Genomic DNA, 57,671 nt, shown 5'->3' with positions numbered 1-57,671 from the left:
AATGTTCTTTGTGGGTTCCCGGTCTGTGGTTATCTTAAGGGGACTCTCATTTCAGTAACAGAGGATTAACACCATCTAATTGAATTTAAATATCTTTCTATTTGATGGTGCATTCCTTCACATAAGCTCAGAACACTTCACACACCGTTCCCCTGCCGTGCGCCTTATGATCCTCGCCGCCAATGCGCATCTTTATTCATCAAAAATCATAAGAGGGAATCAATGAAAGCCAGCTCTTTTTCACGCTGCATGACGCTTGTTGTATGGAGTGCGAGTTTAATGTCTTGCCATGTTTTTGCAGCCTCAGAAAATACAATTCGCTTTCAGGGTGAGGTCAATGCACAAACCTGTAACGTCAATGTTAATGATGCAACCGGCAGCCCGATTATTTTGCTGCCGACCGTTTCAACGGCCGAGTTGAGTACAGCAAAATCAACCGCCGGTAAAACACCTTTTACGATTAACTTAACCGGTTGCGTCGCACCGGACGCCGGATCAACACAGGCAATGGCAATTAATCTGGCTGGCAATAATATTTCGCCCACCGGCGATTTACTCAATACCGGCACCGCCGAAAACGTGGCGCTGCGTTTACTGGACAGTAACGACAACGCGATAGATTTGTCGGGTGGGACGGCCAGGGTCACCGGTATGACGCTCGAAAGCGGAAGCACCAGCGCATCGCAAAACTTTTCAGTCGTCTATTACAGCGACTCTGGAAAGGCGGGCGCCGGTACGGTTTTAAGTAGCGTTCAATATTCTGTCAGCTATCCCTAATCATCAGGCCCCCTTATTTTAAGGGGGCAGGAGAACCCTGTGTTGAAGTCTCTAGTTCTTCTTTTTCTGGCCTTTTCAGCCATGTTTTGTCAGGCAAACGTCGTATTAAATGGCACGCGCGTCATTGTAGACGGTGCGAAAAAAGAAAAAACGCTTCAGTTTACGAATACTGGCGATCAGCCAGCGCTGATTCAGATTCAGGCGATCAATCTCAATAATCATTCTGTCCCCCCTTTTGTGGCGTTGCCGCAAATATTCAGGATTGCTCCTGAAGCCGGCCAAACGGTAAAGCTCAACGTGACGGAGAATAATCTTCCTCAGGACAGAGAGTCACTGTTTTATATGGATTACACCGAGATCCCCTCGTTAAAAAAAGGGCTGGAGGATAAGAATAAACTCTATTTGATTATTAAGAACAGAGTAAAGGTTATCGTTCGCCCAAATGGACTGAATTTTTCCATGGATAACCTGAAGAATGCGCTCTCATACCATATTCAGGGACATGACATCGTTTTCCGCAATGCCTCGCCCTTTTACGCCAATATTCGATCTTTTGCGTTGGTTAAAGGAAATAACCGTGTTCCCTGGCATGAAGCCGTGACGCTGGCACCGTTTAGTGAGCAGCGTATTACGTTAAAAGGCCAGTCATCCCTTCAGGGATATACGCTTAACGCCGTTCTTATTAATGATTTTGGTGCCGACGAAAGAATAAACGTGAACGAAAAGTAGCAGAAATGAATATAGTCTCATTAGTCTTATTGTTCGCTTTGAGTCTGCTTTTCCTCCGGGGCGGTCAGGCGGCTGAAGGTCAGGATGACTATCTGTTTGATCCTGCTTTAGTGCGCGAAATGCTGCCTGGACAAATTGCGATGCCTGACAATGTGCAGGACGCCTGGTTCCAGCCCGGCCGCTATGATGTCGATCTTTATCTCAACGGTAAATTTCAACAGTCCACGTCGGTTGATATCGTTCGTGCGGGCAGAGCGCTTTCGGTATGCCTGCCGTTGTCCTTTTATCAGGCCTTCGGCGTCAAAGCCCACTATCTCACTGCGCTCAAGGCGAAAGACTGTGCCAGGCCCGATGCGCTTTTGACGGGCGCGTCAGTTAACGTGAATACGGGCAGCCTGCGTGTAGACGTTACCGTCCCACAGGCGATGCGGGTTCAGCGGCCCGTCGGCTATATCGCGCCCGAAAACCTGACGGCGGGCACGACCATGGGGTTCGTGAATTACAATCTGAACCAGTTCTATTCCGATTATAAAAATGCGCAGCGTTTCGAATCCACGTATCTGGGTATTAACAGTGGCATCAATGTCGGCATGTGGCGTTTTCGTCAACAGGGAAACTTTACGCATGACGAGGTCGGCAATCGCTGGCAAAGCGCCAGGGCCTGGGTACAACGTGCGCTGCCGTCATTACGAAGTGAGGCGGGCATAGGCGAGCTTTTCAGTAACGGCGATCTGTTTACGGCGGTCAGTTTCAACGGGGTCAGTCTGGACTCTGATGACCGTATGCTGCCGGATTCTGTTCGGGGTTATGCACCGCTGGTGCGCGGCGTGGCAAACAGCAATGCCCGCGTGACGGTCTGGCAGGGCAAGCAACGGATATATCAGACAACCGTGCCGCCAGGGCCGTTTACGATCAATGACCTGAGCCCGGTGAGCTATGGCGGCGATCTCAGCGTGGAGGTTCAGGAGTCTGACGGCAGCCTGCATCGTTTTAGTGTGCCGTATGCGGTCTTACCGCAGTCGCTGCGTCCAGGCCGGACAGACTACAACTTTGCCGCCGGTAAAGTCAGGGATTACAGCAAAGCCAACACCTTTACTGAGTTAACCGCCAGGCACGGCCTGAGCAATGCCATTACGCTGAACGGCGGCGTCAGGCTGGGTGAACGCTATCATGCCGTGCTGGCTGGCGGCGTCTGGGCTTCAGACACAGGGGCCGTGGGATTTAACAGCGCGTATTCCAGCGCGGTTCTGAACGGCGGTGAGTCGACCCAGGGATGGCGTTACGCACTGAGTTACAGCCGGACCTTTCAGCCCACGAATACCACTCTGACGTTTGCGGGCTACCAGTATTCCACCCAGGGTTACCGCGATCTCAACGACGTGATTGCACTGAATAATGCGGAAACGCCGGGCCGCAACAGTATTACCAGCGAATATATGCAGCGTACCCGCCTGCAGATGACCCTGAATCAGACGCTGGGGCAGTGGGGCAACATCTATCTCTCCGGCTCGAAGCAAAATTACTATGACGGTCGCTCACGGACGACACAGTTTCAGGTCGGTTATGGCACGGTGCTGCCCAAAAACATCGCACTGAATATTTCCCTGTCCCGCCAGTATTCGCGCAGAGCCTATGCCACCGATCCGCGCAGAGCTGTCATGGCTCAGTACGCAGACGAGACGTTTTATAAAGATACCCAGTTACAGGTCAGTGTCTCTGTGCCGCTGGGCACGGACGCCACTTCACCTTACCTGGCTCTGGGGGGATCCCGTGGAAGCCAGAACGGCAGTAATTACACAGCGTCGCTCAGCGGGCTGAGTGGTGAGAGCGGCACCAGCTACAGCCTGAATGTGAATCGCGATCAGCAGCAGCGTGACACGACAGTAAGCGGCAGCCTGGGCAAAACCTTTTCTGAGGCCAGCGTGACCGGTACTGCCTCGACCTCTTCACGGTTTAATCAGATGTCCGTTAACGCCATGGGGGCGGCGGTGATCCACAGCGGTGGTGTGACGTTAGGCCATTATCTGGGCGATACCTTCGCCCTCGTCGAGGCGAAAGGGGCCAGGGGCGCACGGATCCTGAACAGCCAGGGCAGTGAAATCGATCGCTTTGGCTATGCGCTGGTCCCTTCGCTCAACCCGTATCACTACAACACCATTACGCTGGGTGCCAGCGGCAGCGACGGTCATGTGGAAATTCAGGACAGCGAAAAAAGTGTCGCGCCTTATGCCGGTGCGATGGTGAAGGTGTCGTTCAGAACCTTACGCGGTTATCCCCTGATGCTGAAAACCCGCACGAATCGCGATGCTATGGTGCCTGTGGGCGCGGATCTGCTGGATGAGACGGGCAAGCGCGTGGGCACGTTTGGCCAGGGCGGCAATGCCTGGTTACGTGTGGCGAAAACCCAAGGCCGACTGAAAGCCGTCTGGGGTGACGATGCGCAATCGTCCTGTGTGATGGATTACCACATTCCTCAACCTGAACCTGACGCGGTGATGACCTACGCGGATGCCGTCTGTCGTTTTTAGATTCTAAGGTGTTAATGATGAAACGCGTTTTAGCGGTAATGACATTCTTTTTTTTGACCGCATGGCTCCCGGCTTATGCGACCTGCACCCGGGTCAACCCGGTCGATCAGGGCTGTGATGCCTGCGGTGCGCCACTTAACTTCGGCAATATCGCATTAATGAATCTGCGTTATCAGCCGGCCGGCACGGTGCTGGCCCGCTCGGTGTTTCGGGTCGTACCGGCTGTCAATAACAGCAATCCCGACCGTGTGTTGTACCAGTGTGATCTTGCCGATAAAGATCAGCTGTATGAGGTCTTCGCCACCAATGGCGACAGTAACGTTGGCGGCGCCTGGGACATGGGGGACAGTTATTTCCAGACCTACTTTCCCTATACCGCGTTAAAACTGGTTCACGTGCGCAGTGGCAGGCCCTTTACCCGTATCTGGCAAAAAGTACCGCTCACCCAGTATGAAATACAGGGAAATAAAATCCTGATCCGGGGACGCGACTTCAGCCCCATCAGCGCGGAGCTCATTCGTACCGACAGAAACAACCGCACGCCGGGTTACGCGTCGTGGGGCTGCCTCTGGGCGGCGGCCGATAATTACACTGGCTCCTACAGTTGCAACCAGCCCAATGGCTATGTGGTGTTTATGGGGCCGGGGATGAATGTGCCCGAAGCGGGTCAGGACAGCTGGAACCATTTTGAAACCTGGGGAACCGGACGTTACATGGCCTTTGGGATGAATACCGCGCCGGTCGCCACTCTGACGCAAAATATGACCCAAGGCTGCCGGGTGGAGAATTATACCGCAAACGTCCTTTTCCCCGGCATCAGCATCAATGCGCTCAATGAAGGCCAGGCGGTGACGGCGCCGCTCAGCATTACGCTGGCCTGTGCGAACGGAACCGAAAACCTCTCTGGCGTTCAGTCGGGTCAGCTGTCTCTGGGGTTTCAACCGAGCTACGCCGCGTGGCTGCAGGCGCAGCAGTTGGGACTGACGACGGGAGACGGTCTTTCGCGCTACCTGGTGTCCGATCATTACGACAGTTTACCGTCGCTGGCGAAAGGCGTGGGCATTCAGCTGGAAACGTCAGGTGGCCAGCCCGTCTCCTTTTTAAGCTGGAGCAGCTTCAGCGGGAGTGCGGGCTGGCGACCGGTGCTGGAGGACGCGCAGGTGATCAGCGGCAGCCAGCAGAATGACGAGAAACTGTATCAGCGTACTTTCAACGCCCGTCTAGCAAAGCTCCCGGGTAAAACGGTGACGGCGGGCCATGTTGATGCAACCGCATCTATCCTCATTCGGCTGCAATAAGATGAAAACGTTTCTTTGGTTATGGATGTGTATCGTGATTAACGCTCAGGCCGCGGTAATTCCGCAGCAAAGCCGACTGATCTTCCATCCCGGCGAGGTGCAAACCCCGTTACTGCTGGTTAACAGCGGCGACGCACCCGTGCTGATCCAGACCTGGGTCGACAGCGGCGCACCGGAAAAATCGCCGGGCAGTAAAGCCTTTCCTTTTGTCGCGCTTCCCGGCGTTTTTACGCTGAACAAAGATGAAAAAAAACAGATTACCGTTTTACGCACTGAGCTGGCCGCAACGCTGCCACAGGATCGGGAATCCCTTTACTGGCTCAATCTGTACGAAATCAGCGCCGTAAAAAAAGGAACGATACAGCCGGGCAGCGATAAGATCAGCATGGCGCTGAATACCCAACTTAAAGTGATCAACAGACCGTTTAAGAAGGCGATACCGTTTACGGCACGGGTGAACGCCGTCACCTTTCAGGTCAGGAAAATACAGGGGCAGGTTTTCATTCGTGCCACCAACCGTAGCGGCTACTTTTTCACGCCGGGCAAAATGACCGTGCGGGCAGGCGGAAAAGGCTACACCGTTTATCTGGACGGGGATAAAACGCTCGCGCCTTTTTCCAGCAAAGAGTATCCCCTGATGGGAAACGCGTCGCCTTCCGCGGCGAGCCAGATCCTTGTTGATTACACGGCGCTGGACGATGAGGGGAACCCGCAGGCTTTTACCGCGCCTGTGGCTCCCTCCGAGGAAGCCCCGTGAAACGGGGCGAGCGGATGCTGCACGGACCGGCATCCGCAGGTGATCAGTAAACCATGACCACTTTGCCGCGCATATGGCCTTCCAGTACACGCTGGTGGGCCGCTTCCAGGGTTTCCACACTTAACCCGTGCAGGGTTTCACTCAGGGTGGTTTGCAGCTTTCCGTCATCTAACAGGCGGGCAACGCTATTCAGAATCTCACCCTGTTGCGCCATATCCGGCGTGGTGAACATGCTGCGAGTGTACATAAACTCAAAGTGCAGCGAGGCGCTCTTAAGCTTCAGTTGATCCATTGACAGCGGATGTTCGTTCTCGACGATGGTGCAGATATGACCTTGGGGCGCGATGAGCTGGCTCATGGTTTCCCAGTGGCCGTCAGTGTCGTTAAGGCAGAAAATGTAGTCGACCTGCTTAATGCCGTGCTTTTCCAGCTCAGCGGGCATGTCTTTGTAGTTGATCACCAGGTCGGCCCCGCGATCGCGGCACCACTGGGCAGAGTCTTCCCGTGACGCGGTGGCAATCACTTTCGCCTTGCTGCGCATTTTCGCCAGCGGAATCGCCAGAGAGCCTACACCGCCTGCGCCGCCAACGATCAGCAGTGTTTGATCGTCACGCGCGGCTGCCATATCCAGTCGCTCGAACAAACCTTCCCAGGCGGTAAGCGCCGTTAAAGGAATCGCCGCAGAGGCCGCCCAGTCGAGCGTTTTCGGCTTATGGCCAGTGATACGGGAATCGACTAACTGTTCGGTGCTGTTACTGCCCGGGCGGGTAATATCGCCTGCATAGTACACTTCATCCCCGGGCTTGAAGCCCGTGACTTTGCTGCCGGTTTCCAGCACCACGCCGCTGGCATCCCAGCCGAGGATACGCGGCACCTGCAAACCATTTTTGATCGCGCCTTTATGCACCTTGGTATCCACCGGGTTGACCGAGGCGGCTTTTACCTGGACACGCAGGTCATACTCGCCGGGCACAGGCGTTTCCGGGAAAATTTCGGTAAAGTTTTTTGGGTTTTCGGGATCAACAGCAATCGCGCGGACAGACATAATTTATTCTCCTGTAGTGTTTCTTCAAGTGTAGAACCCCACCGCCAGGCTGATAAGATGGACAATAGTTATTAGAGTGTTCGTCTGAGGTGAACAATGGCGTTTCGTGAGTGGCAGGATATGGCGCTGTTTGCGCTGGTGGCGGAGTGCGGCAGCTTTACCGCTGCGGCAGAGCGGGCAGGTTTGCCCAAATCCAGCGTCAGTCAACGTATCAGCCAGCTTGAGCAGCGGCTGGGCATCCGGCTGTTAAACCGGACGACGCGCCAGCTTAACCTGACCTTTGCCGGGGAGCGTTATCTGCTGCACTGTCAGGAGATGATGCAGGCCAGCGAACGCGCCGAACAGGCGATTGCCAACCTGCGGGAAAATCCTAGCGGTCGCCTGCGCATCACCAGTCCGGCGGGCATTGGGGCAACCCTACTGGCGCGCTGTAACGCCGCGTTTTTACGGCGTTATCCTGATGTCACGCTGGACATTTCCGTTTCAGACGAGATTCGCGACCTGGTACAGGATGGCTTTGATCTTGCCTTACGCACCGGCCAGCCACAGGAATCGTCTCTGATTGGGCGGCGTGTCGGCTACTGCGAGCGATTGCTGGTGGCCTCGCAGACTTATCTCGATCAGCATCCGCCGGTTACTCATCCGCAGCAGCTGGCTGAACATCGCTGTATCGCGCACCGCGCCTGGAACGAGTGGGTGCTTAAACGCGACAGTCAGTATCATCGCTGGCTGCTGCCGCCCGCGCACCTGACCGACAATTTGCTCTATGCCCGCGAATCGGCGCTGGGGCATGCCGGCATTACGCTACTGCCGCGTTTCTTAACGGACGGGGAGATGCGCGATGCGCGCCTGGTGCAGGTGTTACCGGAATGGACGGTTGAGGGAAACGAGCTGTGGCTGGTCTATCCCAGTCGTAAACTGAATTCGCCCGCGCTGATGAGGTTTATTGAATTTGCGTTGCAGTCGTCGGTGTTTCGCGACTTTTACCGCTGAGGAAAAGAAAAGGGCGGCATTGCTGCCGCCCCTGAATCATTTGGCAATACGCTTGTACTTGATGCGCTTCGGCTCCAGCGCATCCGCGCCCAGCGTGCGTTTCTTGTACTCTTCGTATTCGGTAAAGTTACCTTCGAAGAACTCGATCTTCCCTTCATCCTGGTAGTCCAGAATGTGCGTCGCGATGCGGTCAAGGAACCAACGGTCATGCGAGATCACCATGGCACAGCCAGGGAATTCAAGCAGGGCGTTTTCCAGCGCGCGCAGGGTTTCAATGTCCAGGTCGTTGGTCGGTTCATCGAGCAGCAGCATGTTGCCGCCAACCTGCAGCAGTTTTGCCAGATGCAGACGGCCCCGCTCACCACCGGATAACTCACCGACGCGTTTGCCCTGATCAACGCCTTTAAAGTTAAAGCGTCCGACATAGGCGCGGCTTGGCATTTCCGTGTTGCCGATACGCATGATGTCCTGACCACCGGAGACTTCTTCCCACACGGTTTTGGCGTTATCCATGCTGTCACGGAACTGATCGACAGAGGCCAGCTTCACGGTTTCACCCAGCACGATCTCACCGGAATCCGGTTGTTCCTGACCAGACATCATGCGGAACAGCGTGGATTTACCGGCCCCGTTCGGACCGATGATGCCAACGATGGCACCTTTCGGTACCGAGAAGGACAGATCGTCAATCAGCACGCGGTCACCGTAGGATTTACGCAGGTGGCTGACTTCCAGCACCTTATCACCCAGGCGAGCACCCGGCGGAATAAACAGTTCGTTGGTTTCGTTACGTTTCTGGTAGTCGGTATTGTTCAGCTCTTCAAAGCGTGCCAGACGAGCTTTGCCTTTAGACTGCTGGCCTTTTGGCCCTTTACGTACCCACTCCAGCTCTTTCTCGATAGATTTACGACGGGCCGCTTCAGTCGAGGCTTCCTGTGCCAGACGGGCATCTTTCTGCTCCAGCCATGAAGAGTAGTTACCTTCCCACGGAATCCCCTCACCACGGTCAAGTTCCAGGATCCAGCCGGCGACGTTATCCAGGAAGTAACGGTCGTGGGTAATCGCGACCACGGTGCCTTCGAAGTCATGCAGGAAGCGCTCCAGCCAGGCGACCGATTCGGCGTCCAGGTGGTTCGTCGGTTCGTCCAGCAGCAGCATGTCTGGCTTTTCCAGCAGCAGGCGGCACAGCGCAACACGGCGGCGTTCACCACCGGACAGGTTCGCGATTTTGGCGTCCCAGTCTGGCAGGCGCAGCGCATCGGCTGCACGTTCCAGCTGTGTGTTCAGGTTATGGCCGTCGTGTGCCTGAATGATCTCTTCCAGACGTCCCTGCTCAGCTGCCAGCTTGTCAAAATCCGCATCTTCTTCGGCGTAAAGCGCATAAACCTCATCAAGGCGTTTCAGCGCGCCAACCACTTCCGACAGCGCTTCTTCAACGGATTCACGCACGGTGTGCTCAAGGTTGAGCTGCGGTTCCTGCGGCAGGTAACCAATTTTGATACCGGGCTGTGGACGGGCTTCCCCTTCGATGTCTTTATCGATGCCTGCCATGATGCGCAGCAGCGTCGATTTACCGGCACCGTTCAGGCCGAGTACGCCAATTTTCGCACCGGGGAAGAAGCTGAGGGAGATGTTTTTCAGAATATGACGCTTTGGCGGTACCACTTTGCCAACGCGATGCATGCTATAGACGAATTGAGCCACGTTGTATTGAGCCTCTGGGTCTGTTTGTCGTTTGGATGATGTCGAAGTTTAGCCTTTTTCGCCGCCTAATCACAGCCGAGGGGACGGGATTATTCGATGGCGGCCGCGGGTTCAGAATAACTGTTTGATTTATGTCCGTTGTCAGACCGACCCGGCACAGGGCTACGCGCATCAGAACGCCGGTGGACAGGCTGAAGTCAGGGCAGCCGCACGGGAATAGACTGTTGCGCTAACCACTGACTCAGCGTGGCATCTGGCGCGCTGTCGCTGACCAGCAGGTCGAAGCGTGAAAGCGCGCCAATGCGGGCCGGTAACACTTTCCCGTATTTACTGCTGTCCGCCACCAGAATCCGCTGGCGGGCGCGCCGCATGGCGTGGTGTTTCATGGGCAGTTCATTGAGGTTATAGCAGGTCGCGCCCTGATCGTGGCTGACGCCTGCCGCAGAAATAAAGGCCAGGTCAGGGCACAGGTCATCCAGAATGCACTGTCCGCCCACCGGCGTGAATAAGGCGTTATCCGCATGGAATTCACCGCCGCTCAGGATGACATGGCAGGCGGGCTTTTCTTTTAACGCCAGAAAAGTATTCATGGCACAGCAGATGGCGGTGAAGGGCAGGGCATCCGGAATGGCATCCACCACATAGGGCAAGGTCGTCCCGCAGTCGAAAAAGACGGTATCGTTCTCCCCGATCAGACCTGCCGCCGCCTGCGCCAGCTGCTGTTTGCGGGTGGCGTTTTGGCCGTGCTGATCGGAGACAAAATAGTGACCGGGTTGGCTTCTGGGATCGCTGACGATATAGCCGCCGAGCAGGACGACGCTGGATGTCGGTTCGCTCAGATCCCGGCGAATCGTCATCTCTGAGACGTCCAGCAACCGGGCGGCATCCTTCAGGTGAAGTTTATCGGTGCGCTTCAGTGCCAGAGCGAGTTTGCGCAGACGTTCGTCGCGGCGGGTTTCCATTGTCATCTCTGAACCTGTATTCCTTGAGGAGGACGTCATATGTCTGTTACACCGCGAAGGTGGCCGGTAACGGGGGCGTTCAACTCGCCCGTTTTCACTTCGTGACCTTTGATAAAGGCAAAAAAGAAGGCGTTGCATGCTCGACGCATCCGTTTTTTATCTTACCTGCAAAGCGATTATCCCGTAAATCGCTGGCATGCCACCCGGGGAACCGTACTGTAACCTGCAATAAGCCGATGTGTGATGTTGAAATTTTAACAATGTCTTTGCGCGATATCGGACGGTTTGTACCGCAGCGCAATATGCCAGTGCGCAGGTCGCACCGGTAATGCCCGCTGAGCAACCTCCGTTACAGGTCAAAGCGCACAGGCTGTGAAAGCGCAAGGCAAGATATTATGGGTAAAAATGTCGCTATTTGGGGGCTTTCTGTCACAAAAGTGTCACGTTATTTCCTCAACCGGCTCCATAAAGGTTGCTACCCGCCAGGACGATAATCAATGTGACGAAAGTCACGTTTGTTCTCCTATTTATTCATCAGGTAACAGTTTTTATGAAGCTCAATCGATTTAAAATTGGTCAAAGACTCGGTTTTCTTGCCACGTTGCTGCTGCTTGCAACCCTGTTGATGGGGGTGAACGGATTACGTGTTAACGGACAGGCTTTAGAGAACAGTCAGGCCGTTATGGCAAAGGAGATGCTCATTGCAGAAAGTATTGATACTGCGCGCAGCGCGCAGGTGCAGTTCAAAATACAAGTGCAGGAGTGGAAGAATATTCTGCTGCGTGGGACACAAGGACAAAATACATTTGATAAATATAAAACGGCCTTTTTGAATGAAAGCCAGAAAACGCAGCAATTATTGACCCGGCTCAGTCAGATTCAGGCCAAGCTGAACCTGCCAGTTGCCCCGGTTGAGCAGGCGCGCGCGGCGCATGCCGGGCTGGAACGCCAGTACCTGACGGCGCTGAACAGCTATGTTATCAACGACATCAGCAGCCCCGCGCGGGTCGATCATCAGGTAACGGGCATTGATCGTGCGCCCACCCAGCAAATCGATGCGCTGGTCACGTCGACCTTAGCGCGTGCGCAGGAAATGCATCGGGACATTGATGCGAGTAACCTTGCGCATTACCAACAAACGCGCCTGCTGTTGCTGATCGCAATGGGATGCATCCTGTTAGTAGGCGCGGGAATTACATGGTGGCTTATCCAGAGCATTACGCAACCGTTGAAACAGGCAATCACGATAGCCAAAACGGTAGCAGCGGGTGACCTGCGCGCCCGTATTAGCGTCAGCGGACATGATGAAACGGCACAATTGATGGCCGCACTGCGCGATATGAATACGAGCCTGACACGCATTGTGATCGGTGTTCGCGGTGGAACAGAAGCCATTGCGGCCACGACAGATCAGGTGGCACATGGCAGCCGTGAGCTTTCTTCACGTAATGAAGCGCAAGCCAGTGCGCTGGAAGAAACGGCGGCGTCAATGGAACAACTGACCTCTGTTGTAAAAATCAATGCAGAAAATGCCCATCATGCCAGCATCATTGCACGTGATACGCGCCAGCGCGCCGATGATGGCGGTGAGGTGGTCGAAAAAGTGGTCATTGCCATGGAAGATATCCATCAGTTTTCACGCGAAATTAATGACATCGTTACGGTAATTGACGGCATTGCTTTCCAGACGAATATTTTGGCCCTTAACGCGGCGGTAGAAGCCGCCCGTGCTGGTAACGACGGACGCGGTTTTGCCGTTGTCGCTTCAGAGGTCCGTGCACTGGCGCAGCGTTCCGCTACGGCGGCCCGCGAGATTCGGGGACTCACGGATCGATCGGTGACGCTGGTTGCGCAAGGCAATTCACTTGTAAAAGGCGCGGGGGCATCCATGCAGGCGATCGTTGAGAGCGTAAAACAGCTGTGTACGCTCATGGAGAATATCTCTGCTGCCAGCGCTGAACAGAGTGCCGGTATTGAACAAGTCAATTTGGCGGTGACGCATATGGATGCCGCGACGCAGCAAAACGCAACCTTATCACAGCAGTCAGCCCAGTCCGCACGGGCATTAGACCAGCAGGTCAGCGCGCTGGTTGAGAACGTCAGTGTATTCAGGCTTGATGCCCAGACCGCAATGTAGAACCGTGCCGGGGCTGAGCCTCTGCATCCCGTCATCTGTATTCACATCTTGAAAACAGCACTTCCCTACGGAATCAGGGCTGTGGGGAAGCCTGTTTTGTCAGCCTGGCGGCTCCTTTCGCCTACTTTTTGTGATCAAGATCACGTAAATAGATATTAGTCATACTTATGAGAATGGTTACACTTCCATAAATTGAATGATAATGATTATTATTTATGTTGTCATTTTCGTTAACAATCACTCAGTAAATACAAATAAACCACACAAAATGTAGTTTTTTGGATTTTTGCGAACATAAATTCTCAATTTTTCAGGGCTGATGGGTTAGCTGTACCGGCTAAAGATTACCGAATCTGAACTGACACGTGCGGTCTGGCACGATCTGCTGCCCTTTTACCGGGGCGGCCAGGCGACTTACGTCTTAAACAAAGGAACAGGATATGGTGTTACGTAAGCAAACTCTGTCGGTCCCGCGCCGACATCTGTCTGAAGATATTCCTGCGGCTCAGGACGTCATCTTTAACGAGGCGCAGATTACGGCGTGGCAGCAGCAAACGCACGCGGCGCTGACGCTGATCAGCAGCACGGTGCAGCGCGTGGAGAAGCCGTTCAGCGGAATCCTGCCCCATGAGCTGGCCCCGGCGTTCAGCGCCGTCGACCTTGATCAGCCTCTGGGCAGCAACGAAGCCGCGCTGGAAGAGCTGCGATCACTTTACCTGCGCGACGCCGTCTGGTTCCACCACCCCAAATATGTCGCCCATCTTAACTGCCCGGTTGTGCTGCCTTCGCTGCTGGCAGAGCAGATCATGGCGGCGGTAAACAGCTCCGTCGATACCTGGGACCAAAGCGCGGGCGGCACGCTGATTGAGCAGAAGGTCATTGACTGGACGCTGGGCCGCATCGGCCTGCCTGCGAGCGCAGACGGCATCTTTACCAGTGGCGGTACGCAGTCCAACCTGATGGCGATGCTGCTGGCGCGGGACAGCTGGTGCGCCACGCACCATCCGGGTCACCTGATCAAGCATAAGGGGTTGCCGACGGAGGCCGCGAAATGGCGCGTGCTGACCTCCCGACTGAGTCATTTCAGTATTCAGAAGTCGATGGCGATTCTTGGCCTGGGCTACGATGCGGTGATTTCCGTGGATTACGACGAACACTACCGCATGGACAGCGTACAGCTTGAGCGCGAAATTGAGCACTGCCATGCGCAGGGCCTGATTCCCATCGCCGTCGTGGCCACCAGTGGCACCACCGATTTTGGCAGTATCGATCCGCTGAACGCTATCGCGGATCTGTGTCAGCAGTACGGCATCTGGATGCACGTCGATGCGGCTTACGGCTGTGGCCTGCTGGTATCTGAAACGCAGCGGCAGCGCCTCAGTGGTATCGAAAAAGCGGACTCGGTGACGGTGGATTACCACAAGTCATTCTTCCAGACCGTAAGCTGCGGGGCATTTTTCGTGCGCGATAAACAGCACCTCAGCCATGTGACGCACCATGCCGATTACCTCAATCCGCTCAGCGCCCAGCAGGAAGGGACGCCAAACCTGGTCAACAAAAGTATTCAGACGACGCGCCGGTTTGACGCGCTGAAAATGTGGCTGACGTTGCGCATCATGGGCCCGGCGGCGCTGGGGGAAGCATTCGATACCATCCTGACGTTGACCGAGGCAACCCATCAGTTGCTGAAAGCCCATCCGTCTATTGAGGTGCTGCATGCGCCTGAACTGACCACACAAATCTTCCGTTTCGTACCCCGGCCTGACATGCGGGCGGCACAGCTGGATGCCATCAATGCCGGTATCCGCAAGGCGCTGTTCCGCTCGGGTAACGCGGTGATCGCCGGTACGAAAGTCGAGGGTCACCAGTACCTCAAATTTACCCTGCTGAATCCCACCACTACGGTGGCCGACATGGAAGACGTCATTGCCCTGATTGTCCATTACGGCCGGGAGCAGGCACGTGAGCTGACTTTGCAAGCCGCTAACCAGTGAGAACGGTACGATGAACGACAACATTTATGACTTTATCGGAATTGGCATCGGTCCTTTCAATCTCAGCCTGGCCTGTCTGAGTGAACCTGTTGAAGGGCTGAATGGCCTCTTTCTGGATCAGAATCCGGGCTTTGACTGGCATACCGGCATGATGCTGGAAAGTGCGCATCTGCAAACGCCGTTTATGGCCGATTTGGTGACGCTGGCCGATCCCACCAGTCCTTACAGTCTGCTGAACTATATGAAGCAGAAAGGAAAACTGTATTCGTTCTATATCCGCGAAGACTTTTTCCTGATGCGTAAAGAGTACAACCAGTACTGTCAGTGGGCCTGTTCAAAGCTGAGTAACCTGCGCTGGAACACGCGCGTGGACTATGTGAGCTACGACGAAGCGTTGCAGTGCTACCGCGTACGGGCAGTCGATACGGTCAATGGGCAGCAGCAGGACTGGCTGACCCGCAGGCTGGTGTTGGGCACCGGTCCTGAAGCCTGGCTGCCTGGCTGCAGCCATCCATACCGGTCGCGTTTTACGCACTCCAGTCAGTATCTGGCGGATAAGGTGGATTTGCAGAAAAAACCGTCCATTACCGTACTGGGTAGCGGGCAGAGCGCGGCAGAGATCTATTACGATCTGCTTACGGAGATCGATCGGTTTGGCTATCAGCTGAACTGGATAACCCGTGCGCCACGCTTTTATCCGCTGGAATATACCAAACTGACGCTGGAGATGACCTCGCCAGAATGGGTGGACTATTTCCACGCGCTGCCGGGTGAGAAACGCGATGCGCTGAATGCGCGCCACAAAAATCTCTATAAAGGCATCAACAGCACGCTGATCAACGCTATCTACGACCTGATGTACGTTAAGCAACTGGATGGCGCGCTGAACGTTAACCTGTTCACCCATTCAGAACTGACCGGAATGCGCGCGTTACCCAACGGAGAGTTCGAGCTCGCGCTGCATCAGCAGGAGCAGGATTGTGCCTTTACCCGCCGTACGCACGGTCTGGTGATGGCAACGGGCTATCAGTATCGTCCGCCGATGTTTATTGAAGGCATCAGCCAGCGTCTGCGCTGGGACGAGAAGGGCCGTTACGACGTTCAGCGTAACTACAGCATTGATCGCCACAACCAGATCTTCGTGCAGAACGCGGAGCTGCACACGCACGGCTTCGTTACACCGGATCTGGGCATGGCCTGCTATCGCAATTCGGTGCTGCTGCGTGAAATCACCGGCAAAGAGATCTATCCCGTCGAACGGCAGATTGCCTTCCAGACTTTCCCGGCTCAATCGGAATCGTAATATGTCACAGTTAACGCTTTTCACTGCCGCCCGCCCGGCAGGCCAGTTTACCCTCCGCCCTATGCAGGCCGCTGACGCCACGCTGATTCATCGCTGGGTGACGCGCGACTATGCCCGCTTCTGGGGAATGCAGAATGACACACCAGAGCAGGTCGCCGACTTTTACCACCAGCTGACGGCCAGGGATCCGCATGCGGCGTTGATCGGCTGCTGCAATGGTGAACCGGCCTTCCTTGTCGAATGCTATCGCGCCCGCGAGGATGAAGTAGGTAAATACTATCCCGCTCAGCCGGACGACTACGGCATGCATATTCTGATCGCGCCCGCGGAAACCCCGGTCAGGGAATTTAGCTGGCAGGTCTTCAGCACCGTTATGGACTACCTGTTCAGCCGCCCCGAGGTCAGTCGCGTGGTGGTCGAACCGGATGTGCGCAACGACAAAATCCATCGCCTGAACAAACGTGCGGGTTTTCGCTACCAGCACACCATTGATATGGGCCACAAAACCGCCTGGCTCGCCTTCTGTCAGCGCGACGATTATCAACAGGCATTACTGCAGGACTCACGAATGAATCACGCCACCTCACTGTTAACCGGTGCCCATCTCACCGGACCTCACTGGCTGCAGGCTAACCGTTTACTGATTCGTAAAGCGATTGCCGAATTCGCGCATGAAAAGCTGATCGTCCCCGACGAAATGCACCCAGGACGTTATCGCCTGGCCGTGCCGGGTGCCGAGGCAGAGTACCATTTTTCCGCTCAGCGTCTGGCGCTGGACCACTGGGATATCGACGTTGCCTCACTGGAAAAGCAGGAGAATGGTCGGGCGTTACCGCTGGATGCGCTGCAGTTTATTGAGGAGTTTAATGCGCAGATCGGCATTCCTCAGGCGCTGTTAGCCACCTACATGGAAGAGATCAGCAGCACCTTATGCAGCAGCGTATTTAAGTTGCAGAAGCAGAATCCAGACAGCCAGGCGCTGGTAAAAGCGGACTTCCAGACCGTGGAATCCTCCATGACGGAAGGGCATCCCTGCTTCGTCGCCAATAACGGCCGCATCGGCTTCGATGCGCGGGATTACCTGGCTTATGCTCCAGAGGCCGCCGCGCCGGTAAATCTCATCTGGGTAGCCGTGCACCGTCGTCATGCCCATTTCTCCAGCCTCAGCGCGCTGAGCTATACGCAGTTGCTGCAGGAGGAGCTAGGGCAGTCCATTCTGGATCGGTTCGCGGCTCAGCTGACAAGCCACGGGGTGGAACCCGAGGACTATATCTTTATGCCCGTGCATCCGTGGCAGTGGCAGAACAAGCTGCTGACGGTGTTTGCGGCGGATATTGCCAGTCGGGACATTATTTATCTGGGCATCGGTGATGACCAGTATCAGGCGCAGCAGTCGATTCGTACCTTCTTTAACCGCAGCCAGCCTCACAAGCGTTATGTGAAAACCGCCCTGTCGGTGCTCAACATGGGCTTTATGCGCGGCTTGTCCCCGTACTATATGGCGACCACGCCTGCGATTAATGAATGGCTGGAAACGCTGGTGGCAAACGACAGCTGGCTTCAGCGCTGCAACTTCCGCATCCTGCGCGAGGTGGCCGCCGTGGGCTATCACAACCGCCATTACGAACGTGCCATTAAGGGCGATTCCGCCTATAAGAAAATGTTTGCGGCCCTGTGGCGCGATAATCCGGTTCCTGATCTGCAGCCCGGCCAGCGCTTGATGACCATGGCGGCGTTCCTGCATGTTGATCACCATCAGCAGCCGTTACTGCCCGCACTGATCGCCGACTCAGGCCTCCCCGCGGCACAGTGGGTTGAACGTTACCTTAACTGTTACCTCAGTCCGCTGCTGCACTGCTTCTATCAACACGATCTGGTGTTTATGCCCCACGGCGAAAATCTGATCCTGCTGCTGGAAAACAATGTGCCGGTCAGCGCCTACATGAAAGACATTGGCGAAGAAATCGCCGTCATGAACCCGGAGGCGGTGCTGCCGGAGAACGTCCAGCGTCTGGCAGTAGACGTGCCTGAAGAACTGAAACTGTTGTCGATTTTTACCGACGTCTTCGACTGTATCTTCCGCTTTATCAGCGCGATTTTGCACCAGTCAGGTACGCTGCCCGAGAGTCAGTTCTGGCAGTTGGTGGCACAGTGCGTGAAGGATTATCAGCAGGCGCATCTGCAGCTGGCCAGTAAATTTGCCCGCTACGATATGTTTGCGCCCACCTTTACCCGCTCCTGTCTGAACCGCCTGCAGCTGGCCAATAATCAGCAGATGATCAACCTGTCCGATCCTGCCGAAAACCTCAAGTTTGCCGGCACGCTGGAGAATCCTGTCGCCCGGTGGCGTTAACGGGATTATCACCGCCTTTCCCATCAGCGCGGTCGCCCTGGCGGCCGCGTTTTTCTCGTTTTACTGGATAATACTGACGATGGCTCGTTTTCAACCTGTCTCGCGCCTGACGCGACGACATCTGTTATTTCCTTTATCGCTGGTGCTGTTTGAGTTTGCCACCTATCTCGCGCATGACATGATTCAGCCCGGCATGCTGCGGGTCACACAGGCGTTTCACGTGGGCCCGGAGTGGGTGGCCACCTCGTTGACCGCCTATCTGATGGGCGGGATGCTGTTACAGTGGCTCCTGGGGCCGCTGTCCGACAAGCTGGGCCGCCGTCCGGTCCTGCTGACCGGTGTTGCGTTTTTTATGCTGACCTGTCTGGCGACGCACTGGGTGCAGGGCATCGGGCCCTTTATCCTGCTGCGCTTTCTGCAGGGCATCAGCCTGTGCTTTATCGGTGCGGTGGGCTATGCCGCCATTCAGGAGGCTTTTGACGAGGAACTCAGCGTAAAGATGATGGCGCTGATGGCGAACGTTGCGCTGCTGGCTCCGCTGGCCGGGCCGCTGGCGGGTACGGCGTTTCTGGCCGTCGCAGACTGGCGCACACTGTTTCTGTTTTTCGCTGCTCTGGCCGCGCTGTCGCTCATTGGCCTGGGCCTGTCGATGCCGGAAACCGCAGGTGACAGACGCACCTCCGTATCGCTGCCGTCGCTGGCGGCGGGCTATTATGCGTTGCTAAAAGACCGCCAGGTGATGTGCGGTTCGCTGGCTATTGGCCTGGTGACGATTCCCTGCCTGACATGGGTCGCGCTTTCGCCTGTTATCCTGATTCACGGTCTGGGCCTGAGCCGACTGGATTACGCACTGCTTCAACTGCCGGTCTTTATGGCAATGATTGCCGGGAATCTCACGCTGGGACGACTGGCCAGCCGTCTCTCCGTCGAGCAGCCGTTACGGTTGGGGGCCTGGCCTGTGGTTACAGGGCTTTTGATCGCTGTGCTGAGCACGTTATGGCAGGCGGACAGCTACATTGGGCTCACGGCTGGCCTCAGCCTTTACGGCTTCGGCAGCGGAATGGTCAATGCCGGACTGTACCGACTGACGTTATTTTCCAGTCAGGCAGGGAAGGGAAGCGTGGCAGCGATGCTGGGCATGGTCAGTATGGTGGTCTTTGCTTTTGGGATTGAGGCAGGCAAAGCGGCCTATTTTCATGGCGGTACCGCAGGCTTCAGCCTGTTGAACCTGATCTGTGGTGTGCTGTGGCTGTGGCTGGTTCGTGTTTTTCTGCGAGAAAAACAGCGGCGACATTGCGCCGCTGTGGCATAAGCGTTGACAGGCGGCACGGATTGCCGCCCGGGCATGGATCAGAAATCGTAGCCGACGGTCGCCACCACGGTGCGCTCTGCGCCCCAGTAGCAGAAGCCCGTGCCGTAGCAGGCAGAAACGTAGTCGCGATCGGTCAGGTTATTGGCATTAAGCTGCACAAACGCGCCTTTGAGGCTGCTGTTCCAGGCACCTAAATCAGCGCGGACCGAGGCGTCAAACAGCGTAGCGGAAGGCAGACGTGTGGTGTTCTCATTGTCTGCCCACTGCCGACCAATGTAACGCACGCCAGCACCGACGCTGATTCCCGCATCAAACTGGTATTTCGCCCAGGCAGACGCCATCGAGTCAGGCGTCACGTAAGGCGTGTGGCCGTTATTGCCGTCAATGGAATCTTTGAAGCGCACATGGTTCACCGTCACGCTCGCCAGCGTGCTCAGTCGCGGGGTGAGCTGATTATGCGCTTCCAGTTCGAGGCCCTGAGAGTGCACTTTACCAGCCGGTTCATAATACGAGCCCACTACCACGCGGTTACCGACATCATTCTGTGTCAGGTCGTAGATCGCGGCGGAGTAGAGATCAGACGTGCCCACGGGCTGGTACTTAATGCCGGTCTCATACTGCTCCGAGGTCGTTGGCTTCAGCAGGTTACCATCCCGTCCGGAAAGGGACTGTGGCGTAATCGCCTGGCTGTAGCTGACGTAGGGCGAAATCCCGTTATCGAAGGCATACAGCAGCGCCGCCCGGCCACTAACGTGATCATCCTGACGACGATATTGGGTATCGGTGCTGTACTGGCGGTTTTCAGACACGATGCGATCGTAGCGGCCTGAGAGATCCAGATGCCATTTGTCCCATTTCAGCTCATCCTGCAGGTACACGCCGGTTTGATAGTAACGACGCTGTGAATTTGTAAACACGTAAGCCGGATTCACGCCCACGGCCTGACCTGTCAGCGCATTGAGTGAACTGGCCGGGCCGCGGGCATCCCGTAAATCGTTCGTGTACTGATGGTATTCCGCACCCAGCACCACCTTGTGATCCACCGGACCGGTATCAAAGTCGGCTTCCAGCTGGTTATCAATCGCGTACGCCTGCAGCGACGAACGCGAGCCGGAATAGTAGCGATTGAGCAGTTCTGACTGCGGTGATGCCCAGCCAATCTGATAAACCTGATCCAGATCGACATTGGAATGGGAGTAGCTGGCATTCGAGCGAAACGCCCAGGTTTCATTAAAGCGGTGAGCGAATTCCGCGCTGTAAATTTGCTCCCGCCGCTTAAACTGATCCAGCGCGCTGTCGCCATCATAGAAACCGGTGCTGAGCTTACGCCCGTTATGTTCGGTGATGCTGCCGTCCCCAGGCACGGCACTGTGATAGCCGCCGGACGGATCTTTTTGCAGATAAGCGCGCAGCAGGAGTGACGTATCCTCATCAGGTTGCCACAGCAGTGAAGGCGAAATCGCATATTTTTCTTCGCGTGTATGATCGTACTGCGTATCACTGTTACGCGTTATGCCGGTCAGGCGAAACGCCCATTGATCGTTGATGGCATTGGTGTAATCAAACGCAGCGCTGTTGGTGTTATGGTTGCCGGTAGACAAACGGAAATGTCCCTCAGGCGCATACTGCGGACGTCTGGAGCTTTCCATCACTAAGCCACCCGGCACCGTCTGTCCATACAAGGCAGAAGAAGGACCTTTGATCACATCAATACGGTCGAGGAACCAGGGATCGACCTGCAGCACGTTATAGCTGCCGGGATCGCTCATCAGGCGCAGACCGTCCAGGAAAATGTTATCGACATCGCCGCCGTGGAAGCCGCGCAGAGAGACCGTGTCGTAGCGGGTGGCTGCGCCAGCGAAGTTCGTGAAGGCACCGGCGGTGTAGTTAAGCGCCTGATTCACATCCATTGCGCCCTGATCGGCCATTTGCTGGCGCGTCACGACCGAAACGGACTGACCGGTGGTGATCAAAGGACGATCGGTTTTGGTTGCCCCTTTACTGACGGTCGCCGTGTAGCCTTCAGTGGGCGTGGTCGATGTTTCTTCCGGCTTTGCTGTCACCACCAGCGTATCGGCGGCAAAGGAGACCGCAGGGGCGGCAATGGCGATGGAACACAGTAGCGCTAACCGTTTCGGGCCAAAAGGCATTCTCATTGTTTATCCCTTACAAAGGCAAATACAACGCGCCCGGCAGAAGAAAGGCGCAGAAAGTCATGTGACAAAGGTGTTATGCACATTGAATGCAAATGAGAATTATTATACTTACTGTTATTTATTACAAGATGTCTTGTGCGTTATTACACAAGAATTTAACGACGGAAAAGAAACGGGCCGGTCACGGATGCGTACCGTGGGCGTGCATGGCTCAGGTGGGAAGAAAGCGCAGGGTGCCGCGATCCAGGCAGGTCAGCCTGCGCGCCGACCTGCCTGACAGGAGGAGAATCAGATGGCGACCAGGCTCCGCACGTTATCCGTTTCCATCTCTTCACCGCGCCCGCGCTGGATAATTTCACCGCGCGACATGACCAGATAGCGGTCGGCCAGGTCCGCGGCAAAATCATAAAACTGCTCGACCAGCAGAATCGCCATGTCGCCGCGCTGTGCCAGTTGGCGGATCACCAGGCCAATCTCTTTGATCACTGAAGGCTGAATCCCTTCGGTAGGCTCGTCGAGGATCAGCAACTGTGGACGGCTGGTCAGCGCCCGGCCAATGGCCAACTGCTGTTGCTGGCCGCCGGACAGATCGCCGCCCCGGCGGGATTTCATATCGAACAATACCGGAAACAGCTGGTAAATCTCTTCAGGCACCTGCTTTGCCTGCGAGGATGAAAAGCGTGACAGGCCCATCAACAGATTCTCTTCAACCGTCAGACGCGGAAAAATCTCCCGCCCCTGCGGCACGTAAGCCATGCCGGCCTGCACGCGCTGGTGGGGCTTTCGCCCGTTGATGATATTGTCCTGCCAGCGCACCTCGCCCGATTTAGCCGGTATTAAGCCCATCAGGCATTTCAGCAGCGTGGTTTTCCCCACACCGTTGCGGCCGAGCAGGCAGGTGACTTCACCCTGTTTAACCTCAAAAGACAGGCCACGCAGAATGTGGCTGCCGCCATAATACTGATGCAGTTCAGAAACCTGTAACATTTAGCGCCCCAAATAAACGTCAATGACCTGCTCGTTGGCCTGTACCTCGCGCAGGGAACCTTCTGCCAGTACGGCTCCCTGATGCAAAACGGTGACGTGATCGGCAATGGTTTCCACGAAGCCCATATCGTGCTCAACCACCATAAGTGAATGCTTGCCCGCCAGACTGCGAAACAGTTCGGCGGTGTAGTCAGTTTCCGCATCGGTCATGCCCGCAGCGGGCTCATCAAGCAGCAGCAGGTGCGGTTCCTGCACCAGCAGCATGCCGATTTCAAGAAATTGCTTTTGGCCGTGCGACAGCAGACCTGCCGGTCGCTGGCGGGCGGCGCTAAGCCGCAGCAGCGTCAGGATCTCATCGATCCGATCCCGTTGCGCGCTGTCAAGGCGCGCACGCAGGCTGGCCCAGACGGTTTTGGTGGTTTTCAGGGCAATCTCCAGATTCTCAAATACCGTCAGCGCTTCAAACACTGTCGGCTTCTGAAATTTGCGCCCAATTCCGCTACGGGCAATCTCGACCGGCGACAGGGCGATGAGGTTTTTATCCTGATCGTAAATGACCTGCCCTGTGTCGGGACGCGTTTTGCCGGTAATAACGTCCATCAGCGTGGTTTTACCTGCGCCATTAGGACCAATGATGCAGCGCAGTTCACCGACGCCAATCTGTAAAGAGAGATTGTTAAGCGCACGAAACCCCTCAAAGGTTACGGTGATGTTAGCCAACTGCAGGACCGGATCGCGCCGGGCACGGTAACGATCGGCTGGCAGAGTTTGGGTGAACAGGGTCTCAGTCATCTTTTCTCCGGCGCAGTAAACCCATCACGCCATGCGGCAGAAACAGCGTGACCAAAATAAACATCATCCCCAGGAAAAACAGCCAGTACTCCGGAAAAGCCACGGTGAAAACGCTCTTCGCGCCGTTGATGATGGCGGCCCCGAGCAGCGGACCGATAAGCGTACCGCGCCCGCCAAGTGCGACCCAGATAGCGGCTTCAATGGAGTTGGTCGGGGACATTTCACTGGGGTTAATAATGCCAACCAGGGGCACATAGAGCGCGCCTGCCAGGCCACATAACATGGCCGAGAGGGTCCAGACGAACAGCTTAAAACCCCGGGGATCGTAACCGCAGAACATCAGGCGGTTTTCGGCATCCCGAACAGCGGTCAGCACCCGGCCAAATTTACTGCGGGCCAGCGCGAAGCCCAGCACCAGGCTTGCTAACAGCAGCATGACGGTAGCAATAAACAAGCCGATGCGCGTGTTGGTTGAGGTCACACTAAAGCCCAGCAGGGTCGTAAAACCGGTAAAGCCGTTGTTACCGCCAAAACCGGTTTCGTTGCGAAAGAACAGCAGCATGCCTGCATAGGTCAGCGCCTGGGTCATGATTGAGAAATACACGCCTTTGATTTTCGAGCGGAAGGCAAAGAAACCAAACACCAGCGCCAGCAGGCCCGGCACGAGGACAATCAGACACAGCGCCCAGGCGAAATGCTGCGTGCCTGCCCAAAACCACGGCAGCCGATCCCAGGACAGGAAGGTCATAAACGCGGGCAGGCTGTCCCCGGAGGCCTGGCGCATCAGGTACATGCCCATCGCATAGCCGCCCAGCGCAAAAAACAGGCCATGCCCCAGAGAAAGTAAGCCCGCATAACCCCACACCAGATCCAGCGCCACCGCGACCACGGCGTAGCACAGAATTTTACCGACCAGCGTTAAGGTATAGGTGGAGATCGCCAGCGGATGCGAGGCGGGCAGCAGTGCCAGGAACGGCATGATCAGCAGCAGCAGCGTAACGACTGCGCCAATGCCCAGCGTCAGGCGCGGTGCCTGACGCGTCAGACGTAAGGTGAGAGGTTGCGTCATCAGTCAGTCACCCTTCCTTTCACGGCAAACAGTCCCTGCGGACGTTTTTGAATAAACAGCACGATCAACACCAGAATAAGGATTTTCCCCAATACGGCCCCCATCTGCGGCTCCAGCACTTTGTTGAGAATGCCCAGCCCCAGCGCGGCGACCACGGTTCCGGCAAGCTGGCCGACGCCGCCCAGCACCACCACCAGGAAAGAGTCGATGATGTAGCCCTGGCCCAGTTCTGGCCCGACATTGCCTAACTGCGACAGGGCGACGCCGCCCAGCCCCGCGATACCGGAACCCAGACCAAATGCCAGCATGTCCACGCGGCCCGTCGGCACGCCACAGCAGTCGGCCATGGCCCGGTTTTGGGTGACGGCGCGCACGTTCATCCCCAGCCGTGTGCGGTTGAGAAGCAGCCAGGTCAGTATCAACACAAACACCACGAACAGGATGACTGCAATGCGGTTCCAGGGCAGAACCAGATTGGGCAGCACCTGCAATCCGCCCGACAGCCAGGCGGGATTGGCGACCTCCAGGTTCTGCGCACCAAACAGCATACGCACCAGCTGAATCAGCATCAGGCTGATGCCCCAGGTCGCGAGCAGAGTTTCCAGTGGGCGGCCATACAAATGGCGAATGATAGTGCGCTCCAGCGCCATTCCAATGGCTGCCGTCATCAGAAACGCGACCGGCAGCGCCAGCAGCGGATACCAGGCGATATACTGCGGTGCAAACTGCTGGAACAGGTTTTGTACCAGCCAGGTGGCGTACGCGCCCAGCATCAGCATTTCACCGTGCGCCATATTGATCACCCCCAGCAGACCGTAGGTGATGGCCAGGCCCAGCGCGGCCAGCAGCAGGATCGATCCCAGCGAGAGCCCGCTGAATGCCTGTCCCAGCAGATCGCCCCACATCAGGCGACTTTTCATCTGCTTCAGGCTGTCTGCCGCTGCCTCGCGTACCGTTTCATCGGGCTCGGCTGCGGGCTGCGTCAGGCGCTGCAGGCTGGCCTGAGTATTAGGATCGCTGGATTCGCCCAGCAGTTTGACCGCTCTAAGCCGCACCATCGGCTGCGGGCTGGTCAGCTGCAGACTGGCCGCCGTCATGGCCAGCGCAGCATGAACCTGAGGATCCGTTTCAACACTGAGGCGTTTCTCTATGAGCGGAAGCAGGTCAGCGGCCGCGTCGTTTTGTAACTGTTGCGCCGCGCGCAGGCGCACGCCGGCATCAGGGCTTACCAACTGATGGGCGGCGAGAGCACTGGCGACCAGTACACGCAGGCGGTTGTTCATAAACAGCTTTTTAACGTCGCCGTTGGGCTGTGCGGCGTCATCCAGTGGCTGAAGCGTATTCCCGGTTTTACTAAAGGGATGGTGGTCCTGATCCGTTACGACGGTTTCCGCTTTTAACGCTTCCAGCAAGGGTAAACGGCGGGCATCTGGCGCAGCGGCCCACTGTTGCAGCAGATCGGCCTGCTGAGTTCGGCTGGCGGCAGCAAAGTCCGTAGCGGGTCCGGCGCTGGCAAACAGCGGCAGAAGCAGCAATAACGCTAAAAAATTCAGGCGAAGCATCATGGTGAGTCTCATCAAAAGGGCGAGCATAGGATGTCCTGACGGCCGCCCTCACAGCCAGCGCGAGGGCGGTCTGAGTTTTACTGCGTCGTTTTCACGGGATGATCCGGTTTTTTATCATTGCCGGGAATATACGGGCTCCAGGGCTGGGCACGTACCGGTTTGTCCGTCTGCCAGACCACGTTAAACTGACCGTTTTCTTCAACTTCGCCAATCATCACGGGTTTGTGCAGATGGTGGTTGGTCTGATCCATCGTCAGGGTAAACCCGTCCGGGGCCTTAAAGGTCTGACCGGCCATGGCCGCACGCACTTTATCCACATTGGTCGTACCGGCTTTCTCGACGGCCTGCGCCCACATATGAATGCCTACGTAGGTGGCTTCCATCGGGTCATTGGTTACCACGGTGCTGGCATTCGGCAGATTGTGCGCTTTTGCATAAGCCCGATAGTCGGCAACAAATTTCGCGTTGGTCGGATTATCTAAGGATTCAAAATAGTTCCAGGCTGCCAACTGACCGACCAGCGGTTTAGTATCAATCCCACGAAGTTCCTCTTCACCCACCGAGAAGGCTACGACCGGGATATCGGTGGCTTTGATGCCCTGGTTAGCCAGTTCCTTGTAGAACGGTACGTTGGAATCGCCATTGATGGTGGAGACCACCGCGGTTTTGCCGCCAGCGGCGAACGTCTTGATATTAGAGACGATGGTCTGGTAATCGCTGTAGCCAAACGGGGTGTACACTTCCTCGATATCTTTATCCTGCACGCCTTTTGAATGCAGGAAGGCGCGTAAAATCTTGTTGGTGGTGCGGGGATAAACATAATCTGTTCCCAGCAGGAAGAAACGTTTGGCCCCGCCGCCATCCTGGCTCATCAGGTATTCCACCGCCGGAATCGCCTGCTGGTTTGGTGCTGCACCGGTATAAAAGACGTTCGGCGACATCTCTTCACCTTCGTACTGCACCGGATAGAAGAGCAGACCATTCAGTTCTTCAAAAACTGGCAGCACGGATTTGCGCGATACCGAGGTCCAGCAACCAAACACCACAGCCACTTTGTCCTGGGTCAGCAGTTGCCGGGCTTTCTCGGCGAACAGCGGCCAGTTTGAGGCCGGATCCACCACTACGGGCTCCAGTTTTTTCCCCAGCACGCCGCCTTTGGCGTTAATTTCATCGATGGTCATCAGGGCGACATCTTTAAGTGGCGTTTCAGAAATGGCCATGGTGCCGGAAAGGGAGTGCATGATGCCTACTTTGATGGTGTCAGCCGCCTGAGCGCTCCAGGCGAACCCCATGCCCGCGACGGTAGCTGAGAGAGCAAAAGCTTTAAGCAATGAACGTCTTTTCATCGATGGTAAACCCCTAATGGTATGGATACGTTATTCAATGGGTTGAAGCCGGGCCTGCTGGAGCATGTGTAGCGTGATTTTTCTGACCTCCGCTTTACTGACGGCAATGTGCCCGGTCAGGATCTGGCGGGCGTCGCGGGTCTCTTGCAATAAAATGGCCCGCAAAATCTGTGCGTGTTCGCGATAGGTCGCCGCAATACGATCTTCCCGGGTAAAATCAAGCCGCCGGATAATGCGGATTTTCTCTGTCAGCTCGGCATGGATCCGCGCCATTTCCGCATTGCCCGCGGCGGCGACCAGCGTCATATGAAACGCCTCATCATGCTGTGAAACCCGCTTGCCATCTTCCACCTGCGCAGCTTCGCACCAGAACTGATACAGCTCGCGTAGTCGGTCGGCGCACTGGGTCGGCGGCAACGCACACAGGCGCGTGACCGCCTCGCACTCCAGGACGGTACGCAAATCGTACAGCTCTTCGAAGTAGGCAAAATCAAAGGCTTTCACCTGCCAGCCGCTGCGAAACCACACGTCGACATAGCCTTCACGCTCCAGCCAGAACAGGGCCTGGCGAACCGGGGTGCGGCTGACTGCCATGCGCTCTGCAATCTCACTTTCGCTGAAGCGGTCGCCGGGCATCAGGCGGAACTCAAAAATGTCGTTTTTCAGTGCCTGGTAAACCCGTTCTGCCAGTGCTTCCGGGCGGGCTTTGCTTCGTGGTGATCGGGTCGTCATCGGCGCTCCTTATTCCAGCCACAGCAGCGTGTCGCCAGGGCTGACAGGGCGGCCGGCCTGGCAGGCCACGCGTTTCACCCGACCCGCGCAGGGAGCCGTAATGGCCAGTTCCATTTTCATTGCCTCAACAATCACCAGCGTTTGTCCGGCACTCACCGTCTCGCCCGCCTGCACCAGCACTTTCCAGATGTTGCCGTTCATATCTGCCTGTACAGCCTGCGCGCTGTTATCCTCAGCGGGCGCGTCTGACTCGGCCTCAGTGGAAGCGGGGGCTTCCGGCTCCTCCTGCGACCAGAGCCGGACCTCCTGCTCAAATGCCGCGGCCTGGCGCTGGCGAAACGCCGCAATGTCGTCGGCGTTCGCCGCCAGAAACGCCTGGTGAGCGGCAAAATCGAATTCAGTTTCTTCGATACGCAGTGCAGCACGGCCCTCGCGGAAATCATCACGAAGTTTCGCCAGTTCCTCTTCGCTCACCGGATAGAAGCGCACCTGATCGAAGAAGCGCAGGAGCCAGGGCTCACCGGCACCGAACTGCGGGTTTTTCAGGAAGGTGTTCCAGATGGGTAACGTACGGCCGACCAGCTGGTAACCGCCGGGAGAGTCCATGCCGTAAATGCACATGTACATGCCGCCGATGCCGACGGTGCCCTCTGCGGTAAAGGTACGGGCCGGACTGTACTTGGAGCTGAGCAGGCGATGGCGAGGATCAATCGGCACCGCGCAGGGTGCACCCAGATAAACATCGCCCAGGCCCAAAATCAGGTAGCTGGCATTGAACAGCGTATCGCGAACCTGTTCACGATCGGATAATCCATTGATACGTTGAATAAAATCGACGTTATTGGGTAGCCAGGGCGCGCTGGCGCGCACGGTTTCTTTATAACGTTCGACGGCACCGAGCGTGGCGCTGTCTTCAAACGCCATCGGCATCCAGACAATGCGAGAGGGCACTTTCAGCGTGCTGACATCACCGAGCATGGCTTCCCGGGCCAGCAGCTCGGACATTAACTGGGACTGCGACAGGGTAAGGCTGTCATAGCGAATTTGCAGTGAACGCACGCCGGGGGAGAGCTCTTCGATGCCGTCAACCGGTCGCTCACGCAGCGACGCCATCAGCAGATGAACACGGAGGCGGAGCGCCAGATCCAGCACGTTGTCGCCATATTCGATCAGAATGTATTTATCGCCGGCCTGACGATACACCGCCTGCGGTGTGGTGTCGGTGGCGGCAACGGCGGCGAGCACGGTAGCGGAGCCAAAGCGGTTGTCGGCCAGCGACGGTAGGTCAAACATCTGCGCCGTGTGCGGACGCAACGTGGCGATGACCTGCAACCGGGCATTTTCCAGCGCGACGGCTTCTTCGACGCTGATGGGATGGAAGCGAATTTTATCGCCCGGTTTGACCTGGCCGACCTTCCACAGTTCGGCTTTGGCTATCGTCACCGGGCAGACAAAGCCGCCGAGGCTGGGACCGTCGTGGGTCAGGATGACCGGAAAGTCACCGGTGAAGTTGATCGCGCCAATCGCGTATTCACAGTCGTGCACGTTGGACGGATGCAGGCCCGCTTCACCGCCGTTAGCGCGCGTCCAGGTCGGTTTAGGCCCGACCAGACGTACACCAAGGCGGTTGGAGTTGTAGTGAACCTGCCAGTCGCTGGCAAAGAATTCATCGATGGCGGCTTGGGTGAAAAAGTCAGGTGCGCCGTGCGGGCCGTACAGGACACCAATGTGCCATTCGCTGGTGTACGTCGGGATCAGCGCCGGGCTGAGTGCCTGCGGAGCGCTGACCGGCGCGGGCGTGGTGCAGGCTGCCAGTGACGGTTGCGAGACAGGCAGCATATCGGCAACCCGAAGCGTGCGGCCGGCGTGCCCGCCAAACTGGCCCAGAGAAAAGGTGGAACGACTGCCAAGGTATTCCGGGACATCAAAGCCGTTACGGATAGCCAGATAACAGCGGCAACCGCGCTGGGCACGACCCAGTGTCAGCGTTTGGCCAGCATTGACCGTTATCGGCTGCCAGTTGCTGACAGGGATGCCATCCAGCGTGGCGCCGCAGTCTGCCCCTGTGAGAGCAAGGGTCGCCGCGCAATGAAAGCGCAGCGTTGGGCCCTGTAGGGTAAATTCCAGCCCGGCCGCCGACTCGTGATTCCCGACGATGCGGTTGGCAAGGCGGAAGGCATAATCATCCATTGGACCTGACGGCGGGACGCCGATATTCCAGTAACCCAGACGGCCCGGCACGTCCTGGATGGAGCTGAACGTGCCCGCCTGCAGCACTTCGACTACGGCTGCCGCGGGCGTAAAGCTGTCCAGAAAACGTGTCCAGACCTTGCCGCTAAGGAACGCCTCGGTGGCCACGACCTGCCGCAGATAATCAAGATTGGTGGCGATACCGTGCAGTTGTGTGGCGTTCAGTGCGCATTGCAGTTTTTCCAGCGCCGCCTCTCGCGTGTCCGCATGGACGATGAGCTTGGCGATCATCGGATCGTAATAGCTGGAAACCTCGCTGCCGGTCGTCACCCAACTGTCCACACGGACATCGTCAGGAAAACTGACATGCGTGAGCACGCCGGGGCTGGGCTGGAAGTTTTTTAACGGATCTTCGGCGTACAAACGGACTTCAATCGACGCGCCCTGCGGTGCCTGCTGCAGGCGCGGCCAGTCGATCGCTTCGTCAGCGGCGACGCGCAACATGCATTCCACCAGGTCGAGGCCGGTGACGCATTCGGTGACCGGATGCTCAACCTGCAGGCGGGTATTCACTTCCAGGAAATAGAAGGCGTCCTGCTGTGCATCATAAATGTATTCCACGGTCCCCGCGCTGCGGTAATTGACTACCTCACCCAGCCGAACGGCTGAGGCAAGCAACGCCGCGCGCGTGGCCGCGGGCAGGCAGGGCGCGGGGGTTTCCTCCACCACTTTCTGGTTGCGGCGTTGCAGCGAACAGTCGCGCTCACCCAGCGCCACCACGGTGCCCTTGCCATCACCGAAGATCTGCACTTCCACGTGGCGGGCATGATCGATACAGCGTTCGAGGAAAACGCCTGCGTCACTAAAGAATTGTTCGCCCAGTCGACGGACGCTCTCCCAGGCATTGCGCAGTGCCCCGGCGTCGGCACAGCGCGTCAGCCCAATGCCTCCGCCGCCTGCCGTGCTTTTTAACATCACCGGATAACCGATGGATTCGGCTGCGCTGAGGGCGTCATCAAGTGTGTTGAGCAGCGGCGTGCCTGGCGTCATCGGTACTCCGGCCTGCGCGGCTAACTCACGGGCGCGATGTTTCAGCCCAAACTCACCAATTTGCGCAGCCGTGGGACCGACAAACACGATACCGGCCTCTTCACAGGCGGCAGCAAAGGGCAGACTTTCTGACAGAAAACCATAGCCGGGCCAGACCGCCTGGGCGCCCGTTTCCTGCGCCGCCGCCAGAATTTTGTCGATGCGCAGATAGCTGTCACTGGCTTTGTCGCCGCCCAGACCCACGGCGATATCCGCCTCTTTCACATGCTGTGCGTTGCGGTCGGCATCGGAAAACACGGCCACGCTTTTAATGCCCAGACGTTTCAGCGTGCGGATGGCGCGACAGGCAATTTCACCCCGGTTAGCAATCAGGACTGTGCTGAACATAATTAGTTACTCCCAGGCGAGGCAAGCCAGTTACGCCAGCCGCCAAATTCAGTGATTTCCAGCGCGCCGGTTAGCGCGGCACCTTCACAAATAAAGCCTTTCACCACACGTCCATCGGCAAGCGTCAGATTGCCAATGCCCAGTGGGGCAGGGATTTCCGCCACAAACTCACCGAAGCGCGCCAGCGGGATATCCCAGAGTTCAACGGTAATGGCCGCCCCCTGTTCTGTGCGCATCAGGCCGGGTTTCTTAATCGGACCCTCTAATAAGGCAAACAGGCGATACTGGCTGGCGGTCTGCGTCTCTTCCACCAGAACGGCCTGGCGCGTGGTGAGCTGGAAATTAAGGGGCATCCCGGTGAGGTGTGCGCCGACGACGGCCACCCGAACATGATCGTGGGATAGAGGAAGCGCCGTCGGGGAGGACGGCAGTGGCAGGCCGGTTGCGCCGAGAGGCAGGGCCAGAGCCTGCTGCCAGCGCATGCCAAACTGCGCCAGCGCGCGGTCATGCCAGGCGGGAGCGATGAGCGTAATGCCCGCCGGCAGGTCGTCGTTTCTGAACGGGGCGGGCAGGGCCAGTGCAGCAAGATCGGCCAGATTAGTGAAGTTGGTATAAGTGCCAAAATGCGCGTTATACAGTACCGGCTCCTGCTGCATTTCGTCCAGCGTGTAAATGGTGGGCGAGGTGGGCACCACCAGCGCATCAAACGAGGCCAGAACCTGCTGAATGTGCCGGGCCAGTTCGGCACGCTGGTATTCGGCCTGCCAGGCATCCACGGCGCTGTACTTCAGGCCATTCGCCACAATGCCGTGGACCACCGGATCCATGTTCTCTGGCTGGTTAAGCATCTCGCCTACGGCGACGGTGCGCTCGGCGACCCACGGACCCTGATAAAGCTGCTCGGCGAGCTGGCGGAAAGGGGTAAAGTCAATGGGATGCAACGTCGCGCCGGTCGCCTTCAGTGCGCTGAGCGCGGCATCCCAGGCGGCTTCGGCGGCGGCATCATCGTAAAATTCCGGTGTAGCCGGAATGGCGAAATCAGGACGGGCTTTCATGCCTGCTGGGGCCGTACGGGGATTCACGCGCGAATAGGCGTCTTTCTCGTCGTAGCCACCGGCCAGGCTGGCCACGGTAAAGGCGTCTTCAACCGTCAGCGCAAACACCGAAATCGTATCGTTCAGGCGACAGGCCGGGACCACACCACGGGCAGAGAACCAGCCCTTTGTCGGTTTCAGGCCGACAATATTGTTAAACCCTGCCGGCACCCGACCTGACCCGGCGGTGTCAGTACCGAGTGAGAAACCCACCAGGCCACGCGCCAGTACCGAGGCCGATCCGGAACTGGATCCGCCACTGACAAAATCCGGATCAAAGGTATTACACACCGCGCCATAAGGTGACCGTGCGCCCACCAGGCCGGTTGCAAACTGATCAAGGTTGGTTTTGCCGATGACCACCGCACCTGCTGCTTTCAGGCGAGCCACCACAAAGGCATCCTCTTCAGCGGTGTAGCTAAACGCCGGGCAGGCGGCGGTGGTCGGCCAGCCTGCGACATCAATATTGTCTTTGACCGCGAACGGCACACCGAACAAAGGAAGCGCGTCGGGATCCTGCTGATAGCGTGCCAGAAGCGGCGTGATTTGTGCTTCGAGTTGCGCCGGACTGGCAAGACAGATCCAGGCATTATCACTGGGTTCCTGTTCCGCCAGGTGGGTTGCCAGCAACGTGTGAAGCTGCTGTGGGTGCTGCCGGGCGCGTTGCTGCCATTCGCTAAGGGTCAAGCCAGATGTTGAAGCCATGCAATAAATTCCAACTGGTATACAAGATGGCATTCAACAGAGCAAAGGCTGTGCCAGATTTTTAACTTGATGAATCAAAGAGATAAAGCGGCATGCCATAAGTTTATGTGATGATAAAATGCACAGCCGTAGCGCAGAACGTGTGACATTGCGGTGCGCCACGCCTGCGCAAAGGTAAATTTTGTGAAGAACATGGCAAGAGTGGCTTCCCCTGGTTAGCATGAATAACGTCTGGCACCCTGCCAGGGCCCAGCAACAGAGGAGATTTACGTGGAGAAGTGGCGTAACGGGATGATAGGGTTCTGCCTGGTGAGCATGGCCGGCAGCGCATGGGCTGATTCGCTTGATCAACAACGGCAACGATATCAACAGATTAAACAGGCGTGGGACAGTAACCAGATGGCGACAGTCGATCAACTGTTACCGACGCTGCAGGATTATCCGCTTTATCCCTACTTAGAATACCGTTTGCTGGCGCAGGATCTGGATCAGGAAACCAGCCTGGCGGTGCAGAACTTCATTCAAAAGTACCCCACCTTGCCCCCGGCACGGTCGCTGAAAACACGGTTTGTGAACGTGCTGGCCCATCGTCAGGACTGGCAAGGCGTACTGAATTTCAGCCCGGATGAACCGACGCCGGTGCAGGCGCGCTGCAACTGGTATTATGCAAAATGGTCTACCGGTCAGCAGCAGGCGGCCTTTGCGGGCGCAAAAGCGATTTGGCTGCGCGGCACCGCCTTGCCGAATGACTGTGACAAGCTGTTTTCAGTCTGGCAGGCCTCAGGGCAGCTCTCGCCTATTACGGTGCTGGAGCGCATTCGTCTGGCGATGAAAGCGGGCAATGACAGCCTGGTCAGCTATCTGGCGAAGATGCTGCCCGCTGATTACAAGACGATGTCGGATGCCTTACTGACGCTGCAGAAAGATCCCCAGTCCGTAACGACTTTTGCCAACAGCGTTGGTGCCACCGACTTTACGCGCCAGGCCACTATCTTTGCCTTCGCCCGTGTGGCGCGTGCCGATATGGAAAATGCCCGCAGCATGATTCCCGAACTGGTCCGGGCGCAAAAAATGGGGCCGGAGGATGAACAGGCGCTGAAGGAGATTGTGGTCTGGCGCATGATGGGCAGCGATCTGACTTCTGAGCAAGCGCGCTGGCGCGATGCGGTGGTGATGAACAGCGAATCAACTGCCTTGCTGGAGCGGCGCGTCCGCCTGGCGCTGAGTGAAAATGACCGTCGTGGCCTGAATACCTGGATTGCCCGTCTGCCGGTAGAAGCGAAAGAGAAAGACGAATGGCAATACTGGCAGGCCGATCTGCTCTATTCCAAAGATCGCAAAGAAGAAGCCGATGAGATTCTGCGCAAACTGATGACGTCACGCGGCTTTTACCCGATGGTGGCTGCACAGCGTCTGGGCGTGAATTATCCTCTGCAGGTAGATGCCGCACCGAAACCCGACAGCGCCACGATACAGGGGCCCGAGCTGGCCCGGGTACGCGAGCTGATGTACTGGGGGCTGGATAATCTGGCGCGAAGCGAATGGGCCAACCTGATTAACAGCAAAACCCATGTCCAGCAGCAGATGCTGGCGCGTTACGCAAGCGAGCAGGACTGGTGGGATCTCAGCGTACAGGCCACCATCACCGCAAAAATGTGGGACAGCCTGAAAGAACGCTTCCCGCTGGCATGGCAGAATCTTTATAAGCAGAACACACAGGGGAAAACCATTCCGCAGAGCTATGCGATGGCGATTTCCCGTCAGGAAAGTGCGTGGAACCCGAAAGCGCGTTCCCCGGTCGGTGCGAGTGGCCTGATGCAAATTATGCCCGCCACCGCCACGCATACCGTGAAGATGTTTAGCATTCCTGGCTATGTGAATCCGTCTCAGCTGTTCGATCCGCAAACCAATATCCAGATTGGCACGCAGTATCTGGATTATGTCTATCAGCAGTTTGATAAGAACCGGATCTTCGCCTCGGCGGCCTACAACGCCGGGCCCGGTCGCGTACGGACCTGGCAAAACAGCACCGCGGGCAATCTGAGTGCCGTCGCCTTCATCGAAACCATTCCGTTTTCCGAAACGCGGGGTTACGTGAAGAATGTGCTGGCTTATGATGCCTACTATCGCTACTTCCTGGGCCAGCCTGACAAGATCCTGTCAGATGCTGAGTGGAATCGCCGTTACTAGCTGTGTTAAGCTTCCGTACTCTTTAGTGAGTACGGAAGCCCTCTCATGAACCAACCTGCTGTGCCACCCGAAACTGAACAGGCTGCGGAGTCGAACTGGCTACGTTTTGTTGATCTGATTCAGCAGGCGTTTGCCGACCAGCATGCGTTACCGCTCCTGCAACTCATGATGACGCCCGATGAGCGGGAAGCCTTTGGCACACGTCTGCGTATCATCGAATCGCTGCTGAACGGCGACATGAGCCAGCGTGAGTTGAAAAATGAGCTTGGCGTCGGCATCGCGACCATCACCCGGGGATCGAACAGCCTGAAAGAGGCGCCTCCCGCACTCAAGCGCTGGCTGGAGGCCCAATTGCGCCACCCGGAGTCGATTACGCGTAATAAGGATGCGTAAACGGGCAGAGCGCCAGAATTAACGCCTGATGATACACACTGGAGCGGCTGAGCAGACCATGGGTTAACGTGCCTATCGCACCGCCTTTGTGTTTAATGTTTTCTATGCCGGTCAGGCGCGCCATCTCGTCGCCCAGTTCACGGCCTTCACGTAAACCCGCCATCACGGGCGGCGGCAGCGTAAAGCTGGCTGAACGTGATTCACCCCGCTGCTTGTGGTTTTCCACCACTATCCAGGCAAACGCACTCTCTTCTTCAATGCCTGCTTCAATCGCGACCCAAAAATCTGCTTCCGGGCGAACCTGACGGGCATTCATGACGCGCTGACGTGCGCCGGTGCGGGTTTCAAGATTAGAGAGGGGCTGTGCTGCCACGCCGCTCTCGACCTCCACCCCTTCTGTATGGCAGGATCCCTCGCCGAAAACGTCGTTGAATGCCTGAGCAATCGCACGAATCTTCGCTGGATTGGTGGTAGCTGCGACGACATGGTACATAATTAATTGAACCCTCAGGTAATAAAGGCGATTTTGGTCGCAGTATAACGGAAACTACGCATGCTACAGGTCTATCTTGTTCGTCACGGTGAAACGGTATGGAATGCAGAACGCCGCATTCAAGGGCACTCCGACAGTCCGCTGACGGCAAAAGGCGAGCACCAGGCCCGTCAGGTCGGTGAACGGATTAAACACGCAGGTATCACCCATATCATTTCCAGCGACTTAGGACGTACCCGACGTACGGCAGAAATCATTGCCGATGCCTGCGGCTGCGATGTCACCTTTGACGCCCGCCTGCGCGAACTGAATATGGGCGTGCTGGAAAAACGCCTGCTGGACGAGTTGAGTGCGGAAGAAGAGGGCTGGCGCGCGTCGCTGGTTAACGGCACTGAGGGTGGCCGTATTCCGCAGGGCGAATCCATGACAGAACTGGCGCAGCGTATGCAGGATGCCCTGAATGCCTGCCTGGCGTTACCGGCTGGCAGCCACCCCTTGATTGTCAGTCATGGTATGGCGCTGGGCGTGCTGGTGAGCACCATTCTGGGATTGCCTGCGTATGCGGAACGTCGTCTTCGTCTGCGTAACTGTTCGATTTCCCGCGTTGATCATCAACAAAGCGCCTGGCTGGCAGCGGGCTGGGTGGTCGAAACGGCGGGAGATATTTCGCATCTTGACGAGCCCGCGCTGGACGAACTCCAGCGGTAAGTTGACAGATTATGCCGTCATCGCGACGGCATAATCACAAACGCGATTAACGGCGAATCGGGATCAGATACTCGCACTTAATATCTGCTGGGGGTTCGGTCCGTTTCTTTCCGCCATGGGTAATAAAACGTTCAATATCCTGGCCCTGACGGCGAGTCAGTCCCAGTGTCGGCATGCAGGTGCCATACAGTAACAGGATAAATTCCTGCAAATCTACGCGGGGACCTGCATAGTTGAACTGCACATAGTCGCCTGCTTCCAGGCTGACGTTCTGCCCGGAGTGCATATTCGTTGCGCTGTCCACAGGCACCGCCGTGGTATACAGAATCTCCTGCTCATCATCCTTTTCATGACTGGCACGGACCTGGTGCAGACCGTAAAGCACTGGCGGCACCGTATCCGTTTCCAGCAGAAACTGCCGCCAGAAGTGGAGGCGCATTTCATCACGATATTTGGAAATTTGTTCCAGCGTGCAGGTGTAGCTCTGTGTCTGACCAAACAGTACGGTTTCCGGCAGCGTAACGAACTGGTGTTCCGGCAGTGTGTCATTGCCCAGGCGAATCGGTGGGCGAATGCCGAAGGAGTTCCAGTCAGATGAACGGCGATACCATGCAGGGGTTTGATTAAACTGCTTTTTAAAGGCACGCGTAAAGGTCTGCTGGGAATCGAACCGATACTGTAAGGCGATATCAAGAATCGGGCGACTGGTCAGGCGAAGCGCGACGGCGGCTTTAGAAAGACGCCGTGCCCGGATGTAAGCGCCGATGGCGTGCCCGGTGACATCTTTGAACATCCGTTGTAGATGCCATTTAGAATAACCTGCCTTAATGGAAACGTTATCCAGTGAAAGGGGTTGATCCAAATGGCTCTCCAGCCAGGCAAGCAAATCGCGAATGATACCGGCTTGGTCCATAAAACATCCTCATACTCTGGTGGCGCAGCTAAATGAAGTCGACGAATAATAGTACTTATAGCGTAAAGACGTGATCGGCTTTGATTGGGGTAGTTGTACTATTCACTAACGCGGGAGTTTATACCCTTTTTGCATTGGTTATTGTATCAATTGACAGTACATTACATGCTCATCTATTACATTTGCAATGGTAACTCATGACAATAACTCGTCTTGCGATCGCCACCTTCGCTGGTCTGCTATTTTCCAGTTCGCTGCTGGCCGAAGAGATCGGCTCGGTCGATACCGTATTTAAGATGTTTGGGCCGGACCACAAAATTGTGGTGGAAGCGTTCGATGATCCTGATGTTAAAAATGTAACCTGCTATATCAGTCGGGCCAAAACGGGCGGGATTAAGGGCGGACTGGGACTCGCAGAGGACACGTCTGACGCCGCTATTTCCTGTCAGCAAACCGGACCGGTTGAGTTAAGTGATAAGATCGCCAAAGGAAAAGCGCAGGGTGACGTTGTGTTTCGCCAGCGTACTTCACTGATTTTTAAAAAGTTGCAGGTTGTCCGCTTCTTTGACAGCAAGCGCAATGCGCTGGTCTACCTGGCGTATTCGGATAAGGTGGTGGATGGTTCGCCGAAAAATGCGCTGAGTGCCGTGCCGATTATGCCCTGGCATTAACGCATAAAAAAACGCCCGAAAGGGCGTTTTTCTGAGGCCGTTACTCTTGCAGGTCACCGCAGAAACGGTAGCCTTCACCGTGAATGGTAGCGATGATTTCTGGCGTATCCGGTGTGGATTCGAAATGTTTACGAATACGGCGGATGGTGACGTCAACGGTACGATCGTGAGGTTTCAGATCGCGTCCGGTCATTTTTTTCAGCAAATCAGCACGGGTCTGAATTTTGCCGGGATTTTCGCAGAAGTGCAGCATGGCGCGGAACTCACTGCGCGGCAGTTTGTACTGCTCACCGTTGGGATTGATCAATGAACGGCTGTTGATATCCAGTTCCCAGCCGTTGAACTTATAGCTCTCGACCTGACGACGCTCTTCATTAGGCAGCGGTAAGTTCATGGTGCGTAACAGCAGATTACGTGCACGAATAGTTAACTCACGCGGATTAAATGGCTTCGTGATGTAGTCGTCTGCGCCAATTTCCAGTCCAAGGATCTTATCAACTTCGTTATCGCGTCCTGTCAGGAACATTAATGCCACATTAGCTTGCTCACGCAGTTCACGCGCCAGTAACAGGCCGTTTTTGCCCGGCAGGTTGATGTCCATGATAACCAGGTTGACATCATTGTCGGTCAATACCTGATGCATTTCTGCACCATCGGTCGCTTCATACACGACATAACCTTCCGCCTCAAAAATACTTTTGAGGGTATTACGCGTGACCAGTTCGTCTTCAACGATGAGAATGTGCGGGGTCTGCATGTTTAGCTACCTAATTTTGCCAACTAAATTGAAAACAGGGCGTACAGCGGTTAGGTGCTCTCCAGTGCGGAGAACGGCAAGCTTTGCTGAACCGTTGTACGAAAGTCATTGTGATAAGCTTTTATCAAGGTCAACAACCGTGTTCGCTCAGCCAGCCGTAACGACAATTCCATGCCCTGCGGAATAATAAATTGAAACATATACTAACTGTCTTAACAGCAACCTAACAGCAATAACAACAACTGCTAAGCATAAAAACAACGCTTCGTTGACTTATATCAAATGCAATTGTAGCACGTTAACATTTCTGTGAAAAACATCCCGAAAAATTGACGCAGAAGGCGATTACACGTCATTTTTGTACCGACAGGCACAGCACAGCACAAAACGGGATGTTAGAAACTTACTATCACAGGGGGCTGAATTGAAAGGCTTTTATTTTGAATTTTCTGATAATGTGCACTTTATGGTAAAAAAGGACGCAATGGCTTTTTTTAACGTGTTTTAACATGTATTTCAGGGTGTTAACCTCAAAGCTTATACCTCTTAATATCACGCTACATGTTACACTGCACCGTCTACATTTACTGATGGAATGATCATGCTTTTTCCTCTTATCCTCGTCTCGCCCGCCCGGCCGGAAAATATCGGCGCAGCGGCCCGTGCCATGAAAACCATGGGTTTTAGTGAACTGCGCATTGTCGCCAGCGATGCCTGGCAGGACCCGGCTGCACGCCGTGTGGCGCACGGCGCGGGGGACATCCTGGATAACGTGAAAACATTTGCTACGCTGGCTGATGCGCTGGCGGATATCGATTTTTCCGTCGCCACCACCGCGCGCAGTCGCGCCAGGTTCCGTTACTACGCCACGCCCCAGCAGGTTGAAGCCCGGTTGCTTGAAAAGCGGCAGTGGGTAAACAGCATGGCGCTGGTGTTTGGTCGCGAAGACAGTGGGCTGACCAACGAGGAACTGGATCAGGTTGACCTGCTCACCGGGATCCCTATGGCGCAGGACTATCCTTCATTAAACCTGGGGCAGGCGGTGATGGTGTACTGTTATCAGTTAGCGGCCCTTAACCAGGTCACAGCACCCGTTACGCCGCTTGCCGATGCGCAGCAATTGCATGCGTTGCGCCAGCGTCTGACGCAGCTACTCCAGCAACTGGATGTCAGCGACGACATCAAAATGTCAGACTGGATTAATCAGCGTATTGGTTTGCTGGAACAGCGCGACAGTGCAATGCTGCATCGCCTGTTACATGATGTGGAAAAAAAGCTCGCAGAGAAATCCTCGGGGAATGCGTAACTATTTAGTGACAGATGTTAATTAAGCGCACGATACCAAACGATTCGCCAGGTTTTTTTCCTGCAATCACACGCTAAGCATGGCGAGTTTTTTTTGCACAAAGGATAAAACCGTTGACTTGATGTGCGCTTTGATTTACTTCTTAGAACCAGACGGACAATCAATGACAGACAGAAAATAAATCTGAATGCGTAATCACAGCCTGAACACCACAATTATTACCACCACCATTACCATGGGTAACGGGGCGGGCTGACGCATCCAGGAAAAACAAAAAAAGAAGCCCGCACCTCACGAGTGCGGGTTTTTTTTTGACTCAAAATCAGGAGAGTTGACATCATGCGAGTGCTGAAATTCGGTGGGACCTCGGTGGCCAATGCAGAGCGTTTTCTGCGCGTCGCCGATATTCTGGAAAGTAATGCGCAACAGGGACAGGTTGCTACCGTGCTTTCTGCACCTGCAAAGATTACCAACCACCTGGTTGCGATGATTGAAAAAACCATCAGCGGTCAGGATGCGTTGCCCAATTTGAGTGATGCGACGCGCATCTTCGCAGAACTGCTGCAGGGGCTGGCCGAGGCACAACCCGGTTTCGACTATGAGGTGCTGAAAAGCCGTGTTGACAGCGAATTTGCGCAACTTAAACAGGTTCTGCACGGCATCAGCCTGTTAGGACAGTGCCCTGACAGCGTCAATGCGGCCATTATCTGTCGGGGCGAGAAGCTCTCCATTGCCATTATGGAAAAGCTGTTAGAAGCCCGTGGCTATGGCGTCAGCGTGATCGACCCGGTCGAAAAACTGCTGGCCATCGGTCATTATCTGGAATCAACCGTGGATATCGCCGAGTCAACCCGCCGCATTGAAGCCAGTCAGATCCCAACAGAAAACATGATCCTGATGGCTGGTTTCACCGCCGGTAACGAACGGGGTGAACTGGTGGTGCTGGGCCGCAACGGTTCTGACTATTCAGCGGCGGTGCTGGCGGCCTGCCTGCGGGCCGATTGCTGTGAGATCTGGACCGATGTGGACGGGGTTTATACCTGCGATCCGCGCCAGGTTCCGGACGCGCGCCTGCTCAAATCCATGTCTTACCAGGAAGCAATGGAGCTGTCCTATTTCGGGGCCAAAGTTCTGCATCCTCGCACTATCGCACCTATCGCGCAGTTTCAAATCCCTTGCCTGATCAAAAACACGGCCAATCCCCAGGCGCCAGGTACGCTGATTAGCGGCAACGGCGAGCAGGATGAGTATCCGGTTAAAGGCATCACCAACCTGAACAATATGGCGATGTTTAACGTCTCCGGCCCGGGCATGAAAGGCATGGTGGGCATGGCGGCCCGCGTCTTTGCCACCATGTCGCGCACCGGCATTTCTGTGGTGCTCATTACCCAGTCTTCGTCTGAATACAGCATCAGCTTCTGCGTTCCTCAGAGCGAGCAGGCCCGCGCCCGTCGCGTGCTGGAGGACGAATTCTATCTTGAACTGAAAGATGGTCTGCTGGATGCGCTGGACGTTATCGAAAATCTGGCGGTGATCTCGGTCGTGGGTGACGGAATGCGTACCCTGCGCGGGATTTCAGCCAAGTTCTTCTCTGCGCTGGCGCGGGCCAATATCAATATCATTGCGATTGCTCAGGGCTCGTCTGAACGATCAATTTCCGTCGTGGTAAACAATGACGACGCCACCACCGGTGTTCGCGTGGTGCACCAGATGCTGTTTGCCACCGATCAGGTGATTGAAGTCTTCGTGGTGGGCGTTGGCGGTGTGGGCGGCGCGCTGCTGGATCAGTTGCATCGCCAGCAGGCCTGGCTCAAACAGAAGCATATCGACTTGCGCGTATGCGGTATCGCCAATTCCCGTGCGCTGTTAACCAATGTACACGGTATTGATCTTAGTAACTGGAAAGGCGAGATGGAGCAGGCCAAAGAGCCGTTCAATCTGGGACGCTTAATTCGTCTGGTAAAAGAGTATCATTTGCTCAATCCGGTGATTGTGGACTGCACATCAAGTCAGGCGGTGGCCGACCAGTACGCGGATTTTCTGGCTGAGGGCTTCCACGTAGTGACGCCGAATAAAAAGGCGAATACCGCGTCATGGGAATATTACCAAAAGATGCGCGCCGCCGCTGCCGGATCGCGCCGTAAGTTCCTGTACGACACTAACGTGGGCGCCGGTTTGCCCGTTATTGAAAATTTGCAAAATTTGCTGAATGCAGGCGATGAATTGATCCGCTTCTCCGGTATTCTGTCGGGATCGCTGTCGTATATTTTTGGCAAACTGGATGAAGGTGTCTCGCTGTCGGAGGCCACGCGCATGGCGCGCGAAATGGGATTCACTGAGCCGGATCCGCGTGACGATTTATCCGGCACGGATGTCGCGCGTAAGCTGCTCATTCTGGCACGCGAAGCCGGCTATCAACACGAAATGCACGACATTGAGATTGAGCCGTTGCTGCCAGCGCACCTGACCGCCATCGCCGATGTTGAGCAGTTTATGCAGCAACTGCCCGACGTCGATGCGGCGATTGCCGCCCGAGTGGCGCAGGCGCGTGAGGCGGGCAAAGTGTTGCGTCTGGTCGGCGTGATCGAAGAAGGCGGGGCGTGCAAAGTCAAGATCGAGGCAGTAGACAGTAACGATCCGCTTTTTAAAGTGAAAAACGGTGAGAATGCACTGGCTTTCTACAGCCGCTATTATCAGCCCATTCCGTTGGTGTTGCGCGGATACGGTGCAGGAAATGACGTGACAGCAGCGGGCGTGTTCGCCGATCTGCTGCGCACACTGTCGTGGAAGTTGGGAGTGTAATGATGGTAAAAATTCATGCGCCGGCCTCAATAGGCAATGTCAGCGTGGGCTTTGATGTGCTGGGCGCGGCGGTCTCGCCAGTGGATGGTTCATTGCTGGGAGATTGCGTCTCGGTCGAGGCGGCCGACAGCTTTAGCCTGAGCAATACTGGCCGCTTTGTCAGTAAACTGCCCAGCGATCCTAAAGAGAATATCGTCTATCAGTGCTGGGAGCGGTTCTGCGAAGCCATTGGCAAAAGCGTGCCGGTGGCGATCACGCTGGAAAAAAACATGCCTATAGGCTCGGGGCTGGGCTCCAGCGCCTGTTCCGTGGTTGCGGGTCTGATGGCCATGAACGAATTTTGTGGCAAACCGCTGGATGACAACCAGCTCCTGACGTTAATGGGGGAGCTGGAAGGGCGCATTTCCGGTAGCGTGCATTACGATAATGTCGCGCCGTGCTTCCTTGGCGGGATTCAACTGATGATCGAGGAAAATGGGATCATTACCCAGGCGGTGCCAGGCTTTGACGACTGGCTGTGGGTGATGGCCTATCCGGGCATCAAAGTGTCAACAGCGGAGGCGCGGGCGATTTTACCGGCGCAGTACGCGAAGCAGGACTGCATCAAGCACGGCCGACTGCTGGCCGGATTCATTCATGCCTGCCATACGCGCCAACCCGCGCTGGCGGCTAAACTGATGCAGGATGTGATTGCTGAGCCGTACCGGACTCAGCTGTTACCGGGCTTTGCCCAGGCACGTCAGGCTGCTCAGGATATCGGGGCGATGGCCTGCGGTATTTCGGGCTCTGGCCCCACGCTCTTTGCCATTTGCAACCAGATGGAAACGGCACAGCAGATGGCCGACTGGCTGAGCCAGCACTATCTGCAGAACGATGAAGGCTTCGTCCATATCTGCCGTCTTGATACGGCTGGCGCACGTAAACTGGGATAACGCATGAAACTCTACAATCTTAAGGATCATAACGAGCAGGTCAGCTTCGCCCAGGCGGTGAAACAAGGTCTGGGTTCACAGCAAGGGCTGTTTTTCCCGCTTGAGCTGCCTGAATTTGAACTGACCGACATCGATGCCATGCTGGAGATGGATTTTGTTACACGCAGCAGCAAAATCCTCTCTGCCTATATTGGCGACGAAGTGCCGGCGGCGCACCTGACTGAACGCCTGAAAACGGCCTTTACCTTTCCGGCACCGATCAAAGCGGTGACCGATGATGTCGCCTGTCTTGAACTGTTCCACGGCCCAACCCTGGCGTTCAAAGACTTTGGTGGCCGTTTTATGGCGCAGATGCTGTCCTATGTAAGTGGTTCAGATGAGCAGATCACGATTCTGACGGCAACCTCTGGCGATACCGGTGCCGCCGTCGCCCATGCGTTTTACGGCATGGAAAATGTGCGCGTCGTGATCCTGTATCCGCAGGGCAAAATCAGCCCGTTGCAGGAGAAATTGTTCTGTACGCTGGGCGGCAACATCGAAACCATTGCGATTGACGGCGATTTTGATGCCTGCCAGGCATTGGTCAAACAGGCCTTTGATGATCAGGAACTGAAGAAAGCTATCGGCCTGAACTCAGCCAACTCCATTAATATCAGCCGTCTGCTGGCGCAGATTTGTTATTACTTTGAAGCCGTCGCGCAACTGCCGCAGGAAAAACGTAATCAACTGGTCGTCTCTGTACCAAGTGGCAACTTTGGTGATTTGACGGCAGGTCTGCTGGCGAAGTCACTTGGGCTGCCGATCAAGCGGTTTATTGCGGCAACGAATGCCAATGACACGGTGCCACGCTTTCTTGGCAACGGCGAATGGCAGCCTAACGCGACCGTCGCGACATTGTCGAACGCCATGGATGTGAGCCAGCCGAATAACTGGCCGCGCGTTGAGGAGCTGTTCCGTCGCAAAACCTGGCGCCTGAGTGATTTAGCCTACGGCGCGGTATCCGACGCGGTGACGCGCGAAGCGATGCGTGATCTGGCGAAACTGGGTTACGTATCAGAGCCGCACGCGGCGATTGCCTGGCGCTTGCTGCGTGACCAGTTACAGGACGGCGAGTACGGCTTATTCCTTGGCACGGCGCACCCGGCGAAGTTCCTGGAGAGCGTGGAAAGTATTCTGGAGCAGAAGCTGGCGCTGCCGACTGAACTGGCAGAGCGTGCCGATCTGCCGTTGCTGTCGCATATCATGAAGGCAGATTTTGCCTCACTGCGTGCCTTTTTGCTGAAATAAAAGAAAGGTGGCTCGTGCCACCTTCCTGCATTCCGTCGCGCGTCGGGCAGGTTTACTGTTCGGCGCGTTTAAACACCAGTTCGTTGTCTCTGCTTTCCTCTGCTGCAAACCGATAACCCTCAAGGTCAAACCGGGTTAACTGCTCAGGTTGGGTCAGGCGCTGCTGAATAATAAAGCGGCTCATCAATCCCCGGGCCTTCTTCGCATAGAAACTGATGACTTTATACTTGCCGTTTTTCTCATCCAGAAACACCGGCTTGATCAGGCGCGCCTGCAGTTTTTTCGGTTTGATCGCTTTGAAGTATTCGTCTGACGCCAGATTAATCAATATGTCATCGCCCTGGCGGGCAAGGGCTTCATTCAGTTTTTCAGTGAGCAGGTCGCCCCAGAAGCTGTAAAGATCCTGGCCTGCCGGATTCGCCAGCTTGATGCCCATCTCCAGGCGATACGGCTGCATCAGATCCAGCGGACGCAGTAAACCGTATAAGCCCGACAGCATCCGCAGATGTTGCTGCGCAAAGTCGAAATCGTGTTCGCTAAAGGTTTCAGCCTGCAAACCGGTGTAGACATCACCTTTGAACGCCAGAATAGCCTGACGGGCATTATCCAGGCTGAAGTCGGGATGCCAGCTGTTGAAACGTTCGGCGTTCAGATGGGCCAGTTTATCGCTGATACTCATTAATGACGCGATCTGCGCAGGCGACAGCGTACGCGCAATCTGAATCAACTGTTGTGACTTTTCTAACAGGGCAGGTTGGGTAAAGTGCTGCGTGGCCAGGGGGCTTTCATAATCCAGCGTTTTGGCGGGCGAGATCACCATCAACATCGTCGCGTCCTCAGTAAGTCCCTTTCAGAAAGGGGAGAGCCAGTCATTGTTGCTGCGAGTGTAGCAAAAAAGCCGCAAGGATCGGCAAATCACTCCCATTCGTTCGCGCTATCGTAAACGGCATTCCCCGACCTTGCACCGCCGTTGCCGCGTGATATTATCCCAACAGCCTTTTATCACCCTGACAGTTAACTAAGAGAAAAGAACATGACGGACAAACTGACCTCCCTGCGTCAACTGACCACCGTAGTGGCCGACACCGGTGATATCGCAGCGATGAAGCTGTATCAACCCCAGGATGCCACCACCAACCCTTCTCTGATTCTTAACGCTGCTCAAATCCCTGAATACCGTAAACTGATTGATGAAGCGATCGCGTGGGCACGTCAGCAGAGCAACGATAAAGAGCAACAACTGCAACTGGTCTCTGACAAACTGGCCGTAAACATTGGTCTGGAAATCCTTAAACTGGTCCCGGGCCGCATTTCGACCGAAGTGGATGCGCGTCTTTCTTACGACACAGAAGCCAGCATTGCCAAGGCACGCAGCCTGATCAAACTCTATAACGATGCCGGTATCAGCAACGATCGTATCCTGATCAAACTGGCGTCAACCTGGCAGGGTATTCGTGCAGCAGAACAGCTGGAAAAAGAAGGCATCAACTGTAACCTGACGCTGCTGTTCTCCTTCGCCCAGGCGCGTGCCTGTGCGGAAGCGGGCGTGTATCTGATTTCGCCTTTTGTAGGCCGTATCCTCGACTGGTACAAAGCGAACACCGATAAAAAAGAGTACGCGCCACACGAAGATCCAGGCGTGGTATCCGTCTCTGAAATCTATAACTACTACAAGCAACACGGTTATGAAACGGTGGTTATGGGGGCAAGCTTCCGTAACGTCGGTGAAATCATTGAGCTGGCTGGCTGTGACCGTCTGACCATTTCACCTGCGCTGCTGAAGGAGCTGGCTGAAAGCGAGGGCTCGCTGGAGCGTAAGCTGAGCTACAGCGGTGAAGTGAAAGCGCGTCCGGAGAAAATGACCGAGTCAGAGTTCCTGTGGCAGCACAACCAGGATCCGATGGCGGTGACCAAGCTGGCGGAAGGTATCCGCAACTTTGCCATCGACCAGGGCAAACTTGAGAAGATGCTGGCAGAAATGCTGTAATCGTTCACCGTGGCGGCACCGTCGCCACGGTTTTCCCTTTCCGTCACGGTTTGTTATTCTTTTCACTACATCCTTTCCTTATCACCGCACTGCGGTAAACCACAGCGAACAACATCATGAACACATTACGTATCGGATTGATCTCGGTTTCCGATCGCGCAGCGAACGGCATTTATCAGGATCAGGGCATTCCGGCTCTGGAAGCCTGGCTGAGCGGTGCGATCAGCACGCCTTTTGAACTGGAAACGCGACTGGTCCCGGATGAGCAGCCCATGATTGAGCAGGCCATTTGCGAGCTGGTGGACGAACGCTTCTGTCATCTGGTGCTGACCACCGGTGGAACCGGTCCGGCACGTCGTGATGTGACGCCGGATGCGACGTTAGCGGTGGCCGATCGCGAGATGCCAGGATTTGGCGAGCAGATGCGGCAAATCAGCCTGAAGTTTGTGCCGACCGCGATTCTATCGCGCCAGGTGGGCGTGATTCGTAAACAATCCCTGATCCTTAACCTGCCCGGTCAGCCGAAATCCATTAAAGAAACGCTGGAGGGGCTGAAAGACGCGCAGGGCAACGTCCTGGTCCCAGGTATTTTTGCAGCTGTACCTTATTGTTTACAGTTGCTCGACGGACCTTATGTCGAAACCCACGCGGAATGTGTAGCAGCTTTTCGCCCAAAAAGCGCCATACGTGAGATAAATAACTAAATATTCTGCTTTTCAGGAATAAGCTACAGCCTGGCTGGTGTGGTGATAAATTGACGGTATAGTAAGCACAGCTTTACAACCGTTCTCTTTATCTCTGGACGCCTATGACCACACTTGAGACGCCTCGCCTGAAACCTCAGGACTATAAAACGCTGGCACTGGCTGCGCTGGGTGGCGCGCTGGAATTTTACGACTTTATCATCTTCGTTTTTTTCGCCGCCGTTATCGGTGAACTCTTCTTTCCCGCCGATATCCCCGACTGGCTTCGCCAGTTACAGACGTTCGCCATTTTTGCCGCGGGTTATCTGGCGCGTCCGCTTGGTGGCATCATCATGGCGCACTTTGGCGACAAAGTGGGCCGTAAAAAAATGTTCAGCCTGAGCATATTGCTGATGGCCTTACCCACCCTGGCAATGGGCGCGTTGCCCACCTGGACGTCGATTGGTCTTGCCGCGCCGCTGTTGATGCTGCTTCTGCGCATGCTGCAGGGGGCGGCTATCGGTGGTGAAGTGCCTGGTGCATGGGTGTTTGTGGCGGAGCATGTACCTTACAAACGCATTGGTATTGCCTGCGGCACGCTGACCGCCGGCCTGACGATTGGCATCCTGTTGGGATCGGTGGTGGCAACCTTAATTAATACAACGCTGACGCAGCAGGCGATTCACGATGGCGGCTGGCGCATTCCTTTCTTTCTGGGCGGGGCGTTTGGCTTAGGCGCCATGTATTTACGCCGCTGGCTGCATGAAACGCCGGTTTTCGTGGAGATGCAGCAGCGCAAAACGCTGGCGCAGGAACTGCCGCTGAAAACCGTGGTCATGAAACATCGAAAATCGGTAGCGATTTCAATTCTGCTGACCTGGATGCTGTCGGCCTGTATCGTTGTGGTGATTTTGATGGCACCGGTCTGGTTGCAGAAACAGCATGGAATGGCGCCGGCGCTGACCTTAAAAGCCAACAGCATTGCGATTATTATGCTGTGTGTGGGCTGTATCGTATCCGGACTGCTGGTGGACCGCTTCGGTACCAGCCGGACATTAAGCACAGGAAGCGTATTGCTCGCACTGTGCAGCGGGCTGTTCTATTCGCTGGCACCGCAGCATCCCGATTACCTGTTTTTGCTTTACGGGCTGGCAGGTCTTAGCGTGGGTGTTGTCGGGATTGTGCCCTTTGTCATGGTGCGCGCGTTCCCCGCCGAGGTTCGCTTCACCGGCCTGTCTTTTTCCTACAACCTTTCCTATGCGGTGTTTGGCGGGCTGACGCCGATTTGCGTAACATTGCTAATGAATGTGTCTCCCCTGGCGCCTGGCTGGTATGTCATGGCGCTGGCGCTGGTGGGACTGATCGTCAGCGTCTGGCTGAGACAGGATATCAGCCACGAGCCTTGCCTGAGTGAAGGCATCAATCAGGCCTGAACCCTGTACGCGGAGCCCGGCTCCGCGCTTTCTTTTTCTCTGCCAGCCGCGGCGTGCAGTCTGATGCTCGCCGCCGCGCCCTGCGCCAGATAAAAGCGTACCGTACCCGGACTGCCCATTGTATGGATGAACAGAACCGAAACGTGGACTGTTTCGAGGCGGCATTTTGCCGCACTCTCGTCAGGGAGCGCGTCAGTTTATTATCTTGGTTAAGGCAGCCTGAGCGGCCGTTGAAAATTTTTTTTCATTTAACCCTTGATGCGCTTCTAAGCGACCCCATTTACTTGTCATCGAGCGTTGTGGACGTTGGAAAAAAAAGCATGTGAGGTCGGGTTGAATGTCATCAACCTGCCCACATAAAAGGTTCACAACCCAAACTGGCAACGAATTTAAGTGGGAGATGTTTAGATGGGTAAGATTATTGGTATTGACCTGGGTACAACCAACTCTTGTGTTGCGGTCATGGACGGCACCAAAGCGCGTGTGCTTGAGAACGCCGAAGGCGATCGCACCACGCCTTCGATCATCGCTTACACACAGGATGGTGAAACTCTGGTCGGACAACCGGCTAAACGTCAGGCTGTGACCAACCCGCAGAATACCCTGTTTGCGATCAAGCGTCTGATTGGCCGTCGCTTCCAGGACGAAGAAGTACAGCGTGATATCAAAATCATGCCTTACAAAATTGTGGGTGCTGATAACGGCGACGCATGGCTGGAAGTGAAAGGCCAGAAAATGGCACCGCCGCAGATTTCTGCGGAAGTGCTGAAAAAAATGAAGAAAACGGCTGAAGATTTCCTGGGTGAGCCCGTAACTGAAGCGGTTATCACCGTTCCGGCTTACTTCAACGATGCTCAGCGTCAGGCAACCAAAGATGCTGGCCGTATCGCAGGTCTGGAAGTCAAACGTATCATCAACGAACCGACGGCAGCAGCGCTGGCGTACGGCCTGGATAAAGGCCAGGGCAACCGCACCATCGCAGTTTATGACCTGGGTGGCGGTACCTTCGATATCTCTATCATCGAAATCGACGACGTTGATGGCGAAAAGACCTTTGAAGTTCTGGCAACTAACGGTGATACACACCTGGGTGGTGAAGACTTCGACAGCCGCCTGATCAACTATCTGGTGGCAGAATTTAAGAAAGACCAGGGCATCGATCTGCACAACGATCCACTGGCGATGCAGCGCCTGAAAGAAGCTGCCGAGAAAGCCAAGATCGAGCTGTCTTCTGCGCAGCAGACCGATGTTAACCTGCCGTACATTACGGCGGATGCTACCGGTCCTAAGCACCTGAACATCAAAGTGACCCGTTCTAAACTGGAGTCGCTGGTTGAAGATCTGGTTGCGCGCTCTATCGAGCCGCTGAAAGTCGCACTGCAGGATGCGGGCCTGTCCGTTTCGGACATCAACGACGTTATCCTGGTGGGTGGTCAGACACGTATGCCACTGGTTCAGGCTAAAGTGACTGAGTTCTTTGGCAAAGAGCCACGTAAAGACGTGAACCCGGATGAAGCGGTGGCGGTCGGTGCTGCGGTACAGGGCGGTGTGTTAGGTGGCGACGTGAAAGACGTTCTGCTGCTGGACGTGACTCCGCTGTCACTGGGTATCGAAACCATGGGCGGCGTGATGACTTCGCTGATCAGCAAGAACACCACCATCCCAACCAAGCACAGCCAGGTGTTCTCGACGGCAGAAGACAACCAGTCTGCGGTAACGATTCACGTGCTGCAGGGTGAGCGTAAGCGTGCCAGCGACAACAAGTCACTGGGCCAGTTTAACCTGGACGGCATTCAGCCTGCGCCACGCGGTATGCCGCAGATCGAAGTGACCTTCGACATCGATGCGGATGGTATCCTGCACGTATCAGCGAAGGACAAAAACAGCGGTAAAGAGCAGAAGATCACCATTAAAGCGTCTTCCGGCCTGAACGAGGACGAGATTGCGAAAATGGTGCGTGATGCTGAAGCGAACGCGGAATCTGACCGTAAGTTCGAAGAGCTTGTGCAGACCCGCAACCAGGGTGACCAGATCGCTCACAGCACACGTAAGCAGCTGGATGAAGCGGGCGACAAACTGTCAGCGGATGACAAAGCCCCAATCGAAGCGGCGCTGAGCGCGCTGGAAACGGCGCTGAAAGGCGAAGATAAAGCAGAGATCGATGCCAAAATGCAGGCGCTGATGGAAGTTTCCAGCAAACTGATGGAAGCCGCACAGCAGTCTCAGGCGGGTGCAGCGGATGCCCACGATGCGTCAGCGAAGAAAGATGACGATGTGGTCGATGCTGAATTCGAAGAAGTAAAAGACAATAAGAAATAATTGCCCCTGACCGGGCGCGACGGTTGCCCTGACAGCCGTTGAAACCAGCACGGGCGTAGGAGTTTTCTCCACGCCCGTGCGATCATGTTAAGGGCTAAATAAATGGCGAAGAGTGATTACTACGAGATTTTAGGCGTCGCCAAATCTGCAGACGAGCGTGAAATCAAAAAGGCGTACAAACGCCTGGCGATGAAATATCACCCGGACCGTAATCCAGGCGATAAAGACGCCGAAACCAAGTTTAAAGAAGCAAAAGAAGCCTACGAAATCTTAACGGACGCCCAGAAGCGCGCGGCCTACGATCAGTACGGTCATGCCGCCTTTGAACAAGGCGGTATGGGCGGAGGTGGATTCGGCGGCGGCTTTGGCGGCGGCGGTGCAGATTTCAGCGATATCTTTGGCGACGTTTTCGGTGACATCTTTGGTGGTGGCCGCCGTCAGCGCGCAGCCCGTGGTTCAGATTTGCGCTACAACATGGAGCTGACGCTGGAAGAAGCGGTTCGCGGCGTGACCAAAGAGATCCGTATTCCGACGTTAGAAGAGTGCGATGTCTGCCACGGCAGCGGTGCCAAAGCGGGGACCAAACCGCAAACCTGTTCGACCTGTCATGGCGCAGGCCAGGTGCAAATGCGTCAGGGCTTCTTCACCGTGCAGCAGGCCTGTCCAACCTGTCATGGCCGGGGTTCGGTGATCAAAGATCCGTGCAACGCCTGTCATGGTCATGGCCGCGTCGAGAAATCCAAAACGCTGTCGGTGAAAATTCCGGCGGGCGTCGACACGGGTGACCGTATTCGGTTGAGCGGTGAAGGTGAAGCCGGTGAGCAGGGCGCACCCGCGGGCGATCTGTACGTTCAGGTGACGGTGAAAAAACACCCGATCTTTGAACGTGAAGAGAACAACCTCTACTGCGAAGTGCCGATCAACTTTGCCATGGCGGCGCTGGGCGGTGAGATTGAAGTGCCTACCCTGGACGGACGCGTGAAGCTGAAGGTACCGGCAGAGACTCAGACCGGTAAGCTGTTCCGTATGCGCGGTCGCGGTGTGAAATCGGTGCGCGGTGGTGCGGTAGGTGACCTGCTGTGCCGTGTTGTGGTGGAAACCCCAGTCAGCCTGAATGACAAGCAAAAAGCGCTGCTGCGTGAGCTGGAAGAGAGCTTTGGTGGACCCAGCGGCGAGCACAACAGCCCGCGTTCCAAAAGCTTCTTTGACGGCGTGAAAAAGTTTTTTGACGATTTAACCCGCTAATCGCACGGACGTATGTCACTAAAGCGGAGAGAACATTCTCCGCTTTTTTTATGCCAGCATCAGGGCGGAGGTACGCCGTTACTTAGGGCCCTGTCTTCTCTTGCCTGTTTTCCTTCTTCTCTTTGCTGTCGCCAAAATGTCGACATTACGTAAAAGCGGATAAATTAGCTTTTTATCAGGTTCAGTGAATCGTTACACTGCTCAGCATTGTGTTTTCCGCTCAGGAGGAGTGCATTTTGTCAAAACCTCGTCGTATCAGGCATTTAATTAAAAGTTTTATTGAGAGTGATGCCAGCAACGGTATGGTGTTAATTCTGGCTGCCGTGGTGGCGATGGTTCTCGCGAACAGTACGTCCACCGCTCAGGGCTACCAGGCGCTGCTGGAGACACCGGTGCAGATTCGCTTCGGTGAGCTGGATATCAGCAAAAATCTGTTGTTATGGATCAATGACGCCCTGATGGCGCTGTTCTTCCTGCTGATTGGTCTGGAGGTGAAGCGTGAACTCATCTCGGGTGAACTGGCCAGCCGCGATCGGGCCGTCTTCCCGGTTATTGCCGCCTTAGGGGGAATGGCGGCGCCTGCCATCCTGTTTTTACTGTTTAATCACGGGGATGAGATCGCCCGCAATGGCTGGGCCATTCCCACCGCGACGGATATCGCTTTTGCGCTGGGCGTGCTGGCCCTGCTGGGCAGCCGTGTCCCGACGGCCCTGAAAGTTTTTTTGATGGCGCTGGCAATTATCGATGACCTGGGGGCGATTATCATTATCGCGCTGTTCTATACCAGCGATCTCTCAGTAACGTCTCTCAGCGTGGCGGTAGGAGCCATTGTCGTGCTGGCCATCCTGAACCGGTGTAACGTGCGTAATATCGCCGTTTATATGCTGGTTGGGCTGGTGCTGTGGACTGCGGTACTGAAGTCCGGCGTCCATGCAACGCTTGCGGGCGTCGTCGTCGGCTTCTTTGTCCCGCTGGAAGAGAAAGACGGTCACTCGCCGGCTGAACATCTGGCGCATGGCTTGATGCCCTGGGTGAACTGGCTGATTCTGCCGCTGTTTGCCTTCGCCAACGCCGGGATTTCGCTGACGGGGATTACCTTTGGCGATGTGCTGTCACCCGAGCCGCTGGGCATCATCCTTGGCCTGCTGATCGGTAAGCCATTAGGGATTACCCTGTTCTGTTGGCTGGCGGTGACGCTGAGGCTGGCGGTGCTGCCCAATGGCACGACGCTGCGCGATATCATGGCGATTGGCGTGCTGTGCGGCATTGGTTTTACGATGTCGATCTTTATCAGCTCGCTGGCTTTTGATGCGGCTCATGAACAGCTGGTGACATTCTCGAAGCTGGGGATTCTGAGCGGTTCACTGCTCTCGGCTGTGCTGGGTTACACGTTATTGCGATATAAACTGCGGTAAACGAAAGGAGGCGCACGCCTCCTTTTGCCTTCCCCGACGCGGTTATGCAGCCAGGGCGAACATAAAAGATTACGTTTTTGCGTACGGGGATAACGCGAAAAGGGCAGATATCGGATCGGGGCGGCACAGGCTGAATCATGGGCACCTACCGCTTATGCCTGATAGCGTTTTCCCGTCGTCCGTGGGCTATCCGTTGTCACAGAAAGGCGAGCTTTGAAGCGGTTCGCCATCTGCGCGGGCTGTCTGGCAAGGAAGCGGGAAAGAGGAAGGTCGGCAGTGAATCGCAGACATAAAAAAACCGGCTCAGAGCCGGTTCTTTCAACAAAGCGATAAACAAAAGGCGATTAAGCCAGTTTGTTGATCTGTGCAGTCAGGTTTGCTTTATAACGTGCAGCTTTGTTTTTGTGGATCAGACCTTTAGCAGCCTGACGGTCCACGATTGGTTGCATTTCATTAAATGCATTCTGCGCAGCAGCTTTGTCGCCTGAAGCGATCGCCGCGTATACTTTCTTAACGAAGGTACGCATCATAGAGCGACGGCTTGCGTTATGCTTGCGACGTTTCTCAGATGTTACGGCACGTTTCTTAGCTGATTTGATATTAGCCAAGGTCCAACTCCCAAATATGTTCGATAGAGACAAATCAAAGGCCGAGGACTATGCCTTTTGGACCTTCTGTTGTCAATGGATTTGTGCAAATAAGCGTCGTTCACAAGTGATAACCTGCACGACACTCGGTTACGTATTTGATGGCGCAAGATTCTACCAGCTTCTGTGTCCTGAATACAGTATTTCGCAACAAAATTCTCTTTGTGGCTCTGCGTGCCGGTAAATACGGCCTGTTACGCATGAAAGGCGTGTTCACGGGTTAACCTCGGCGGCTTTCGAGGGTATAATCCGCCGATTTCCACCGGTTTGAGTCAGCCATGAAGTTTATCCGCGGTATTCATAATCTTAATGCGCAGCATCACGGCTGCGTTCTGACCATTGGTAATTTCGATGGTGTGCACCGCGGCCATCAGGCGCTGATGGGGCGGTTGATGGAAGAAGGCCGGAAACGTCAATTGCCGGTCATGGTGATGGTGTTTGAACCTCAGCCGCTGGAGCTGTTTGCCGGTGGCAATGCCCCTGCCAGACTGACCCGCCTGCGCGAAAAACTCAGGTACCTGGCAGAAATCGGCGTGGATTATGTGCTGTGCGTGCGGTTCGACCATCGCTTCGCCGCACTCTCGGCGCAAAGTTTTATCAGCGAATTGCTGGTGAGCAAACTGGGCGTGAACTACCTGGCCGTTGGGGATGATTTCCGCTTTGGCGCTGGTCGGCAGGGGGATTTCCTGCTATTACAGAAAGCCGGAGTAGAATACGGTTTCGACGTCGTCAGCACAGAAACGTTTTGCGACGGCGGTAAACGCATCAGCAGCACGGCGGTGCGTCAGGCGCTGGCTGAGGACAATCTGGCGCTGGCGCAGTCGCTGTTGGGCCATCCTTTCAGTATCTCAGGGCGCGTGGTGCACGGTGATGCACTGGGACGCACGCTGGGATTCCCTACTGCCAATCTCCCTTTACGCCGCTGCGTCTCGCCGGTCAAAGGCGTGTATGCAGTAGAAGTCGAGGGCCTGGGGCCGAAACCCCTGCCCGGCGTCGCCAACATTGGCACGCGCCCGACAGTAAAAGGTTTACGCCAACAGCTTGAAGTTCACCTGTTGGACATCAATATGGATCTCTATGGTCGCCACATTGATGTGGTATTGAAGCAGAAAATACGAAACGAGCAGCGCTTTGCTTCACTGGACGCGTTGAAAGAGCAAATTGCGAAAGACACGGTAACGGCCCGACAATTTTTTGGCCTGTAACCTGAGCAAAAAACGGAATCGAGAATCTGATGAGTGACTATAAATCTACCCTGAATTTGCCGGAAACGGGGTTCCCCATGCGTGGCGATCTGGCCAAACGCGAACCGGGAATGCTGCAGCGTTGGTATGATGACAATCTTTACGGCATCATCCGCGAAGCCAAAAAAGGGAAAAAAACCTTTATCCTGCATGATGGCCCTCCTTATGCGAACGGCAGCATTCATATTGGTCACTCTGTTAACAAGATTCTGAAAGACATTATCGTCAAGTCGAAAGGCATGGCGGGCTTCGATTCACCGTATGTGCCGGGCTGGGACTGT

Annotated in this window: 45 protein-coding genes and 1 other annotated feature (1 of these 46 cut by a window edge); of the genes, 28 read left to right on the top strand and 17 right to left on the bottom strand. The window is 55.7% G+C overall.

The features are described from left to right. Nucleotides 1-279 precede the first annotated feature (279 nt). Genes RAC65_RS11365 through RAC65_RS11345 form a run of 5 tightly spaced genes read left to right on the top strand, consistent with a single transcriptional unit; the run spans nt 280 to nt 6,089 of the window. Nucleotides 280-777 carry a fimbrial protein gene (locus RAC65_RS11365; protein ID WP_226374626.1) on the top strand — a complete coding sequence of 166 codons (498 nt, stop codon included), beginning with the start codon at nt 280-282 and terminating at the stop codon, nt 775-777. Nucleotides 778-816: 39 nt separating this feature from the next. Beyond that, complete coding sequence (locus RAC65_RS11360; RefSeq protein ID WP_375096715.1) at nt 817-1,506, top strand: molecular chaperone; 690 nt, start codon at nt 817-819, stop codon at nt 1,504-1,506. A gap of 5 nt (nt 1,507-1,511) precedes the next feature. After that, the gene (locus tag RAC65_RS11355; RefSeq protein WP_375096714.1) at nt 1,512-4,034 is read left to right on the top strand and encodes a fimbria/pilus outer membrane usher protein; all 2,523 of its coding nucleotides are present in this window, start codon (nt 1,512-1,514) and stop codon (nt 4,032-4,034) included. A 14-nt stretch (nt 4,035-4,048) separates the two neighbouring features. Next, the gene (locus tag RAC65_RS11350) at nt 4,049-5,332 is read left to right on the top strand and encodes a fimbrial protein (protein ID WP_058702092.1); all 1,284 of its coding nucleotides are present in this window, start codon (nt 4,049-4,051) and stop codon (nt 5,330-5,332) included. Between the two features lies 1 nt (nt 5,333). Further along, nucleotides 5,334-6,089, top strand: a complete 756-nt coding sequence (locus RAC65_RS11345; RefSeq protein ID WP_375096713.1) for a molecular chaperone — start codon at nt 5,334-5,336, stop codon at nt 6,087-6,089. Between the two features lie 43 nt (nt 6,090-6,132). Here the strand turns inward: RAC65_RS11345 and RAC65_RS11340 are convergent, their stop codons facing one another. Next, the gene (locus RAC65_RS11340) at nt 6,133-7,134 is read right to left on the bottom strand and encodes a zinc-binding alcohol dehydrogenase family protein (RefSeq protein ID WP_006118291.1); all 1,002 of its coding nucleotides are present in this window, start codon (nt 7,132-7,134) and stop codon (nt 6,133-6,135) included. A 96-nt stretch (nt 7,135-7,230) separates the two neighbouring features. Here RAC65_RS11340 and RAC65_RS11335 point away from each other — a divergent pair, with 96 nt between their 5' ends. Continuing rightward, nucleotides 7,231-8,127 (top strand): LysR family transcriptional regulator, encoded by an 897-nt coding sequence (locus RAC65_RS11335; RefSeq protein WP_033740197.1) that lies wholly within the window; start codon nt 7,231-7,233, stop codon nt 8,125-8,127. Nucleotides 8,128-8,163: 36 nt separating this feature from the next. Here RAC65_RS11335 and ettA read toward each other — a convergent pair whose 3' ends face one another. After that, on the bottom strand, nt 8,164-9,831 hold the full coding sequence (gene ettA, locus RAC65_RS11330; protein WP_006118292.1) for an energy-dependent translational throttle protein EttA: 1,668 nt from the start codon (nt 9,829-9,831) through the stop codon (nt 8,164-8,166). Nucleotides 9,832-10,028: 197 nt separating this feature from the next. Next, on the bottom strand, nt 10,029-10,793 hold the full coding sequence (gene deoR / locus RAC65_RS11325) for a DNA-binding transcriptional repressor DeoR (RefSeq protein WP_033740198.1): 765 nt from the start codon (nt 10,791-10,793) through the stop codon (nt 10,029-10,031). Nucleotides 10,794-11,343: 550 nt separating this feature from the next. Between deoR and RAC65_RS11320 the strand changes: the two genes are divergently transcribed. From RAC65_RS11320 to RAC65_RS11300, 5 genes are all read left to right on the top strand, one after another. After that, nucleotides 11,344-12,930, top strand: coding sequence for a methyl-accepting chemotaxis protein (locus RAC65_RS11320; protein ID WP_133745518.1), 1,587 nt, complete (start codon nt 11,344-11,346; stop codon nt 12,928-12,930). Between the two features lie 440 nt (nt 12,931-13,370). Then, nucleotides 13,371-14,924, top strand: a complete 1,554-nt coding sequence (locus RAC65_RS11315; protein ID WP_375096712.1) for a pyridoxal phosphate-dependent decarboxylase family protein — start codon at nt 13,371-13,373, stop codon at nt 14,922-14,924. A gap of 10 nt (nt 14,925-14,934) precedes the next feature. Beyond that, the gene (locus RAC65_RS11310) at nt 14,935-16,227 is read left to right on the top strand and encodes a lysine N(6)-hydroxylase/L-ornithine N(5)-oxygenase family protein (protein ID WP_375096711.1); all 1,293 of its coding nucleotides are present in this window, start codon (nt 14,935-14,937) and stop codon (nt 16,225-16,227) included. Nucleotide 16,228: 1 nt separating this feature from the next. After that, nucleotides 16,229-18,580 (top strand): GNAT family N-acetyltransferase, encoded by a 2,352-nt coding sequence (locus RAC65_RS11305; RefSeq protein ID WP_375096710.1) that lies wholly within the window; start codon nt 16,229-16,231, stop codon nt 18,578-18,580. Between the two features lie 79 nt (nt 18,581-18,659). After that, a complete protein-coding gene (locus tag RAC65_RS11300) occupies nt 18,660-19,892 on the top strand; it encodes an MFS transporter (RefSeq protein ID WP_375096723.1) in 1,233 nt (410 codons plus the stop codon). Between the two features lie 38 nt (nt 19,893-19,930). Here RAC65_RS11300 and RAC65_RS11295 read toward each other — a convergent pair whose 3' ends face one another. The 9 genes from RAC65_RS11295 to atzF all read right to left on the bottom strand — a co-directional run bounded on the left by RAC65_RS11295 (nt 19,931) and on the right by atzF (nt 33,965). Next, entirely contained in the window at nt 19,931-22,048 is a 2,118-nt protein-coding gene (locus RAC65_RS11295; protein ID WP_164482928.1) for a TonB-dependent siderophore receptor, read from the bottom strand. 288 nt (nt 22,049-22,336) lie between these two features. Further along, a complete protein-coding gene (gene urtE / locus RAC65_RS11290) occupies nt 22,337-23,035 on the bottom strand; it encodes an urea ABC transporter ATP-binding subunit UrtE (protein WP_375096709.1) in 699 nt (232 codons plus the stop codon). Then, complete coding sequence (gene urtD, locus RAC65_RS11285; protein WP_039338787.1) at nt 23,036-23,827, bottom strand: urea ABC transporter ATP-binding protein UrtD; 792 nt, start codon at nt 23,825-23,827, stop codon at nt 23,036-23,038. Next, nucleotides 23,820-24,896, bottom strand: coding sequence for an urea ABC transporter permease subunit UrtC (urtC, locus tag RAC65_RS11280; protein WP_375096708.1), 1,077 nt, complete (start codon nt 24,894-24,896; stop codon nt 23,820-23,822). The genes urtD and urtC overlap by 8 nt, the downstream gene beginning before the upstream one ends. Beyond that, entirely contained in the window at nt 24,896-26,461 is a 1,566-nt protein-coding gene (gene urtB, locus RAC65_RS11275; protein WP_058702148.1) for an urea ABC transporter permease subunit UrtB, read from the bottom strand. Before urtB ends, urtC begins: the two co-directional genes overlap by 1 nt. Before the next feature lie 77 nt (nt 26,462-26,538). Then, the gene (gene urtA / locus RAC65_RS11270; protein ID WP_033740212.1) at nt 26,539-27,807 is read right to left on the bottom strand and encodes an urea ABC transporter substrate-binding protein; all 1,269 of its coding nucleotides are present in this window, start codon (nt 27,805-27,807) and stop codon (nt 26,539-26,541) included. Nucleotides 27,808-27,837: 30 nt separating this feature from the next. After that, nucleotides 27,838-28,539: a GntR family transcriptional regulator gene (locus tag RAC65_RS11265; RefSeq protein ID WP_006117610.1), complete on the bottom strand. Its 702-nt coding sequence runs from the start codon at nt 28,537-28,539 to the stop codon at nt 27,838-27,840. 9 nt (nt 28,540-28,548) lie between these two features. Continuing rightward, nucleotides 28,549-32,166, bottom strand: a complete 3,618-nt coding sequence (uca, locus tag RAC65_RS11260; protein WP_375096707.1) for an urea carboxylase — start codon at nt 32,164-32,166, stop codon at nt 28,549-28,551. Nucleotides 32,167-32,168: 2 nt separating this feature from the next. Next, nucleotides 32,169-33,965: an allophanate hydrolase gene (gene atzF, locus RAC65_RS11255; RefSeq protein WP_375096706.1), complete on the bottom strand. Its 1,797-nt coding sequence runs from the start codon at nt 33,963-33,965 to the stop codon at nt 32,169-32,171. A 270-nt stretch (nt 33,966-34,235) separates the two neighbouring features. On the opposite strand from atzF, the gene sltY reads away from it, so the two are divergent. Beyond that, nucleotides 34,236-36,155, top strand: coding sequence for a murein transglycosylase (gene sltY / locus RAC65_RS11250; RefSeq protein WP_039338782.1), 1,920 nt, complete (start codon nt 34,236-34,238; stop codon nt 36,153-36,155). Between the two features lie 45 nt (nt 36,156-36,200). Next, a complete protein-coding gene (trpR, locus tag RAC65_RS11245) occupies nt 36,201-36,548 on the top strand; it encodes a trp operon repressor (RefSeq protein WP_006117614.1) in 348 nt (115 codons plus the stop codon). On the opposite strand, the gene yjjX is transcribed toward trpR, so the two are convergent. Continuing rightward, nucleotides 36,526-37,041 carry an inosine/xanthosine triphosphatase gene (yjjX, locus tag RAC65_RS11240; protein WP_006117615.1) on the bottom strand — a complete coding sequence of 172 codons (516 nt, stop codon included), beginning with the start codon at nt 37,039-37,041 and terminating at the stop codon, nt 36,526-36,528. The genes trpR and yjjX overlap by 23 nt on opposite strands. A gap of 60 nt (nt 37,042-37,101) precedes the next feature. Here yjjX and gpmB point away from each other — a divergent pair, with 60 nt between their 5' ends. Further along, entirely contained in the window at nt 37,102-37,749 is a 648-nt protein-coding gene (gene gpmB / locus RAC65_RS11235) for a 2,3-diphosphoglycerate-dependent phosphoglycerate mutase GpmB (RefSeq protein ID WP_375096705.1), read from the top strand. Between the two features lie 46 nt (nt 37,750-37,795). On the opposite strand, the gene robA is transcribed toward gpmB, so the two are convergent. Next, a complete protein-coding gene (gene robA / locus RAC65_RS11230) occupies nt 37,796-38,662 on the bottom strand; it encodes an MDR efflux pump AcrAB transcriptional activator RobA (protein WP_006117617.1) in 867 nt (288 codons plus the stop codon). A gap of 197 nt (nt 38,663-38,859) precedes the next feature. Here robA and creA point away from each other — a divergent pair, with 197 nt between their 5' ends. Further along, nucleotides 38,860-39,333, top strand: a complete 474-nt coding sequence (gene creA / locus RAC65_RS11225; RefSeq protein WP_006117619.1) for a protein CreA — start codon at nt 38,860-38,862, stop codon at nt 39,331-39,333. 40 nt (nt 39,334-39,373) lie between these two features. Here creA and arcA read toward each other — a convergent pair whose 3' ends face one another. Beyond that, entirely contained in the window at nt 39,374-40,090 is a 717-nt protein-coding gene (gene arcA / locus RAC65_RS11220) for a two-component system response regulator ArcA (protein WP_006117620.1), read from the bottom strand. 601 nt (nt 40,091-40,691) lie between these two features. On the opposite strand from arcA, the gene RAC65_RS11215 reads away from it, so the two are divergent. The 5 genes from RAC65_RS11215 to thrC all read left to right on the top strand — a co-directional run bounded on the left by RAC65_RS11215 (nt 40,692) and on the right by thrC (nt 46,417). Then, complete coding sequence (locus tag RAC65_RS11215; RefSeq protein WP_006117621.1) at nt 40,692-41,396, top strand: tRNA/rRNA methyltransferase; 705 nt, start codon at nt 40,692-40,694, stop codon at nt 41,394-41,396. A 187-nt stretch (nt 41,397-41,583) separates the two neighbouring features. Further along, nucleotides 41,584-41,652 carry a thr operon leader peptide gene (thrL, locus tag RAC65_RS11210; protein ID WP_071988721.1) on the top strand — a complete coding sequence of 23 codons (69 nt, stop codon included), beginning with the start codon at nt 41,584-41,586 and terminating at the stop codon, nt 41,650-41,652. After that, nucleotides 41,591-41,710 (top strand) — a sequence feature (Thr leader region). Its footprint overlaps the gene before it by 62 nt. A gap of 25 nt (nt 41,711-41,735) precedes the next feature. Further along, complete coding sequence (gene thrA, locus RAC65_RS11205) at nt 41,736-44,198, top strand: bifunctional aspartate kinase/homoserine dehydrogenase I (RefSeq protein ID WP_375096704.1); 2,463 nt, start codon at nt 41,736-41,738, stop codon at nt 44,196-44,198. Between the two features lie 2 nt (nt 44,199-44,200). After that, entirely contained in the window at nt 44,201-45,130 is a 930-nt protein-coding gene (gene thrB / locus RAC65_RS11200) for a homoserine kinase (RefSeq protein WP_375096722.1), read from the top strand. A gap of 3 nt (nt 45,131-45,133) precedes the next feature. Beyond that, a complete protein-coding gene (gene thrC, locus RAC65_RS11195; RefSeq protein WP_162286076.1) occupies nt 45,134-46,417 on the top strand; it encodes a threonine synthase in 1,284 nt (427 codons plus the stop codon). A 52-nt stretch (nt 46,418-46,469) separates the two neighbouring features. Here thrC and yaaA read toward each other — a convergent pair whose 3' ends face one another. Then, nucleotides 46,470-47,243 carry a peroxide stress protein YaaA gene (gene yaaA / locus RAC65_RS11190; RefSeq protein ID WP_375096703.1) on the bottom strand — a complete coding sequence of 258 codons (774 nt, stop codon included), beginning with the start codon at nt 47,241-47,243 and terminating at the stop codon, nt 46,470-46,472. A gap of 207 nt (nt 47,244-47,450) precedes the next feature. Between yaaA and tal the strand changes: the two genes are divergently transcribed. The 6 genes from tal (at nt 47,451) to nhaA (ending at nt 55,499) form a co-directional block, all read left to right on the top strand. Then, nucleotides 47,451-48,404, top strand: coding sequence for a transaldolase (gene tal, locus RAC65_RS11185; protein ID WP_006117626.1), 954 nt, complete (start codon nt 47,451-47,453; stop codon nt 48,402-48,404). A gap of 116 nt (nt 48,405-48,520) precedes the next feature. Next, entirely contained in the window at nt 48,521-49,108 is a 588-nt protein-coding gene (gene mog / locus RAC65_RS11180) for a molybdopterin adenylyltransferase (RefSeq protein WP_006117627.1), read from the top strand. 104 nt (nt 49,109-49,212) lie between these two features. Beyond that, nucleotides 49,213-50,520, top strand: a complete 1,308-nt coding sequence (locus tag RAC65_RS11175; protein ID WP_375092755.1) for an MFS transporter — start codon at nt 49,213-49,215, stop codon at nt 50,518-50,520. A gap of 408 nt (nt 50,521-50,928) precedes the next feature. Continuing rightward, nucleotides 50,929-52,839, top strand: coding sequence for a molecular chaperone DnaK (gene dnaK / locus RAC65_RS11170; protein WP_039338776.1), 1,911 nt, complete (start codon nt 50,929-50,931; stop codon nt 52,837-52,839). Between the two features lie 102 nt (nt 52,840-52,941). Then, nucleotides 52,942-54,084 (top strand): molecular chaperone DnaJ, encoded by a 1,143-nt coding sequence (dnaJ, locus tag RAC65_RS11165; RefSeq protein WP_006117631.1) that lies wholly within the window; start codon nt 52,942-52,944, stop codon nt 54,082-54,084. A 236-nt stretch (nt 54,085-54,320) separates the two neighbouring features. Continuing rightward, entirely contained in the window at nt 54,321-55,499 is a 1,179-nt protein-coding gene (nhaA, locus tag RAC65_RS11160; protein ID WP_367143317.1) for a Na+/H+ antiporter NhaA, read from the top strand. Nucleotides 55,500-55,843: 344 nt separating this feature from the next. Here nhaA and rpsT read toward each other — a convergent pair whose 3' ends face one another. Next, on the bottom strand, nt 55,844-56,107 hold the full coding sequence (gene rpsT / locus RAC65_RS11155) for a 30S ribosomal protein S20 (RefSeq protein ID WP_006117633.1): 264 nt from the start codon (nt 56,105-56,107) through the stop codon (nt 55,844-55,846). Between the two features lie 317 nt (nt 56,108-56,424). Between rpsT and ribF the strand changes: the two genes are divergently transcribed. Together ribF and ileS are read left to right on the top strand one after the other, a co-directional pair. Further along, nucleotides 56,425-57,351: a bifunctional riboflavin kinase/FAD synthetase gene (gene ribF, locus RAC65_RS11150; RefSeq protein WP_006117634.1), complete on the top strand. Its 927-nt coding sequence runs from the start codon at nt 56,425-56,427 to the stop codon at nt 57,349-57,351. Nucleotides 57,352-57,380: 29 nt separating this feature from the next. After that, on the top strand, nt 57,381-57,671 hold the start of the coding sequence (gene ileS / locus RAC65_RS11145) for an isoleucine--tRNA ligase (RefSeq protein WP_375096702.1). The gene runs 2,529 nt beyond the window's last position; the window shows 291 of its 2,820 coding nt (coding positions 1-291); the start codon lies at nt 57,381-57,383; its stop codon lies off the right edge, out of view.

This window comes from Pantoea sp. BS_8 (assembly GCF_041954965.1).
GTDB classification, from domain to species: Bacteria; Pseudomonadota; Gammaproteobacteria; order Enterobacterales; family Enterobacteriaceae; genus Pantoea; species Pantoea stewartii.
The sequence above is the reverse complement of the archived record's forward strand: the minus strand, read 5'-3'. Positions and strand labels throughout refer to the sequence as shown.

Coding starts and splice junctions, on each gene's coding strand:
- RAC65_RS11365 (WP_226374626.1), top strand. CDS start 280: ATGTCTTGCCATGTTTTTGCAGCCTCAGAAAATACAATTCGCTTTCAG.
- RAC65_RS11355 (WP_375096714.1), top strand. CDS start 1,512: ATGAATATAGTCTCATTAGTCTTATTGTTCGCTTTGAGTCTGCTTTTC.
- RAC65_RS11350 (WP_058702092.1), top strand. CDS start 4,049: ATGATGAAACGCGTTTTAGCGGTAATGACATTCTTTTTTTTGACCGCA.
- RAC65_RS11345 (WP_375096713.1), top strand. CDS start 5,334: ATGAAAACGTTTCTTTGGTTATGGATGTGTATCGTGATTAACGCTCAG.
- RAC65_RS11340 (WP_006118291.1), bottom strand. CDS start 7,134: ATGTCTGTCCGCGCGATTGCTGTTGATCCCGAAAACCCAAAAAACTTT.
- RAC65_RS11335 (WP_033740197.1), top strand. CDS start 7,231: ATGGCGTTTCGTGAGTGGCAGGATATGGCGCTGTTTGCGCTGGTGGCG.
- deoR (WP_033740198.1), bottom strand. CDS start 10,793: ATGGAAACCCGCCGCGACGAACGTCTGCGCAAACTCGCTCTGGCACTG.
- RAC65_RS11320 (WP_133745518.1), top strand. CDS start 11,344: ATGAAGCTCAATCGATTTAAAATTGGTCAAAGACTCGGTTTTCTTGCC.
- RAC65_RS11315 (WP_375096712.1), top strand. CDS start 13,371: ATGGTGTTACGTAAGCAAACTCTGTCGGTCCCGCGCCGACATCTGTCT.
- RAC65_RS11310 (WP_375096711.1), top strand. CDS start 14,935: ATGAACGACAACATTTATGACTTTATCGGAATTGGCATCGGTCCTTTC.
- RAC65_RS11305 (WP_375096710.1), top strand. CDS start 16,229: ATGTCACAGTTAACGCTTTTCACTGCCGCCCGCCCGGCAGGCCAGTTT.
- RAC65_RS11300 (WP_375096723.1), top strand. CDS start 18,660: ATGGCTCGTTTTCAACCTGTCTCGCGCCTGACGCGACGACATCTGTTA.
- RAC65_RS11295 (WP_164482928.1), bottom strand. CDS start 22,048: ATGAGAATGCCTTTTGGCCCGAAACGGTTAGCGCTACTGTGTTCCATC.
- urtE (WP_375096709.1), bottom strand. CDS start 23,035: ATGTTACAGGTTTCTGAACTGCATCAGTATTATGGCGGCAGCCACATT.
- urtD (WP_039338787.1), bottom strand. CDS start 23,827: ATGACTGAGACCCTGTTCACCCAAACTCTGCCAGCCGATCGTTACCGT.
- urtC (WP_375096708.1), bottom strand. CDS start 24,896: ATGACGCAACCTCTCACCTTACGTCTGACGCGTCAGGCACCGCGCCTG.
- urtB (WP_058702148.1), bottom strand. CDS start 26,461: ATGATGCTTCGCCTGAATTTTTTAGCGTTATTGCTGCTTCTGCCGCTG.
- urtA (WP_033740212.1), bottom strand. CDS start 27,807: ATGAAAAGACGTTCATTGCTTAAAGCTTTTGCTCTCTCAGCTACCGTC.
- RAC65_RS11265 (WP_006117610.1), bottom strand. CDS start 28,539: ATGACGACCCGATCACCACGAAGCAAAGCCCGCCCGGAAGCACTGGCA.
- uca (WP_375096707.1), bottom strand. CDS start 32,166: ATGTTCAGCACAGTCCTGATTGCTAACCGGGGTGAAATTGCCTGTCGC.
- atzF (WP_375096706.1), bottom strand. CDS start 33,965: ATGGCTTCAACATCTGGCTTGACCCTTAGCGAATGGCAGCAACGCGCC.
- trpR (WP_006117614.1), top strand. CDS start 36,201: ATGAACCAACCTGCTGTGCCACCCGAAACTGAACAGGCTGCGGAGTCG.
- yjjX (WP_006117615.1), bottom strand. CDS start 37,041: ATGTACCATGTCGTCGCAGCTACCACCAATCCAGCGAAGATTCGTGCG.
- gpmB (WP_375096705.1), top strand. CDS start 37,102: ATGCTACAGGTCTATCTTGTTCGTCACGGTGAAACGGTATGGAATGCA.
- robA (WP_006117617.1), bottom strand. CDS start 38,662: ATGGACCAAGCCGGTATCATTCGCGATTTGCTTGCCTGGCTGGAGAGC.
- creA (WP_006117619.1), top strand. CDS start 38,860: ATGACAATAACTCGTCTTGCGATCGCCACCTTCGCTGGTCTGCTATTT.
- arcA (WP_006117620.1), bottom strand. CDS start 40,090: ATGCAGACCCCGCACATTCTCATCGTTGAAGACGAACTGGTCACGCGT.
- RAC65_RS11215 (WP_006117621.1), top strand. CDS start 40,692: ATGCTTTTTCCTCTTATCCTCGTCTCGCCCGCCCGGCCGGAAAATATC.
- thrA (WP_375096704.1), top strand. CDS start 41,736: ATGCGAGTGCTGAAATTCGGTGGGACCTCGGTGGCCAATGCAGAGCGT.
- thrB (WP_375096722.1), top strand. CDS start 44,201: ATGGTAAAAATTCATGCGCCGGCCTCAATAGGCAATGTCAGCGTGGGC.
- thrC (WP_162286076.1), top strand. CDS start 45,134: ATGAAACTCTACAATCTTAAGGATCATAACGAGCAGGTCAGCTTCGCC.
- yaaA (WP_375096703.1), bottom strand. CDS start 47,243: ATGTTGATGGTGATCTCGCCCGCCAAAACGCTGGATTATGAAAGCCCC.
- tal (WP_006117626.1), top strand. CDS start 47,451: ATGACGGACAAACTGACCTCCCTGCGTCAACTGACCACCGTAGTGGCC.
- mog (WP_006117627.1), top strand. CDS start 48,521: ATGAACACATTACGTATCGGATTGATCTCGGTTTCCGATCGCGCAGCG.
- RAC65_RS11175 (WP_375092755.1), top strand. CDS start 49,213: ATGACCACACTTGAGACGCCTCGCCTGAAACCTCAGGACTATAAAACG.
- dnaK (WP_039338776.1), top strand. CDS start 50,929: ATGGGTAAGATTATTGGTATTGACCTGGGTACAACCAACTCTTGTGTT.
- dnaJ (WP_006117631.1), top strand. CDS start 52,942: ATGGCGAAGAGTGATTACTACGAGATTTTAGGCGTCGCCAAATCTGCA.
- ribF (WP_006117634.1), top strand. CDS start 56,425: ATGAAGTTTATCCGCGGTATTCATAATCTTAATGCGCAGCATCACGGC.